Origin of the sequence: Plantibacter sp. LMC-P-059a (assembly GCF_030209505.1) — a bacterium.
GTDB lineage: Bacteria > Actinomycetota > Actinomycetes > Actinomycetales > Microbacteriaceae > Plantibacter.
On sequence record NZ_JARVRZ010000010.1, the window covers coordinates 1 to 43,295 of the forward strand.

The 43,295-nt window shown below is 68.4% G+C and carries 31 protein-coding genes; 22 read left to right on the forward strand and 9 right to left on the reverse strand.

What is annotated here, in order from left to right; translation table 11 throughout:
• Positions 1–7,342, reverse strand: a 7,342-nt coding sequence (locus QRN27_RS17925) for a choice-of-anchor G family protein (protein ID WP_285043399.1), incomplete at its 3' end; no start/stop codon positions are given.
• Between the two features lie 465 nt (positions 7,343–7,807).
• On the opposite strand from QRN27_RS17925, the gene QRN27_RS17930 reads away from it, so the two are divergent.
• The 5 genes from QRN27_RS17930 to QRN27_RS17950 all read left to right on the forward strand — a co-directional run bounded on the left by QRN27_RS17930 (position 7,808) and on the right by QRN27_RS17950 (position 14,043).
• Complete coding sequence (locus QRN27_RS17930) at positions 7,808–10,675, forward strand: helix-turn-helix transcriptional regulator (RefSeq protein WP_285043400.1); 2,868 nt, start codon at positions 7,808–7,810, stop codon at positions 10,673–10,675.
• Between the two features lie 203 nt (positions 10,676–10,878).
• Positions 10,879–11,523, forward strand: coding sequence for a SipW-dependent-type signal peptide-containing protein (locus QRN27_RS17935; protein WP_285043402.1), 645 nt, complete (start codon positions 10,879–10,881; stop codon positions 11,521–11,523).
• A 20-nt stretch (positions 11,524–11,543) separates the two neighbouring features.
• A complete protein-coding gene (locus QRN27_RS17940) occupies positions 11,544–12,191 on the forward strand; it encodes a SipW-dependent-type signal peptide-containing protein (protein WP_285043403.1) in 648 nt (215 codons plus the stop codon).
• Positions 12,192–12,201: 10 nt separating this feature from the next.
• A complete protein-coding gene (locus tag QRN27_RS17945) occupies positions 12,202–13,494 on the forward strand; it encodes a signal peptidase I (RefSeq protein ID WP_285043404.1) in 1,293 nt (430 codons plus the stop codon).
• Positions 13,495–13,578: 84 nt separating this feature from the next.
• Complete coding sequence (locus tag QRN27_RS17950) at positions 13,579–14,043, forward strand: hypothetical protein (protein ID WP_285043405.1); 465 nt, start codon at positions 13,579–13,581, stop codon at positions 14,041–14,043.
• Positions 14,044–14,244: 201 nt separating this feature from the next.
• On the opposite strand, the gene QRN27_RS17955 is transcribed toward QRN27_RS17950, so the two are convergent.
• On the reverse strand, positions 14,245–15,105 hold the full coding sequence (locus tag QRN27_RS17955; RefSeq protein WP_285043406.1) for a CPBP family glutamic-type intramembrane protease: 861 nt from the start codon (positions 15,103–15,105) through the stop codon (positions 14,245–14,247).
• Complete coding sequence (locus QRN27_RS17960) at positions 15,102–15,524, reverse strand: hypothetical protein (protein ID WP_285043407.1); 423 nt, start codon at positions 15,522–15,524, stop codon at positions 15,102–15,104. Before QRN27_RS17960 ends, QRN27_RS17955 begins: the two co-directional genes overlap by 4 nt.
• Before the next feature lie 237 nt (positions 15,525–15,761).
• On the opposite strand from QRN27_RS17960, the gene QRN27_RS17965 reads away from it, so the two are divergent.
• The 5 genes from QRN27_RS17965 to QRN27_RS17985 all read left to right on the forward strand — a co-directional run bounded on the left by QRN27_RS17965 (position 15,762) and on the right by QRN27_RS17985 (position 20,523).
• The gene (locus QRN27_RS17965; protein WP_056014419.1) at positions 15,762–15,941 is read left to right on the forward strand and encodes a hypothetical protein; all 180 of its coding nucleotides are present in this window, start codon (positions 15,762–15,764) and stop codon (positions 15,939–15,941) included.
• A gap of 251 nt (positions 15,942–16,192) precedes the next feature.
• Complete coding sequence (locus tag QRN27_RS17970) at positions 16,193–17,245, forward strand: polysaccharide pyruvyl transferase family protein (RefSeq protein WP_285043408.1); 1,053 nt, start codon at positions 16,193–16,195, stop codon at positions 17,243–17,245.
• On the forward strand, positions 17,245–18,114 hold the full coding sequence (locus tag QRN27_RS17975; protein ID WP_285043410.1) for a hypothetical protein: 870 nt from the start codon (positions 17,245–17,247) through the stop codon (positions 18,112–18,114). Before QRN27_RS17970 ends, QRN27_RS17975 begins: the two co-directional genes overlap by 1 nt.
• Positions 18,111–19,607, forward strand: coding sequence for a lipopolysaccharide biosynthesis protein (locus QRN27_RS17980; RefSeq protein WP_285043412.1), 1,497 nt, complete (start codon positions 18,111–18,113; stop codon positions 19,605–19,607). The genes QRN27_RS17975 and QRN27_RS17980 overlap by 4 nt, the downstream gene beginning before the upstream one ends.
• Before the next feature lie 97 nt (positions 19,608–19,704).
• A complete protein-coding gene (locus QRN27_RS17985; protein WP_285043413.1) occupies positions 19,705–20,523 on the forward strand; it encodes a polysaccharide pyruvyl transferase family protein in 819 nt (272 codons plus the stop codon).
• A 201-nt stretch (positions 20,524–20,724) separates the two neighbouring features.
• Here QRN27_RS17985 and QRN27_RS17990 read toward each other — a convergent pair whose 3' ends face one another.
• From QRN27_RS17990 to QRN27_RS18000, 3 genes are all read right to left on the reverse strand, one after another.
• Positions 20,725–21,267 carry a hypothetical protein gene (locus tag QRN27_RS17990; protein ID WP_285043414.1) on the reverse strand — a complete coding sequence of 181 codons (543 nt, stop codon included), beginning with the start codon at positions 21,265–21,267 and terminating at the stop codon, positions 20,725–20,727.
• 145 nt (positions 21,268–21,412) lie between these two features.
• Positions 21,413–23,137: a DUF4012 domain-containing protein gene (locus QRN27_RS17995; protein WP_285043415.1), complete on the reverse strand. Its 1,725-nt coding sequence runs from the start codon at positions 23,135–23,137 to the stop codon at positions 21,413–21,415.
• Positions 23,138–23,322: 185 nt separating this feature from the next.
• Positions 23,323–24,069, reverse strand: a complete 747-nt coding sequence (locus tag QRN27_RS18000) for a CPBP family intramembrane glutamic endopeptidase (RefSeq protein ID WP_285043416.1) — start codon at positions 24,067–24,069, stop codon at positions 23,323–23,325.
• Between the two features lie 148 nt (positions 24,070–24,217).
• Here QRN27_RS18000 and QRN27_RS18005 point away from each other — a divergent pair, with 148 nt between their 5' ends.
• The 9 genes from QRN27_RS18005 (at position 24,218) to QRN27_RS18045 (ending at position 34,058) form a co-directional block, all read left to right on the forward strand.
• Complete coding sequence (locus QRN27_RS18005; protein WP_285043417.1) at positions 24,218–25,600, forward strand: tyrosine-protein kinase domain-containing protein; 1,383 nt, start codon at positions 24,218–24,220, stop codon at positions 25,598–25,600.
• Positions 25,597–26,199, forward strand: coding sequence for an arsenate reductase/protein-tyrosine-phosphatase family protein (locus QRN27_RS18010; RefSeq protein ID WP_285043418.1), 603 nt, complete (start codon positions 25,597–25,599; stop codon positions 26,197–26,199). Before QRN27_RS18005 ends, QRN27_RS18010 begins: the two co-directional genes overlap by 4 nt.
• On the forward strand, positions 26,196–27,182 hold the full coding sequence (locus QRN27_RS18015; RefSeq protein ID WP_285043419.1) for a hypothetical protein: 987 nt from the start codon (positions 26,196–26,198) through the stop codon (positions 27,180–27,182). The genes QRN27_RS18010 and QRN27_RS18015 overlap by 4 nt, the downstream gene beginning before the upstream one ends.
• A gap of 290 nt (positions 27,183–27,472) precedes the next feature.
• Positions 27,473–28,870 carry a sugar transferase gene (locus QRN27_RS18020; protein WP_285043420.1) on the forward strand — a complete coding sequence of 466 codons (1,398 nt, stop codon included), beginning with the start codon at positions 27,473–27,475 and terminating at the stop codon, positions 28,868–28,870.
• Positions 28,870–30,015 (forward strand): glycosyltransferase, encoded by a 1,146-nt coding sequence (locus tag QRN27_RS18025; protein ID WP_285043425.1) that lies wholly within the window; start codon positions 28,870–28,872, stop codon positions 30,013–30,015. The genes QRN27_RS18020 and QRN27_RS18025 overlap by 1 nt, the downstream gene beginning before the upstream one ends.
• Positions 30,012–30,962, forward strand: a complete 951-nt coding sequence (locus QRN27_RS18030) for a glycosyltransferase family 4 protein (protein ID WP_285043426.1) — start codon at positions 30,012–30,014, stop codon at positions 30,960–30,962. The genes QRN27_RS18025 and QRN27_RS18030 overlap by 4 nt, the downstream gene beginning before the upstream one ends.
• Complete coding sequence (locus QRN27_RS18035) at positions 30,962–31,861, forward strand: glycosyltransferase family 2 protein (RefSeq protein WP_285043427.1); 900 nt, start codon at positions 30,962–30,964, stop codon at positions 31,859–31,861. The genes QRN27_RS18030 and QRN27_RS18035 overlap by 1 nt, the downstream gene beginning before the upstream one ends.
• A complete protein-coding gene (locus QRN27_RS18040; RefSeq protein WP_285043428.1) occupies positions 31,858–32,994 on the forward strand; it encodes a glycosyltransferase in 1,137 nt (378 codons plus the stop codon). Before QRN27_RS18035 ends, QRN27_RS18040 begins: the two co-directional genes overlap by 4 nt.
• Entirely contained in the window at positions 32,991–34,058 is a 1,068-nt protein-coding gene (locus tag QRN27_RS18045; RefSeq protein WP_285043429.1) for a glycosyltransferase, read from the forward strand. Before QRN27_RS18040 ends, QRN27_RS18045 begins: the two co-directional genes overlap by 4 nt.
• Before the next feature lie 41 nt (positions 34,059–34,099).
• On the opposite strand, the gene QRN27_RS18050 is transcribed toward QRN27_RS18045, so the two are convergent.
• On the reverse strand, positions 34,100–35,422 hold the full coding sequence (locus QRN27_RS18050) for an O-antigen ligase family protein (RefSeq protein ID WP_285043431.1): 1,323 nt from the start codon (positions 35,420–35,422) through the stop codon (positions 34,100–34,102).
• Positions 35,423–35,657: 235 nt separating this feature from the next.
• Here QRN27_RS18050 and QRN27_RS18055 point away from each other — a divergent pair, with 235 nt between their 5' ends.
• Positions 35,658–37,421 carry an alkaline phosphatase family protein gene (locus tag QRN27_RS18055; RefSeq protein WP_285043433.1) on the forward strand — a complete coding sequence of 588 codons (1,764 nt, stop codon included), beginning with the start codon at positions 35,658–35,660 and terminating at the stop codon, positions 37,419–37,421.
• Positions 37,422–37,445: 24 nt separating this feature from the next.
• Here the strand turns inward: QRN27_RS18055 and QRN27_RS18060 are convergent, their stop codons facing one another.
• Entirely contained in the window at positions 37,446–37,802 is a 357-nt protein-coding gene (locus tag QRN27_RS18060; RefSeq protein ID WP_285043434.1) for a hypothetical protein, read from the reverse strand.
• Between the two features lie 164 nt (positions 37,803–37,966).
• Between QRN27_RS18060 and QRN27_RS18065 the strand changes: the two genes are divergently transcribed.
• Positions 37,967–39,577 carry an HNH endonuclease signature motif containing protein gene (locus tag QRN27_RS18065; protein WP_285043435.1) on the forward strand — a complete coding sequence of 537 codons (1,611 nt, stop codon included), beginning with the start codon at positions 37,967–37,969 and terminating at the stop codon, positions 39,575–39,577.
• Between the two features lie 227 nt (positions 39,578–39,804).
• On the forward strand, positions 39,805–41,334 hold the full coding sequence (locus QRN27_RS18070) for an LPXTG cell wall anchor domain-containing protein (protein ID WP_285043436.1): 1,530 nt from the start codon (positions 39,805–39,807) through the stop codon (positions 41,332–41,334).
• Positions 41,335–41,960: 626 nt separating this feature from the next.
• Here the strand turns inward: QRN27_RS18070 and QRN27_RS18075 are convergent.
• Complete coding sequence (locus tag QRN27_RS18075; RefSeq protein WP_285043437.1) at positions 41,961–43,055, reverse strand: hypothetical protein; 1,095 nt, start codon at positions 43,053–43,055, stop codon at positions 41,961–41,963.
• Positions 43,056–43,295 lie beyond the last annotated feature (240 nt).

A 43,295-nucleotide genomic window follows, 5' to 3' on the forward strand; every position in this document is an offset into this window, starting at 1 on the left:
CAGCATCCGTGTCAGCGTCAGCATCCACATCGGCAGCAGCATCGGTGTCAGCGGCGGCATCCACGTCAGCAGCAGCGTCGAGGTCCGCAGCAGCGTCCGTGTCGGCAGCAGCGTCCACATCGGCCGCAGCGTCGGTGTCGGCAGCAGCATCCACGTCAGCGGCAGCATCCGTGTCAGCCGCAGCGTCCACATCGGCCGCAGCATCGGCGTCGGCGGCAGCATCCACGTCAGCAGCAGCGTCGAGGTCCGCAGCAGCGTCCGTGTCGGCAGCAGCATCGGTGTCGGCAGCAGCGTCCACATCAGCCGCAGCATCCACATCAGCAGCAGCGTCGGTGTCAGCAGCGGCATCCACATCGGCCGCGGCGTCTACGTCGGCGGCAGCATCCACGTCCGCAGCAGCATCCGTGTCGGCAGCAGCATCCACATCGGCAGCAGCGTCAACATCAGCGGCACCATCGGTGTCAGCAGCGGCATCCAAATCCGTTGCAGCATCCGTGTCCGCAGCAGCGTCCACGTCGGTGGCAGCATCCGTGTCCGCAGCAGCGTCCACATCGACCGCCGCAGCGTCGGTGTCCACGTCGACCGCGCCGTCCTCGATCGTCACGTCGGCCTCGGCCGGCGTCTCGGAGACGTCGCCCTCGGCGGTGACCGTCACCGGGCCCGGCGTGAAGTCGTCGGGGATGGGCAGCTCGACGGTGAAGGAACCGTCCGCGTTCGTCACCACGGTGACTGGCGGCGCACCCGGGACGGAGACCGTGACGGTCTCGTTCCCGGCGAAGCCCGTCCCGTCGACCGTGACCGACTCACCCGGCAGCACCGAGGACGGGTCGACCGTGATCGCGGTGTCGTAAGCGAGGACCTCGATGGTCGTCGTCGCCGGCTCGTCCGATGCGACCCCGAGAGCCGTCACCGTGACGTCACCGAGGGCGTAGCCGGCGGGCACCGGCAGCGTGGCCGTGAAGCCGCCGCCCGCGTTCGTCACCTGCGTGACAACGGGAGCGCCCGGGATCGACACCGTCGCCGACTCGTTGGCCGCGAAGCCCGAGCCCGTGATGACCGTGGAGTTGCCCGCGATGAGCGCGGCGGGATCGGCGGTGATGACCGGCGTGAACACGATCGCCGTCACGGTGATGGTCGCGGCGGCGGGCGTCTGCGACACCGCACCCTCGGCCGTCACGACCAGCGGACCAGCGGTGGTTCCCGCCGGGACGGTGATACCCACCGAGAACTCGCCGGCACCGTTCGTCGTCGCCGGGACCGCGGTACCACCGGGCACCGTGACCGTGACCGACTCGTTGGCCGCGAAGCCGCTGCCGGTGATGAGCGTCGCCCCGCCGGCCGTGACCGTGCTCGGGTTCGCGACGATCGCGGTGGCGTACGCCTCCACCGTGAGCTCGGCGTCCGCGGGCGTCGCCGAGGTCTCACCGACGGCGGTCACCGTGACCGGACCGGCCGGCGTTCCGGCCGGCACCGGCAGGGTGGCCGTGAAGCCGCCTGCACCGTTCGCCGTCACCACGACGGGGTCGCCGCCGGGGATCGAGACACTGACCGACTCGCCCGGCAGGAAGCCGGAACCGGTGACCGTCGTGCTCTCACCCGGGTTGAGCGTGTCCGGCGTGAGCGTGATCGCCGTGTCGTAGACCGTGGCCTCCACCGTGACCGTCGTGGTCGCCTCCGTCGCGGACACGACCCCGAGGGCAGTGACCGTGACCGGGCCGGTCGCGAAGCCCTGCGGCACCGCGAACGAGGTGGTGATCTCACCGTCGGCGTTCGACGTGACCGTCACCGGGGCGAGCCCGGGGAAGGTGACCGTGACGCTCTCGGTGGGCGCGAAGCCCGCACCCGTGATGACCGTCGAGGTACCACCGGCGACGGTGGCCGGGTCGGCGTCGATCGTCGGCGTGTAGACCACGTCGACCGTGAGGTTCGTCGTGGCCGGGGTGTCGGACGTCGCACCGAGTGCGGTCACGACCACCGCGCCCTCGGCGTAGTCGGCCGGCACCGGCAGCGACACCGAGATGGTGCCGGTGCCGGAGGCCTGCGTGGCGACCGGGTCGGCACCCGGGATCGAGACGGTGACGTCCTCGTCCGGCTCGAAGCCGGTTCCGGTGATGAGCGTGCTCGAGCCGGCGACGACCGTGGCCGGGTCGGCCGTGATCGCGGTGACGTAGACCGTGGCCTCGACCGCGAGGGTGGCCGTGGCCGGGGTGGCCGAGACCACACCCGTCGCCGTGACCGTCACGTCACCGATCGGGAAGGCCGCGGGGAGCGTGACGCTCACCGAGATCTCGCCGTCGGCGTTCGCCGTGGTCGGGAAGGGTTCGACGATGCCGGGGACCGTGACGCTCACGCTCTCGTTCGCGGCGAACCCGGTGCCGGTGACGGTGGTGCTCCCACCGGGGGCGACCGTCGCCGGATCCAGCGCGATCGCCGTCTCGTAGGCGAGCACCGTGACGGTGGTCGTGGCGTCGGTCGCGGAGAGAGCACCGGTCGCGGTGACGACCAGGTCACCTGCGGCCGTGCCCGAGGGGATCGGCAGCGCGACGGTGAAGCCACCGGTGCCGTTCGTCGTCGTGACGACCGGGGTGCCGCCCGGGATCGACACGGAGACCGACTCGTTCGGCGCGAAGCCGGTGCCGGTGATCGTCGTCGAGGTGCCCGGGAGCAGCGACGTGGGGGCCGCGGTGATCGCGGTCTCGTACGCCTCCACGGTGACGTCGGCGTCAGCCGGCGTGTTCGAGGTCTCCCCGGTCGCGGTGATCGTGATCGGCCCAGCCGGGGTGCCGGCCGGGATGGTGACCTCCTGCGTGAAGTCGCCGTCGCCGTCCGTCGTCACCGTGACGGGGTCGCCGCCGGGGATCGTGATCGTGACGGTCTCGTTCGGTGCGAAGCCCGTACCCGTGACCGTGGTGGTGCCGCCGGGGTTTGCGGTGGTCGGGTCGACGGTGATCGCCGTGTCGTAGACGACGGCCTCGACCACCACGGACGTCTGCGCCGGGGTGAGCGAGAGGGCACCCGTGGCCGTGAAGACCACGGTGGCCGGCACGAACCCGGCCGGGAACGCGACGACCTGGCTGATCTCACCGAGGCCGTTCGCGGTGGTGACGACGTCGTCGAAGCCGGGGGCCGAGATGGTCACCGATTCGTTCGCGACGTAGCCGCTCCCCGAGAGGATCGTCGAGTCGCCGGGGTTCAGCGTGGACGGGGTCGCCGTGAGCGTGGTGTCGAACGCCTGGACCGTCACCGTCGCGGTGGCCGGCGTGTTCGAGACGGCTCCGACCGCGGTGACGACGACGGGTCCGGCGGGCGTGCCGGGGAGGATCGGCAGGATCGCCGTGATGCCGCCGTCGGTGCCGGCCTCGACCACGACGGGCGTGCCGCCGGGGATCGAGACGCTGACCGACTCGCCGGGCAGGAAGCCCGTGCCGGTGACGGTGGTGCTGCCGCCGGCCAGGAGCGCGTCCGGGTCGGCGGTGATCGCCGTGTCGTAGACGGTGGCGGTGACGTCGACCGTGGTCGTCGCCTCGGTCGCCGAGACGACGCCGAGCGCCGTGACCGTCACGGGACCGACCGCGAAGTCCTGTGGGACGGCGATGGTGGTCGCGATCTCGCCGTCGGCGTTCGAGGTGACCGTGACGGGGTCGATGCCCGGGAAGGTGACGGTGACGCTCTCGGTCGGGGCGAACCCGGTGCCCGAGATCACGGTGCTCGTGCCGCCGGGCACGGTGGCCGGGTCGGCGGTGATCGCCGGGGTGTAGACGACGTCGATCGCGATGTTCGTGGTGGCGGGCGTCTCGGAGACCTCGCCGAGCGCGGTCACGACGACCGCTCCCTCGGCGTAGTCGTCGGGGATCGGGAGGAGCACCGAGATGGTGCCGGTCCCCGACGCCTGCGTGGTGACCGCTGCCGCACCGGGGATCGAGACGGTGACCGTCTCGTCCGGTTCGAAGCCGGTTCCGGTGACGAGCGCGCTCTCGCCGGCGACGACCGTCGTCGGGTCGGCGGTGATCGCCGTGACGTAGGTGGTCGCCTCGACCGCGAGGTCCGCAGCGGCCGGGGTGGCCGAGATCTCGCCGGTGGCGGTCACCGTCACGTCACCGAGCGGGAAGTCGCCCGGCAGGGTGACGCTGACGGAGATCTCGCCGTCGCCGTTCGCGGTGGTGGTCACGGGGGTGGCGAGGCCGGGGATGGTGATGGTGACCGTCTCCTGCGGCACGAAGCCGGAGCCGGTGACGACGGTGCTGCCGCCGGGTGCGACGGTCGTCGGGTCGAGCGTGATCGCGGTGTCGTAGGCCTCGACGGTGAGGTCCGTCGTGGCCGGGACACCCGAGACGGCGCCGGTGGCGGTGACCGTGAGCGTGCCCGCCGGGGTGCCGGACGGGATCGGGAGCACCGCGGTGAATTCGCCGTCGCCGTCCGCCGTCACGACGACCGGCGTGCCGCCCGGGTAGGAGACGGAGACCGACTCGTCCGCGGCGAAGCCGGTACCGGTGATCGTGGTGGCGTTCCCGGGGAGCAGCGTCGCGGGGTCGGCGGTGATGGCCGTGTCGTACGGCAGGACCTCGAGGTCGGCGGTCGCCGGGGTGGCCGAGGTCTCGCCGGTCGCGGTGACGACGAGCGTGCCGGCCGGGGTGCCGGCGGGGATGGGGAGCTCGACGGTGAACTCACCGTCGGCGTCGGCCTCGACGGTGACCGGGGTGCCGCCCGGGTAGCCGACGGTGACCGTCTCGCCCGGCAGGAAACCGGAGCCGGTGACGGTCGTCGAGGTGCCGGGGATGAGGGACGTCGGGTCGAGCGTGATGTCGGTGTCGTAGATCGTCTCGGTGACGGTGACGACGGTGGTCGCCTCGGTCGCGGACACGGCGCCGAGCGCGGTGACCGTGACATCGCCGACCGCGAAGTCCTGCGGAACCGCGATGGGGGTGCCGATGGCGCCGAGCGCGGTGGCCGTGACGGTGATCGGGTCGAGGCCGGGGAACGTCACGACGACGTCCTCACCTGGGGCGAAACCTGCACCGTTGATGATCGTGGTCGTCCCACCGGCGATGGTGTCGGGGACGGCGACGATCGACGTGTCGTAGGCGACCGCGAGGTTCGTCGTGGCCGGGGTGTCGGAGGTCGCGCCGACCGCGGTGACGACGATCGAGCCGGTCGGGTAGTCCGCGGGGACCGTGAGGTCGACCTCGATGTCGCCGTCGGCGGTGGCCGTGGTGGTCACCGGGTCGGCGTCGGGGATGGTGACGGTGACCGTCTCTCCCCCGGCGAAGCCCGAACCGGTGACGGTCGTCGTACCGCCCGCGAGGACGCTCGCCGGGTCGACGGTGATCTCGGTGACGTACTGCGTGGCCTCCACGGTGACCGTCGTGGTCGCCGGGCTGGCCGAGGAGGCGCCGGTCGCCGTGACCGTCACCGCTCCGAGCGGGAAGGCGGCCGGGAACGTGAGGCTCGTCGAGATCGTGCCCGTGGGCGTGGCGGTGGTGACGACGGGGTCGGTGACGCCGGGCACGGTGATGGACACCGACTCACCGGGCAGGAAGCCGGTGCCGGTGATCGTCGTGCTGCCGCCGGGGGCGACCGTGGCCGGGTCCGCGGTGATCGCCGTGACGAACGGTGCCACGACGAGGTCGGTGGTGGCCGGGGTGGCGGAGGTCTCCCCCGTGGCGGTGAACGTCACCGTCGCCGGGGTGAACCCGGCGGGGATCGCGACCGGCTGGCTGATCTCACCGGCGGCGTTCGCCGTCGTGACGACCGGGTCGAAGCCGGGCGCGGTGAGCGTGACCTGCTCGTTCGCTGCGAAGCCGGAACCGGTGATGAGCGTGGACTGCCCCGGGTTGACGGTCGCCGGCGTCGCCGTGATCGCCGTGTCGAAGACGACGAGCGTGCCGCGCACCGAGGAGGACGCGAGGTTGACGGTGGCGAGCGAGATCGCCGGGACGAGGGAGACCTGCACGGCGCGGACCGTCGACGATCCAGCCCCGAGGTCACCGGTCGCCGGTTGCACGTTCGCGGTGACGTCCGCGACGAGGCGCACGATGTTGAGGATCGGGCCGACGACGTTCGTGGCCAGACCACCGGTGATGGTGTTCAGCCCCGTGTTCACCGTGCCGAGCCCGGTGAACGCGGTGGCGACGGTGTTCTTCACGATATTCAGGACGAGGTTGACGACACCGTCGAGGGTGAGCCCGAGGGTGGCGAGGATCGGGTTGAGCACGTTCGGCAGGAGGCCGGCGGAGGTGAACGCGGCGGTGCCGTTCTGGACGGCGCCGAGCGTCGAGTCCAACGAGAGCGAGATGACGGGCACCTGCGTGACGACCACGTTGGTGGTGACGTTGCCGGTGACCTGGATGCGCGTGTTGTTGACGAGCGTCTGCAGGCCGGCGGACACCGCGGTGATCTGCGCGGTGACGGCCGAGGTGATGGCAGCGGCGATCGCAGCCCCGATCGGCCCCGACAGCAGTGAGGTGTTCGGCGGAAGGTCGTTGAGGTCCGGCAGCGTGGGGTCGTTCGCGAGCAGGGTCGCGAGGTCGACGGTGACGGCGCCCGTGAGCAGGTTGACGGAGACACCGGTCGCTGCGGTCTGCGACGCCTGCGTGGTGAGGATCGTGTTGACCGCGGTCGCGAGGTTCGGCGGGGTGACGGTCGCCGTGGCGCTCACTCGGAGGGCGCCGATGAGGTTCGCGTTCAGCGCCGTGTTGAGCGCCGACGTCAGGCCGTTGAGCGTGGTCTGCAGTGGCGGGAGGAGCCCCGTCACCTGCGTGCCGACGTTCTGCACGAGCGGGCTGGTGAAGTTGAGGGTCGCACCGGAGATCTGGTAGTCGGGGACGGCCGTGGCGCCGCCCGTCTGCGAGATCGTCGAGGCGAGGGCGCCCAGGCTGAGGGAGAGGTCACTGAGGACACCACCGGTGGGCGTGCCGACGCGGCCGAGCAGGCCGGTGAGGTCCAGGTCGGCGTCCGCGGGCGGAGCGTCGGGCCCGCCGATGGAGACGCCGCCCTGGTCGGTGACCGCGCCGGATCCGGCGTAGGCGTCACCGTTCGTGGCCGCAGCACCGTACTGGGCGACCGCGCCGAGCTCGATGACCCCGTTGGTGCCGAAGAGCTGGAGCGAGCTCCCGAGGTCAACGCCGAGCGTGTTGAGCACCTCTGCGGACAGCGGGTTCGCCGCGACGGGGTAGACACCGCTGGGGTTCTCGGCCCGGGCTCCTGGGACCGCCGCGAGGGCGTCGAGGTTGACCCCGGCCGCCTGCCCGCCGAGGAAGCGGCCGAAGCCGTCGGAGACGTCGGTCGGGGCCGCTGTGGCCGCCGTCGTCGACCCCATGGCGATGACCGTGCCAATCACGGCCATGGCCGCGACCTTCCACGCACGGCCTCTGCCGAGGATGCTTCGTTGCTGTTCCCCCACGGTGGAACCCTTTCTTCGGTGCACGAGCGGACCCGTGACTGGCGTCAATCCCGGCCAATCTAGAGCCGGGCGCACCTGTCCCCCACCGGGGGGACACCAACCCCGGTAGTGCAGGGATCGAAACCCGTATTTCGCCCAGCAACCACGCCGATCGCGGGTGATTCGGTCGGGGGTACGAGATAACCCCCATGTGAGGTACGTAGTTTCTACTGAGAACCCACAGCTAGGTCTCCTGAACCGCTCAGGGAGTACGGATAATGGGGGCAGTCCGACGGAGGATTCGCAGCATCCCTAGTGGTGCGGATCCCGGCGGAAGCTGACGGAGCTTGAGGGGGCTGCGATGGATGGACTATTGGCGACGGCACGACCGCATGAGCGGTGGACGATCTCGCGCGAGCAGGTCCTCCCATGAGCGCCGGCGGACACCACTTCGGTGGCGGGAGCCGGTCGGCCGGCGCGGCACTTCGGCGCTCGGGCGAATTCCGCCAGGCCGCCACCCGAGCGCCGGCCGCCCAGAGCAGCCGGGCCGCAGCCATCGCCCGCGTCACCACCCTGATCGACGATCGGGCCAGCACCCTGCTGGTCGGCCCGCACGGCTACGGCAAGACGCACGTCGCGGAGCACATCGGTCGCCGGATGCACGAGCAAGGGCGCTCCGTCATCCGCCTCTCGGACTCATCGCTCAACGCCTCGAACGCCCTCGGCGGGTGGCGCGAGGCCCCAAGCGGTGCCGTCTTCATCATCGACGACGGTGCGGACCTGCACCCCTCGAGCCTGAGCGACCTCGTCGATCTCGCGCGATCACGTGACCAGGTCGCCCTGGTCACCCTGGAACAGGAGCGCACCGGCCTGCAGGGGCGGCCCGATGAAGCAGCACACCGCCTCCTCGCCGTCTGGCGCAGCGGCGCACTCACCCGCATCGACCTCCCGGCCCTCGACGGCTTCGAAGCCTCGGCGCTCGCCGACGCGGCAGCCGACGACGCGGTGCTCGACGACATGGCGAAGGCCGCGATCGTCCGCCTCAGCAACGGTTCGCCGCGGCTCGTCCACGAACTCACGAAGGACGCGCTCGAGACGGGCGGGGAGTTCTACCTCCCCCGCAGCATCCTCTCCCTCGGCGTCGCCGGGGTCTCCCCCCGCGTGCACGACCTGACGGAACCGCAGCTCGCACGCCTCGAGGACGAGGAGCGGTACGCGCTCGTCATGTTGGCGAAACTCGGGACCGTCCCCTACGCACGAGCGGTACGCCTCCTCGGCGAACACCCGCTGCACGCCCTGATGCGGCTCGGCCTCGCCCGGAACGACGGGACGGGCCAGGACCGGATCGTCGCCGACGAACTGCACGCCTGGTCGGCGCTCGCGGAGTGGCGGCACAGCGGTCGTCTCCATCGCCACGACCGCGTACAGCGGACCCTCATCTCCGACCTGCGATCCGGCAGCCGCCTCACCCCCAACGAATCGTTCATCCTCGGTCGCTACTGGCTGACGACGGCCGCCGACCACAATGACGAGGGCCTCACCTCACTCATCACAGCCCGCGTCTTCCTCGAGGCGGCGCACGTCGCGAACGTGGCGGGGCTGGCCGAGGACGCCCGGTCGCTCGCCGAACGTTCCGCCGCGCTGCATCCCTCCGTCGCCGCAGCGCTCCAAGGGTCTCGAGCGCTCGCGATGCTGGGTGACGTCGTCGGCGCACAGCGGGTGTTGGAGGTGGACCCCTCCGCGGCCACCGATGACGAGATGCAGTCGGAGGTCCTCAGCTGGCGGGCGACTCTCGATCGGTGGAGCGACCGGACCTGCGCGCAACACCTCACCGATCAGGAGGAGGACAGCCGCGTCCTCTCGCAGCGGATCCTGATGATCGAGACGTGGCGTGACCAGCACCAGCAGGGTCCGACCGACAGCGACGCGGTCTTCTGGAAGGTCCTGCGCGACACCGAGGCGGCGCAGTCCTCGCGACTGTATGCGGCAGCCGCGCTCCTCACCCGGCTCGGCATGCGCTCCACGCCGTCCGAACTCCGCGACCTGTTCCAGCTGGGCGACGCGGTGTACCGGGCGGTGCCGTACAGCTCGTCGCGGCCGCTGTCACACGCGATCCGGGACGCCAGCGCGATGTACGTGCTGTCGGCGGGCACCATCCGGCTCTTCGCGGGGCTGTCCTGGGCCGGCTTCGCCCGCTACGTCGACGAGTTCGCCGAACGGGCCGAACGAGGCACCGGCCGCTTGGCGACCATCGACCAGAGCGTGGTCGGGATCCTGGGCGCGCAGTTGGCGTTGTTCGACGGCCGACCGGAACGGGCGTTGGCCGACCTCCGGATCGTCGAACGGATGCTCGACTCCACCGTGCCTCCGGAAGTACACACGCAGCTCGGCCTGCTCATGGTCAGCGCACTCGCCCAGACCGGTCATGTGGACGAGGCGATGGAGCGTCGCGCCACTGAGGATCAGCAGTTGATCGACTCCTCGACGGCCCTGTCCTACTTGGCCGACTCGGCCGACTTCAGTCTGCTGATGTCGAACGGCAGGGTCGATGCAGCTCGGGTCCACCTGCATCGCATGGCCCAGTCCTGCACCAAGCCGCTCACGGAACGGATCTACGCCGCCTGCCTCGCCTCGGTGGTGGGTGCGGAGCCGGCGGAGGCCTTCGAGTGGGTCGCCGACGCCCGGGCGGACGAGCTCACCCCGCTCCAGGGCGCATTGCTGCTCCTCCTCGAGGCCGGGGCGGCCGGCGACGCCAGCCGAGCCGAGGAGGCGGCCTGCTCCCTCGAGCAGTTGGGCGCACGCCATCGGGCCATCGGCGCGCATCAGCTCGCCGAGCGGCTCCACACCGCGCAAGGCAGGCCGCAGCACGCCCGCCGGTGCGCCGAGCGGGCCGCGAAACTGACCGACGCCGCACCGAAGCCTCCGGTGGACGTCGCGCTCGGCCAGGCCTCGGTCGCGTCGCCGTCGCCGCTCTTCGTCTCGTTCCGGAACGACACCGCCGCGGTCCCGTCGATCCCGGCGACTCCACCGTCACACGCACCGCTCGCCTACCTCGCGACCGACACCGGGAGCAGCGAGGGCGAGGATCCCGCCGACCTGAGCTCCCTCACGCGTCGCGAGCTGGAGGTGGGGCTACTCATCGCCGAGGGGCTCAGCAACCAGGAGATCGCGACTCGACTGTTCCTCAGTGTGCGGACGGTGGAGTCGCACGTGCTCCAGGCACGGACGAAGGTCGGTGCCGGACGCCGGCGGGACCTCGGGCGGATCGTCGCCCAGTCGGTGCAGCGAGAGGCGTGATGCCTGCGGTGTTGCGCCCACGCACTCCGGCTCCGCAGTTTTCCCGGTAGCGGCGGCGGATCCCAGTACCCCACTACTGGTGACAACACCTGGGCGTCCTGCCTATCGTCCTGTGAGTGTCGAGAGATGCGTGGAGGACGTCTCCCCGTGCCAGACATCAGCAGGTGGCACGAGGTGCCATCGCCGGACTCCAGGGGGCTTCCATGACCATCGACACCACCACCGAAGCCCCAGCGGCGACCGGCGCCGACACACCCGCTCGTGGCCTCCGCAGCAAACGAGCCAAGGCGATCCTCGCGGGCGGACTCGTCCTCGGTGTCGGTGCAGCGATCACGCTGGCCGCCTGGAACGACTCGGAGTTCGCGACCGGCGTCTTCGCCGGTGGTGCGTTCAGCATCGAGGGCAGCACCGACGGCACCGCGTTCACGGAGCACCCGACCGACGATGCCGCCGCTCCCCTGACCTTCGCGGTCGAGGCCGACAACCTGGCTCCCGAGGAGCCCGTCTACGCCGGCTTCGCCGTGCAGCTGACCGCCGCCTCGACGTATGCGGCGACGGTGGACATCACCGCGTCCAGCGCCGCTCCGATCGCCTCCTCCCTCACCTACTCCGTCGTGGAAACCGACACCTTCGGCTGCGACGCGACGAGCTTCGCCGCCGGTGACGCGCTCGTGACGGACGCCGCGACGACCACGAGTACGGCCGCCGACATCTTCACGCTCGGAGCTGCGACGACACCCGTCTTCCTCTGCTTCGAGGTCACGCCGTCGGCGACACTCCCCCAGGCTTCGCCGAGCGGCACCGTGCTCTGGGAGTTCTCGGCCGTCTCCACCACCCCGCTGCCGTAGTCGCGGGACGGTCGCGGATCATGGGACGCCACACGCCTCCCCTCGGGCGGCACCATCGCACGGAGACGCCTCGGCGCGGAGGTCGGTACACGCGCACGCGGGCCGCGCTGGCCGCGGCACTCGTCCTCGGCGTCGGCACCTCGCTGACCCTGGCGGCCTGGAGCGACGATGAGTTCGGAACGGCGACGTTCGCGGCGAGCACCTTCGCCGTGGAGTCGCAGACCGTGACGTCGACGTGGGCGGCACATGAGGCGGCGAACCCGGCCACGTTGGCGTTCAACGCGGTCGCGATGTCGCCGTCGCTCTCGCAGTACGCGACCATCGACATCCGCACCACGGCGGCGACGAACATCGGCGGCACCGTGGCGCTCACCTCCACCTCGGCGGCGACCGGGACCCTCCTCCCGCAGCTCGAATACCGCGTGGTCGTGACCCCTGTCGCGACCGCCTGCAACGCGGCGGCCTTCACCTCCGGGACCGTCCCCGCGTACACGACCACGCTCGCCGTCGGCACGGCCACACCGACGGCCTCCGGCGCGCTTTCGGCCGCGGCCGCTTCCACGGTGCGGTTCTGCTTCGACGTGCGCGTCAAGGCGAATGCCCCGTCCTCGGCGCAGGGCGGGACGGCAGCGGTCACGTGGCAGTTCACCAGCACCTCCAGTTCCTGATCGGAGCACCGTGACCCGGACCCTCGCGGACACCATCGACGTCACCGGACGGCAGCGGCCCCGCCGTTCGGTGGCGTCGGTCGTCGGGAGCACCCTGTTGAACCTCGCGGCCCTCGGCGGCGTGGTCTGCATCGTGCTCGTGATCCTCGCCACCTGCTTCAACATCACGCTCATCATGTTCAAGACGGGTTCCATGAGCCCGACCATCCCGACCGGCTCGCTCGCCCTGGTGCGGGAGATCCCGGCGTCGGACATCCGGGTCGGCGACGTCGTGACGGTGGACCGCGCGGGGCAGCTCCCCGTCACCCACCGGGTCACCTCGGTGACGGACGGTGGCGACGGCGCACCGGGATCGCAGCGCCTGATCACGATGCAGGGTGACGCGAACCTGTCCGAGGATCCCGAGCCCTACCGGGTCGACACGGTCAGGATCGTCCTCGGCTCGGTGCCCGGCCTTGCCGCCGTCATCATCTGGTTCTCCAACCCGTGGGTCCTCGGCGGCCTGACGCTCGCCTGTTCGGTGCTCGTCGGCTGGGCGTTCTGGCCACGTTCCGGACGGAACGACCCGCCCGGCGGGACCGGTGGACGGCGAACCCCGGCGAAGACTCCGGAGGATCCGAACCGTCGCCCCGCTCGGCACGCAGCGCTCCGTTCCGCACCCGTCGCCGTCGTCCTGGGGACCGGCCTGGCCCTCGGCGCCGCCGCCGCTCCGGCGCACGCGGAACCGCAGGTCGACGTCGTCTCCGGTGAGGCCCTCGTCCTCACCTCCGTGGGCGACCCGGCTGCGATGCAGAACCTCGGCCCTGGCCTGTCGACGCCCTGGCAGGTCGGCATCCACACGAAGCCGGAGGCGACCCCCGGGTCCATCGACGTCTCCATGGTGGGATCCGGTTCGTCCGCACTCGGCCTGGTCATGGAGGTCGACGCCTGCTCCGTCCGATGGACGCCGAGCGGGTGCGACGGCACGGCCACCCACCTGTTCGACGAGATGCCCGTGCCGGTGGACGGTGTCGAGCGCGCCGTCCTGTCCATGCGCAGCAGCGAGGCCTGGTGGGTGCGCTTCGACGTGCGGATGCCCGCCGCCGCTCCGGCCACCGACGCCTCGGTCGCCCTGACACTCATGGCCGACGGGGTCGGTGATGACGTTTCCGTGTCGGCCTCCCCCATGACCACCCTCCCCCGCACCGGCGCGAACGTCGAGTTCGCCATCTGGGCTGCGGCCGGAGCCGTCATCCTGGGGCTCATCGCCGCCTGGGTCGGCGCGCTGCGCCAGCGGTCTCGTCTGGCGAAGGCCGGTCGATGAGGGATGCGCGCTGACACGACGGTGACGGATCGACGTTGGCGAGCGGGCTCGGCCCGGCGCCCGCTCGTGAGGCGCCGGCGGCTCTTGGCGTCCATCGTCGGGCTCGCCGCCCTCCTCCTCGCGGCGCAGCCTGCCCCAGGGCAGACCGAGGCGGCCTGGGCGGATGTGGAGCTCGGCTCGGGAAGCTTCACCGCGTTCACCGTGCCGTCACCCGCGATCACCAGCTGCACCTTCAACCCCAATGTGGTCGGGCTGCTGTCCTCGTACACGGTCGTGTACACGATCCCCGCGGGCTACACCATCAACTACGCGTACTCGTCGAGCGCGGCGTTCACCTCGCCCACCGTCATCACGCCCACCTCGACCAGCGGGACCACCACGGTCACGTCGACGTTCAGCCTCGGGTTGCTCGGCGGGCTCCTCGGGTCCAACGTCTACGTCGGTGCTCGGCTGACGCTCCCCTCGACGAGCTGGTCGTCGCCCTACCGACTGGTGAACGGGACGTCCAACGCCCTGGGCACGAGCGGCAACTGCGCGATTGTCCCCTGAACACCCTCGGTCCCTGAGCCTGTCGAAGGGCCCCGGTCCCTGAGCCCGTCGAAGGGCTCGGTCCCTGACCCCGTCGAAGGGCCCCGCTCTCCTGGTCCCTGAGCCCGTCGAAGGGCGCACCCCCGGTCCCTGAGCCTGTCGAAGGGCGCACCCCCGGTCCCTGAGCCTGTCGAAGGGCACCCCCTCAGGGACCGCAATCGCTCAGCTCGTGCCGCTCCCGGCGATCACAAGTGCGGCGGCCATGCCGTTGAACCACATGTGGGTCCAGATGCCGGGGCCGAGTCGCTTGGTGGTGGCGGCGTACACGCCGTTGACGACGCCGAGCACGAGGATGGTGAGGCCGAGGGTCACCATGGTGATCGGGCTGCCCCAGCCCTCGTAGAGGTGGACGGCGGCGAACAGCAACGCGCTCGCGCCGACAGACACCACGGCTGCGGCGCGGCGCCGCGAGGTCGACGGGCTCGCACCCGCGCCACCGCGGACGGCACCGGACGCTCGTCCGCGGAGGATGGTGTTCCGGAAGCCACGGAGCAGCAGCCCGCGGAAGAGGAGCTCCTCGCAGATGGGGGCGACGATGGCCACGGCGATCACCGAGTTGAGGATCACCCACCCGATCTCGGGTGCCGGGGGTGCCAGGTTCGACTTCGGTGTTCCGCCCATGAGGGTGATGACGAAGCCGTCGATCATGCCGGCGACGAGCCGGATGCCGATCGCCGAGCCGAGGCCGATGAAGACGTCGAACCAGCGGAACTGCAGCCCGAAGTCCGTGATCCAGGATCCGGTGCCGAACCGTTTGCAGACGATGGCCAAGGCGATGAGGATGCCGCCGTAGAAGACGGTCCAGAGGAGGAGGTCGGCGAGTTGGGTGTCGCCGAGGATGGCGGGGAGGGCACCGCGCAGGACGACGAGGAGCGCCAGGGTGATGACGAGTACGACGAGGGCGGTGCCGGCTCCCCATCGGCTGCCGTCCGGTGGGGTGTAAGGCAGGACGGCGGCGGCCCGCCGGTCCTCGGCTCGTCGCTGACGTGGGGTCGGCGCCGGGTCGGTCTGTCCGGTGGTCATCGGACGGGTCGGGAGAAGTGCGCCCGCGCTGCCGGGAGGTACATCTCGACGACGGCGACGATGGTCACGATGACGACGATGATCGCGAGGATGTTGCCGACGAAGATGGAGGCGATCGAGCCGAGGACGGACAGCACGCCGAAGATCGTGAGGATCACGCGGGCCCAGTTGCGTCCTTGCGCCATGAACCAGGCGAAGAGCACGTGGAGTGCGGCGCCGATGAACGAGCCGATGCCGGAGGAGATGGTCATGACCTCGGTCGGCACGGGCAGGTTGAGGCGGGTGGCCGCGGCCTGCTCAGCAGGTGAGGTGGCGGTGAGGATGCCGGAGATGACGAGGAGGACGGCGACGACGACCCACAGCCAGAAGGAGATCGCGATGGGGGTGGGGACGGACTTCTTGCCGATGTTCATGGTCATGATGCTCGTTTCGGGTCCCAGGAGGATCCGACGGCCGGACCCAGGCTGGTCGAAGAGTATTGCCGACCCCTTGACCCCCGGAAGGGGGTATGTCCCGGCTATCCGTTTTCCGCAGCGATCGACTGCCGGCCGAGGTCCTGCCCGCCCGTCGGGTCCGGTCCCTGAGCCTGTCGAAGGGCACCCGCGCATCCTGTCAACCCTGCCCGTCTCCGCAGACGTACCTCTTAATCTCTCCCCATGACGAACCACACGAACGACACCGACAGCACCTCGAGTGAGGGCACGCCGAAGCCGGACGGCTTGGGCGAGAACCAGACCATCCCCAACAGCGAGGACGGCCTCGCGGTTGGCCACGACCCCGACGCCTCGAACTTCAACCAGGAAGAGGACCCCGACCACCCGAGCGACGACGCGTAGGGTCGATCACCTGAGGAACGCTTCTCGACAGGAGCAGCACACGGCGGTCCTGTGTTTCCAGCGCACCGCGACATGCCCGCTGATCCAACAATCGATGTCTTGTCAGTAGGATGATTCGCGTTGGGCGACGACGGAACCTGGGTCGAACTGCCGACACCTGATCGCAGCGTTCGCGAATCCCGCTTGGCCGCACGGGTGCGGGCGAGCGCAGGCGCGCTTCGAGGTGTCACGACATCGAGAAAGAGGGAAGCGTGCCGAAGAGCAACACTGATTCCGTATATCTGCGGGGCCTCCGAGATGCGACCGAGGCTGTGCTCCGGGCGACCATCGGCGCCGGCGTCGATGTTGCACTGCTTGATGCACCGAACCAGACGAATGTCGGCGACTCTCTCATCTGGGCCGGGGAGATGGCGTATTTCCGCCGGATGGGCCTGCGACTGCGCTACGTCGCTGACATCAAGAGCTACGACCCTGCCGCCCTCCGACGTGCGATGCCCTCCGGAGTGGTCCTCCTTCACGGCGGCGGCAACTTCGGGGATCTGTGGACCGGCCACCAGAACCATCGCGAACAGATCGTCAAGGACCTCCCGGATTACCGACTGGTCCAACTCTCGCAGTCCATCTACTTCACCTCTGATGAGCGCGCCGCCCAGGCCGATGCGATCATCGGGGCCCATCCGGACTTCAGGCTCCTTCTCCGTGACTCCTTGTCGATGGAGCGTGCCGCCGCACAACTCCCGAGCCTCAAGCCGACCTACTGCCACGACATGGCGCTCGGCTTCGAGCCGCCGCTCGTGAAGCGGACCGCCCGTGGCAAGGACCTCCTCATCATCGCCCGCCAGGACAAGGAGGCGGCCTCCGGCCTGCATGATGTCGGGGAGAGCTGGGGCACGGGCGTCGATGTGACGAGCACCGATTGGCACAGTGAAGGATGGTTGGCGGTCCGCTACGGCGCCGCCCGACGCGTGATGCGCCTACACCAGCTCCTCGTCCAGGTCAGACGACGACTCGGCTGGACCCCAGTGCTTCCGCAGTGGATCGTGCAGCGCGTGATCGCCGCACTGAACGACATCAACATCGCAGGTGCTCTGCGATGGTATGCCGCGGCAGATCTCGTCGTCGTCGACCGTCTCCATGCACACGTCCTCGCGCTGTTGCTCGGGATCGACCATGTAGCGCTCGACAATAACTACCGCAAGATCGGCGCGGTCTTCGACGACTACACGGGGCAGTTCTCAACCGCCAATTACGCCACCGACGTCACCGTCGCTCGCGACCTCGTCGCGTCGCTGACAGGCCGCTGATGCTCGCGTTCATCACGACATTGCGCCATCCGCAGAACTCCGTGGACTACGGGCGGGTGGAGCAGCTCCTCGAAGACACCCTGCGTTCTGTCACCCAGCAGACGTCAGACGAGTACATCGTCATCATCGTCGGCAACCGGCGACCCAGCTTCGAGCTCCCTGCCCGAACGGTGTTCGTCCAGGTCGAGTTCCCTGCCCCTGCGCCCCCGACCGGCGCGCAGACGGCACGAGCCCCCTTCGTCTGGGACAAGGGGACGAAGTTGGGGATCGGCCTCATCGCCGCAGCGCAGTACAACCCCTCACACGTGATGATCTTCGACGCTGACGACTTCGTCCACCGAGGCCTCGCGGCGACGGTCGCAGGACAGCCGGATCACCCGGGCTGGGTCATTCACGACGGTTGGATGTATTCGAGGGCGCGGAACGCGTACATCAGGCAGCCGGAGTTCAACCGGACCTGCGGCACCTGTTTCATCATTCCCTTCGCGGCGTACGGCGTCCCGGCCCAGCTCACCGAGCGCGCCTCCCAGGACGAAATCGCCGAGGCATATGGCGAACGGCTCTCAGAGATCATGGGGGCCCACAGGAATGCGGAGACGTGGTACCGCGAGCACGGACACATGCTCGAACCCCTTCCCTATCCTGGAGCGGTTTACCACGTCGACACGGGCGAGAATCACTCAGGGAAGTCGCTGTCCGGCGTCGCCCGTCCCCTGAATGCTCAGATGGAGCGCGACTTCGGTATCAAGCCGTCGCGTCGCACCATCTCCACGTTGTGGTCGGCGTTCGGACCGGTCGCAGTGATCGATGAGATCAGACGGTTCGCTAGCCGGGTGCTCCGCCGCCTGGCCCGCGCGATGCAGCGATGAGCCAGGGCGAGAGCGACGGCCTTCGGAAGAAGGCGACCCAGTCCATCGGTTGGATCATCTTGGAGCGCTGGAGTTCGCGCGTGCTGACCTTGGTGGTCATCGCGGTCCTCACCCGCCTCCTCTCGCCGGCTGACTTCGGTCTCGTCTCGATGGCGACCGTCGTGATCGCGATCTTGCAGGTCTTCGTGGAGTCGGGATTCGTCACCGTCCTGGTCCAGAAGAAGGAGCTCGGCGAGAAGGACACCTCGACGGCGTTCTGGACGTCGGTGACGCTCAGCGTCATCCTCTATGCAGCTCTCTTCTTCTCGGCTCCGCTGCTCGCCGGCCTGTTCGGTGAACCTGAGCTCGTCGATGTCCTCCGGGTCCTCGGGCTGAGCCTCCCGGTCTCGTCTCTGGCGCAGGTGCCTGCAGCGCTTCTCGAACGGTCATTCGGCTTCAAGTCGCTTGCGATCCGTCAGGTCGGCGGCGCGCTCTGCGGTGCCGCTGTGGCGGTCGTCATCGCCTTCAGCGGCGGCGGCGTCTGGGCGCTCGTCGCGCAGACCCTCGTCACGAGCGCGGCCTCGGTCATCATCCTGTGGACGGCCACGACGTGGCGCCCCAGCCTCGAGTTCTCGTTCGCCTCACTGCGATCCATGTGGTCCATGGGTCTGCGGATCATCGGGATCGGTCTCCTCGACGCGGTGCAGCAGAACATCGACAAGCTCATCGTCGGCGCTTTCTTCAGCACCGAGGTCCTCGGCTACTACTACCTCGCGCAGCGCATCGGCACGATCCTCATCGAGCTGGTGACCACGGTCATGTCCCGCGTCACGCTGACGACCTTCTCCAAGGTGCAGGACGACCTGCCGCGGTTGAACCGCATCTTCCTCCAGATGACCTTCGCCTCGGCGGCGATCGGCGTCCCGATCTTCGGGTTGGTCGCCGTGTTCGCCGTACAGATCGTCCCATTCGCATTCGGTCCTGGATGGGAACAGACCGCGCCATTGATGTGGATCCTCGCCTGCGGTTGGGCGTTCGGCGCGGTGATGTACTTCGATCGGAGCGCGTTCCTCTCCATCGGTCGAGCCGATGTGGCCCTGTGGGTCGCCGTCCTCCAGAACATCGTCGGAGTCGCACTCGTGTTCGCACTCCTCCCGCTCGGAATCGTCGGGGTGGCTCTGTCGCGCTGGTCTCGGATCGTCACCTGGCCGGTGCGCATCCGTATTCTCCACCGACTCATCGGGCTTCCGATCGGCACCTACCTCGCCCAGGTCTTCAGATGCGTCGCCGCAATGGTGCCAGTCGTGATCGCGGTCGGACTTCTCCAGCAGACGGAATGGGCGAGGATGGACCACGCGTTCTGGACCTTCGCCGTCCCGTTGGCTGTGCTCGGATCACTGGTCTACGCCGCTCTCGTCTGGTGGTTCGCGGGCCGAGCGAACCGAACCGTGCTGCGGCAGATCCTCGGTCCGATTGTCAATCGGATCGCCGGTCGATTCCGACGTTCGGCATGACAGCCGGTCGCAGCCCATTGACGCGTATGACCAAGCCGCAGGATCGAACCGACATCCTCCGGACATCTCTGATCCGACCAGCTGAGGCGGTACAAACATGACCATCGAGAACATCAGCGGCGTCGATGTCGTCCATTGGAACCCTCGAAGCCCGCTCCTGCCAGGGCGCATCGGCCGACGCCTGCCGTTCGGCCCACGGCGGAACAATTTCGGGGATCTCCTCGGGCCGGCGCTCGTGTCGCGACTCGTCGACCAGCGAGTGCCGAGAGACAGCGAGAAGAGCTCAGCGCAGAAGCGACTCGTGGCCATCGGGTCGATCATCCACTTCGCAGCCGAGGGGGATGTCGTCTGGGGGAGCGGCATGAACGGGAAGGTCGCACCCGAGGAGTACCGTTTCCGGACGCTCGACGTTCGAGCCGTCCGAGGCCCGCTGACCCGCAAAGCTCTGATCGAGCGCGGGATCGACGTGCCTGAGGTGTTCGGTGACCCGGGGCTGCTGACGCCCGAGGTGTTCGGCGAGGTCGCTGGCTGGGCGCGGGCGAAGCAACACGCTCTGTCGATCGTGCCGAATCTGCATGACTTCCCGAGATGGCGACAGCACCCGGACGTGGTCGACCCGACCGCTCCCCTGCTCACCGTGCTCGAGCGGATCGCTCGCAGTGAGCGCGTCGTCGGTTCGTCCCTCCACGGCGTCATCGTCGCCGAGAGCCTCGGTATCCCTGCGACCCTGATGCGGCCGAGTACCGAGCCATTGTTCAAGTACGAGGACTACTACCGCGGCACCGGCCGAGACCAGTTCCCCGTGACAGACAGCCTCAGCGCCGCGCTGGCTACCTCGGGGGACCCGATCACCACCTGGTCCAGCCGCCCTCTGCTCGAATCGTTCCCAGCCGATCTCTGGCCCGCCGCGCGATAGCCCCTGGACCCAGGTCTCAGGCGATCGCGTGAGGCCTGCGATCGCAGACCGGACGTCGCCCGTGCGACGCCTCGTGCGGGCGTCTGTGGTGCCGAACGGAAGCTCGACATCCTCCGAACTTCACGGCCGCATGCGGACAACACAGAACGGCCGGTGCAGATGCACCGGCCGTTCTGTGTTGGTCCGTGGACCGAGAGGTTGTTACGCGGCGAGGCCGGCGCGCTGACGACGCATCATCACGAGGACCGCGATGAGAGCTGCGCCGAGGACGACTGCACCAGCAGCGCCCCACACGAGGAAGGCCGGGGTGTTGAAACCGGTGTCGGCGAGGCCGCCTGCACCGGCGCCGCCGCCTGCAACAGCAGCCCGCACCGTGACGGTGGTGGTGCCGATGATCTGCGAGGAGAGGCCGGTGCCGGTGACCGTGTAGGTGCCGGTCGCGTTGGTCGGGAGGGTGACGGTCAGCGAGACTGACCCGGTGGCCGAAGCCGGCTTGACGATCGTCTTGGTGTTGACGGCCGCGAGGGTCGCGCCGGTCGCGTTCTCACCGGTCAGGGCGAGCGAGACGTCCTCGTTCGGCTGGAAAGCGCCGTCCGTGAAGGTGACGACGAAGGTGCCGCCGGGGGTGACATCGCCGGTGACGACGATGTCGGCGCCGGGAACGTACGAAGCGTTCGCAGCGACCGGAGCGATGAAGAGGCCGGCGAGGGCCAGCGCGAAGACCGCGGTGATTTTCTTGAGCATGTGTGGATTCCCCTTGGAGACTGGTCGGTTGACAGTGCTGTAACTGACAGAGCTGTAGCTACCGCCACGAACAGCCGCGTCGTGACGAAGAATATTGCGTCGTATCCGAAGCCCCCCGAAAACGGTTCAAATCCGACAACACGCATTACTGTACGGCAAATTCGCAGCTAAGCGCCAGTTGTTGTGTTTCGAAAAGATGAAGTTTGGGGGTCGAGACGACAAATGGCTGCTTCGACACGCCGGAGGTGGAGACGGCGAGGTCGATCGTCGTGCTCTCGCCGGGGGCGAGTTCGAGGCGGAACTGCGACAACGGGAAGTCGCCGTCGAGCGCCGGCTGCACCGGAAGATCCGCGCCATCACGCTGGATTCCCTCGGTGAAGGATCCCGGCGGAGAGTAGACCGCAACCTTGAAATTGAAGTTCCCCGGGGTGACCCCGTAGGTCCCAGCACCCGTGATGTAGTCGCTCAAGGACGTCGCAGCATCGGCCGGAGCCGTGTTCGTAATCTTCAGACGCAATCCGAGGACCTGTCTTCCAGAGCTGCACTGTGCTACGCCGCTCTCCGTCTGCACGTCGAGGTAGTAGCCCATCTTGCTGCCGGTGGCGTCGTTGATGTAGACGCCGAAGGCGTCCGCCTGCTGCTCCTTCGTCGGGAGCATGTCGGTCAAGCTGGTGCCGGCGAGCAGCACCTGCTCTTCCTCAGCGGCATTCCAGACCAACACGCGCCGTTCGTCTCCGGCCTGAGCGAGTGCTCCGACCAGTTTCGTGGCGTCGAAGTTGCCGGTCGAGATGCGGTCGAAGACGGCGGCGGACGCAGCAGCGAAGAACGCATCCTGATCGGCCTGAGCGGGGTAACGCTGGTACACCTGATTCAGCAGCAGGTCTGCCGCGTTCTCGGCCGTCAGCTGATCACCTGAGGACAGGTCGATCGGGCCGGTCGCCGCCAAAAGGTATCCGAGAGCCACGGGATCGATGCTGAGTACCCCGTCGACCCGCGTCCCGAACCGCTGGAACCACATTTCCGACGCGAGCTCCGCCGACACGTCGAAGCGTGGTGTCAGCGTGACGTCCTGGATGAAGCGCCCGGTGATGTTCCCGTAGATGCCAGCAGTCTCCGTCGTCAGCGGAAGTACCGGCTCCGGGAAGCGGGGGAAATCACCTGACGTGGCCTGCTGTAGGAGTGAAATACGGCCGCCGTCAGTGCCGATGAGGGCCAAGGCTCCTGGGTTCCCCCCACCAGCCCGCGGCTCCGCAGGATTCTGGAACAGGACGAGATAGTTCCGCGGACCATTGGCCCCGAGCATCGCCGGGAGGAGGTCGATCGCGCGACGTGCTGCATCCACGGTGTCCGCGGTCTCCGTGAGCACCGGACCGAGCTGGTCGACGGCGGCCGACACCTGGCTGATGAGGGAGGACTGGTCGATGCCGCGGACTCGCTGGGCGGCGCCCTCCAGAGCGTCGTCGGCGGAACGGACGTCCTGCTGCGCGTCGATCATCGGCTGCAGCGGCACCGCTCCATCGACCGGCTTGAAGAGGTCGGGGCGGAGGGAACCGGAGAGGTTGACGAGCGGCGAGATGGCTCCGACGGCGACCTCATCGGTCGCACCGGCGAGGTTGCGCACGGCCGAGAGGTTGGGTCCGATCCAGGGCACGATCTCCGCAGCGCGCCAGATGGGGTCGCTCGTCAGCGCCGCGGCTTCACGGGCATGCGAGGCCAGTTCTCGAGCGGTCTTCCCTGCGGCAGGAGCGTCTCCGGCGAGGACCTGCTCCCGGACCTGCTGGGCGAGGGGCACTGCGGCCTCTAATTCCCCCTTCGCGAGGAACGCGCGAACACCGATCCAGGCGACGGCAGCGAGGAGCAGGACGAGCACACCCGAGACGATGAGAGCCGTCCGGCGACGGCGGGCGCGGAGGCGCTCCGGGTCTGCATTCTCCCGGCGGCGGGCACGCTGACGAGCATTCGTGCTTCGGCGACTCCGCGACGAGCGCGACGAGGATCGGGAGGAGCTTGAGGACGATGAACGACGATTGTCGGGTTCGGGTGCCGGCATGGGGGTTATTCAATCACGACGCCGGTACCGCCGGTCACGGCGGTCAAGCCGAGAGCGAGGATCGACGTGTTGAAAACGACGTGCGCGACGATCGCCGGTCCGAGCCGACCGGTCAGGATCGCCAAGCTGCCCGTGACCAGTCCGACGAGCAGGGTTCCGACGCCGACCACGATCGCCTGGGCGACGGTGGTCACGACGAGGAGGTGCAGGATCGCGAAGAACACACCGCTGATCACGACGGCGATCCAGCGGCCACCGCGGAGCGTTCCGATCACGGAGGGCAGGACGAGACCGCGGAAGAACAGCTCTTCGATGATCGGAGCGAGCGCGACGACGGCGAGCAGGGCGACGACGAAGAACAGCACCTGGTCGACGGTGTCCAGCGGGACGGCTCCGCCGGCCGTCGCCGGCAGCCCGCCGTAGAAGAGGATCTCGAGGGAACTCACCGCGATCCGGAGCACGAATCCCGCGGCCGCGCCCCACAGGAGGTCGATGGGCCGGATGCTCCAACGGACCGCCGACGTCACCAGGCGCCATCGCGGCGTGAGCCCGACGACGAGCAGCGTCACTACGAGCGGCAGCCAGACGAGCAGGTAGCCGCTCAGCGGGGAGAACGGCCCAGGGATCCGAACGCCAGTGGGGAACGCCAGCACGAGGATCACCGTCGCGACGAACCCGATCGCCGCGATGACGAGTCGTGATCGGGCGATCGGCTGATCATCGTGCGGGGTCGGTTCACCTGGGTTCGTCACGAGAGCAAACTACGGCAATCGACCACCTTCATGACACGGCCGCTCGGGAACAGGCGTCGGTTTATGGCAGCATGGCTCCCAACGCCCTGTTCGGGGCACGCCTTGGCAGCAGGGTGAACCGCTCTCCTCATCGAACGGAAGCCACCGCGTGGAGCTCACCGACTATCTCCGTATCCTTCGCAAGTACTGGGTACTCATCGTCGCGCTCGCGCTGGTCGGCGTTGCAGCCGCCGCCGCATACTCGCTTGCGAAGACCCCTGAGTACAGCTCGTCCGCGAAGGTGTTCGTGTCGACCCAGTCGAGCGACAGCGTCTCAGAACTCGCCCAGGGCAACAGCTACTCGCAGCAGCGCGTCAAGACGTACGTCAACCTGGTCAGCACCCCGATCGTGCTGCAGCCGGTGATCGCAGCCCTCGAGCTGGACATCACGTCCAACCAGCTCGGAGGTCAGATCTCTGCGGTCGCGACTCCAGACACCACCATCATCCAGATCACGGCGACGAGCGAAGACCCGGTACTGGCTGCCGAGCTCGCGAACACCACCGCGGAGAGCCTGACCGGCGTCGTCGCGAAGATCGAGAGCACGGACGACGGGGCCTCCAGCCCGGTGAAGCTGACTCGCGTGCAGGAAGCGAACGTGCCCACCAAACCCGGTAGCCCGAACGTCCCGTTGAATCTCGCCCTCGGTATCCTCATCGGCCTCGCCCTCGGCCTCGCCTTCGCGATCCTCCGCACCACCCTCGACACGCGCATCCGCAACGAGCGCGACGTCGAGTCGGTGACCGACATTCCGCTCATGGGCGGCATCGCCTTCGACCCGAAGGCGAAGCAGCGCCCGCTCATCGTCCAGGCCGACCCGAAGAGCCCCCGCGCGGAATCGTTCCGGAGCCTGCGCACCAACCTCCAGTTCCTCGACGTCAGCGACCAGCCCCGCAGCTACGTGATCACCTCCTCGATCCAGAGTGAGGGCAAGAGCACGACGGCCGCGAACCTCGCCATTGCGCTGTCGGACGCTGGTCACCGCGTGATCATCATCGACGCCGACCTCCGTCGTCCGAAGCTCGCGTCGTACTTCGACCTCGAGGGCGCCGTCGGGCTCAGTGACGTCCTCATCCGCCGGGCGACGCTCGAGGACACCATGCAGCCCTGGGGCCGCGGTGCACTCACCGTCCTGCCTGCCGGCGCGATCCCGCCGAACCCGAGCGAACTGCTCGGTTCGAGCGTGATGCAGAAGCTCATCTCCGGTCTGGAGAAGCAGTTCGACTACGTCCTCATCGATGCACCGCCACTGCTCCCCGTCACCGACGGCGCACTCCTCGCCCGCCACACGGGCGGCGCGCTCGTCATCGTCGCTGCCGGCCGGACACACAAGAACCAGCTGAAGGGCGCCCTTGAGTCCCTCACGCACGTCAACGCCTCGGTGTCCGGGCTCGTCATGACCATGGTCCCGACCAAGGGCCCCGACGCCTACGGCTATTCGCGCTACGGGTACGGTGCCGGCTACGGCTACACCGAGGATGTGAAGGCGTGACCGACGGCACGACGACAACGGACGCGCGTCCGTTCTCGATCCTGTTCGTCTGCACCGGCAACATCTGCCGGTCCGCACTCGGCGCTCAGCTGTTGACGGCGCGACTCGACGAAGCCGGGGTCACCGCCGGTGGGCACCTCATCCGCGTGACGAGCGCCGGAACGGGGATGGAGCCCGAGCTCGTCATGCCCGCAGAGGTCATCGAGCAGTCCCGCCGCTTCGGAGGAGACCCGAGCGGACACGTCCCGCGCCAGCTGGACCGCGACATCGTCGCCGACGCCGATCTCATCCTCACGGCGACGAGAGCGCACCGCAGCGACGTCGCCCGCCTGCTCCCCCGCGCCTCGCGGGTCACGTTCACCGTGCCGCAGTTCGCGCGCCTCGTGGCCGAGACCGAACCCGCGGAGGATCTGTGGGCGCTCGTGGCCGAAGTGGCCGCCGAACGCGGGCTTGTGCCGCCTCCCGAGAACGCGGACGACGACGACATCGAAGACCCCTACCGCCGCAGCACCGAGACGTACGAGCGGGTCGGCGAGCAGATCCGAGGCTTCATCGACACCATCGCGAGCCGCTTGGCACAGTCGGGCGATCGACGGTGAGCACGAAGCGTGGCCGCTCGACGTACCGCTCGGCGAAGGGCCGATCACGGTGGCGGGATTCACTGAGTTCTAGCCAGCGGGTACTCGTCCTCGTCGGCCTCGCGCTGTTCCTGATCGTCGATGTGATCCTCGTCGGACTCGCCCTCTCGGCGAACCAGGTCCCGAGCGCAGAACGCACACCGCGTCCGCTGGTCACCTTCAACTCGACTCCACAGCCGGCGCCTGCGCCCGTTGCATCGGCCGAGCCGACGGCTGAGCCGGCGGCGGACGGCAAGCGGTTCATCACGACCATTGACGGCCAGACGCTGTGGCGTGCGACCGCCGGCGCGTGTGCTTCCACGCCCGCGGTCGTCGAGCGGAGCGTCGACGCCGGCACCACGTGGACGCCGTTGGCGACGAACGCCTTCGACCTCCGGCAGGTCCTCACCCTGACGACCGGCGAGGAGGGCGAACTCGAGATCATCGGCGCCACTGGCGACGCCTGCGCTGTCGGTGGGTTCTCCTCCACCGATGCCGGGGACACCTGGGCGCCGGACGCAGCGCTTCCAGGCGAGGTCGGCTACGAGACCCCAGACGGAACCTCGATCGTTGTCGCAGGTCAAGGGGTCGGCCTCCCCTGTCCGGCTGTCGAGGTCATCAGTGCACGGACCGATCGAACCGTGGCCGCTTGCGCCGCGGTCATGGCGGAGTGGGATCCAGCCGCTGGCGCATGGAGCACGACGCCCTATGCCGGCGTACACGGCCTCGCGACCGAGGGCGACCGCCTGATGTTCGTCGCGCGTGGTGTGCCAGGGTGCAACGGCCTCGGTGCACTGGCGATCAACGGCGTGCCGGCCGCCGTCTCGAGCGCCCCGCTCGTCGGATGCATTGAAGGAGCCGATGGGTCGGCACCCGCCGCGCTCACGATCGCCGGGCAGGGCGCATGGCTCTGGGTCGGCGACCGGCTGTACCGTTCGGCCGATGGAGGCGCGACTTGGAGCTAGGGTTTTCCCTACACTTGTAGCTCAGCGACCCCGCCTTGGGGGCCAATCGCTAAAAGGAGGACAGATGTCGGCTACCTCGACCGCTATCCTCGGCAACAGGATGGATACATCCGCGTATCGAACCACGAAGCTCTTCCCTCGTCACCCGTAGTAATTACGTGTCCCACCACGGAGACCGCATGTTGTCGCAGCCTTCCGTGCCGCTGCCAACGACGCCTGCGAGCACTGCCCCCGACCCAGCTCGCCCTGTCGCGCGCGATTGGCGCCGCGTCTACGCGCGCCGACTCGCGGTGACCGACGCGATCGTCCTGATCTGGATCGTGTTCGGCACCCAGCTCTTCTGGTTCGATTTCGACCAGGAGACGACGTCGGTCGGCTTCGACATGGCACGGGTCGTCGTCAACTACACGGTCATCTCGATCACGCTCATCATCGCCTGGCTCGTCACCCTACGCATCTTCGGCACCCGCGAGTACCGGGTGGTCGGCAGTGGCAACGCGGAGTACCGGCTGATCGCCGACGCGAGCATCCGCCTGTTCGGCATCATCGCGATCATCGCCTTCCTCGTGAAGCTCGACCTCGCTCGCGGCTACTTCCTCCTCGCGTTCCCCCTCGGCATCCTCGTCCTCCTCCTCTCGCGGTGGATGTGGCGGCAGTGGCTCTCGGTGCAGCGAGCGCACGGTCGCTACGCGTCACTCGTCCTCCTCGTCGGCTCGGCCGACTCCGCCGAGCACATCGCCAAGGAACTCACCCGCAACACCGACGCCGGGTACCGCGTCGTCGGCGCGTGTGTGCCGACAGGCAAGATCGGCGGAACCCTCGGCGAGACGGGCATCCCCGTGTCCGGCACGGTGGACACCGTCCTCGAGGCCATCGCGGTGACTGGGGCCGACACGGTGATCATCACCAGCTCCGACGAGTTGACGCCCGTGCGGGTGCGCGAGTTGAGCTGGAGCCTCGAGCCCGGGCGCCAGCACCTCATCGTCGCCCCGAGCCTGACCGACGTCGGCGGCCCGCGCATCCACACGCGCCCCGTCGCCGGGCTGCCGCTCATCCACGTGGAGACCCCGCGCTACGAGGGCCGGAAGCGGTTCTCGAAGCGCGCGTTCGACATCCTCGGTTCCGGCGCGATCCTCCTCGTGGCCTCGCCCATCCTGCTGGTCGTCGCGCTCCTCGTGAAGTTCACGAGCCCCGGTCCGGTCCTCTACCGCCAGGAGCGGATCGGCTTGAACGGCGAGCCGTTCGACATGCTCAAGTTCCGTTCCATGCGGGTCAACGCGGACGCCGAGCTCGCCGCGTTGCTCGAGCAGCAGGGCACCAGCGACCGACCGCTCTTCAAGGTACAGAACGACCCCCGCCTGACCCGCGTCGGCGCGACCCTGCGCAAGTTCTCGCTCGACGAGTTCCCGCAGCTCATCAACGTGTTCCGGGGCGACATGAGCCTCGTCGGCCCGCGCCCGCAACGCGAGGGCGAGGTCGCGCTCTACGATTCGGCGGCCAAGCGTCGCCTCATCGTGCAGCCCGGCATGACCGGCCTCTGGCAGGTCAGCGGTCGTTCCGCCCTCAGCTGGGAGGACGCCATCCGTCTCGACCTGTACTACGTGGAAAACTGGTCACTCACGGGCGACGTCATCATCCTGTGGCGCACGATCCGGGCGGTCGTCGCGCCCGGCAAGGAAGCCCACTGATGGCCGGCCTCATCGTCCACGAGTGGATCGAGCAGCATGGTGGTTCGGAGAACGTCGTCGACGCGATGGCCGCCGCCTACCCCGACGCCGACATCCACTGCCTGTGGAGCAACGCACCGGACCGCTTCCGGGGCCACACGGTGAGCGAGTCGTGGCTTGCACGCACCCCCCTCCGCAGGAGCAAAGCGGCGGCCCTGCCGTTCATGCCCATCACCTGGGCGCGGACCGACGTCTCCAACGCCGACTTCGTCCTCATCAGCTCGCACGCCTTCGCACACCACGCCGGAGGACGGCAGCCCGCCGACGGTCCCGAACGCTTCGTCTACGTGCACACGCCGGCCCGCTACCTCTGGGCCCCAGAACTCGACGTCCGTGGCGGGAACCTCGCCGCTCGCACCTTGGCCCCGCCGCTGCGTCGCATCGATCGCAAGCGCGCGCAGGACGGCGCGACCTTCGCCGCGAACAGCGACTACATCCGGCAGCGGATGGAACGGTCTTGGGGGGTCGAGGCGGAAGTCATCCACCCGCCCGTCCGCGTCGAGTACCTGCAGAGCGTCCCGTCGTGGGCCGATCGCCTGAGCACCGCGGACGCGTACCTGTTCTCCACGCTTCCAACGGACTATGTGCTCGGTGCCTCGCGCTTCGTCGACTACAAGCGTCTCGACGTCGCGATCCGGGCCGGGGAGCTGGCCGGGCTGCCGGTCGTCCTGGCTGGTGCCGGCCCGCAGCACGCCGAGTTGCAGGCCCTCGCGGACGCCGCCTCGGTGCCCGTCATCATCATGACGAGGCCGAGTGACGAGCTCCTCTTCGCGCTGTACGAGGCCGCTTCCCTGCTGGTGTTCGCGGCGATCGAGGACTTCGGCATCATGCCGGTCGAGGCGATGGCGCTCGGCACCCCGGCACTCGTGCTGTCCGAGGGCGGCGCTTCCGAGAGCGTGCTCGCCATCGACGGCGGGGTGGTCGTCGATACGCTCGACGACGCGACGCTGCGCGAGGCCGTCGAACGCGCGCTCCTCGTCGACATGGCACCCGCGCAGGACCGGGTGAACGCCCTCTTCGGTTCGGCTGCCTTCGCCACCAAGCTCACGAACTGGGTCGGACATCCCGTCTCCGCCAGTGGTACCGATCGGACCGTCGCCTCATGATCCTCGCCGACACCAGGTGGAGCGGCGTCCACGGCATCGGTCGTTACGCGTCCGAAGTGCTCCCACGTCTGAGCGTCGAGTGGTCGGCACTCGAGGTGGGCGGCAAGCCGTCCGACCCGCAGGACTTCCTCCGGGTGCGCCGCACGCCGGCCGGTGAGACCATCTACTCCCCCGGCTACAACGGATTCCTGGCGCGTTCGCCGCAGGTGGTCACGGTGCACGACCTGATCCACCTGCATCCGACCACCGGTCACCGTGCCGTCTACCTCGCGCACTACTCGACCGTCCTGCGCCCGATCATCCGCCGCAACCGCCTGGTACTCACCGTCTCCGAGACGTCGAAGCGCGCGATCGAGGAGTGGGTGGACGACGACCGCGTCCGTGTCGTGAACGCGGGCAACGGCTTGTCCGAGGCATTCCGCCCGGGCGACGCCCCGGCCACCGCCGACGACGCTCCCTACTTCCTCTACGTCGGGAACCTGAGGGCGCACAAGAACGTCGATGTGGTGTTCCGGGCCCTGGCGCGCGTTCCCGACGCGAGACTCGTCGTGGTCATGAACGACCGGGAGGGTGCGTTGCATCGCGCGACCGAGCTCGGCGTCGCCGACCGGGTCGAGGTGCGCAGCGGACTGACGGACCCGGAGCTCGCCGAGCTGTACCGTGGCGCCGTGGCGACCGTCTTCCCATCGCTCGTCGAAGGGTTCGGACTCCCCGCGGTCGAGAGCATCGCGTGCGGGACATCGGTCATCTTCTGGGAGGGGTGCAAGTCGATCGCCGAGATCTCGAGCGGGCAGGGGTTCCCGGTCGGCGACGCACACGACGATGTCGCGTGGGCCGCAGCAATGGAACGTGTGCTCTCTGAGCGGCCCGGCGCAGCTCCCCTCGCGGCGACGTACAGCTGGGACCGCACGGCCGAGCTCGTGTCGAACACCCTCCGGGCCCGCTGATGGTCGCACAGCTCGACGAAGCCTCGAAGCCCAAGCACACGATCGCCGCGGTCGTCCTGAACTGGCGCGACGCGTCCAACACGACCGAGTGTCTCGCCTCGCTCGCGCAAGACGCGGAGCTGGACCGGCTCGTCATCGTGGACAACGAATCCGACGGATCGTTGCGGCAGGCGCTCAGCGCTCCTGGGACGCCTGAACACGTCCTGCTCGAGCGCGCAGAGAACGGTGGATTCTCCGCGGGGGTGAACGTCGGACTCCGGCACGCACTCGGAGCCGGTGCCGACTTCGTGCTGGTCATCAACAACGATGCCCGGCTCAGCCCCGGCGCCGTGTCGACCATGCTGGCGGAGTTCGAGCGCGATGCGACCGTGGGCATCGTCGGCCCGGCGATTGTGAACGAGGACGGGTCGCCACAGGCGCTCGGTCCGCGCATCAGCTTCCCGCTGCGCATCGACGAGACCGCCGGCTCGGCGCATCCGGACTTCGTGACCTGGGCCTGCGTCCTCGTCTCCCGTCAGCTGTTGGAAGCGGTCGGTCTGCTGGACGAGACCTTCTTCATGTACTGGGAGGACGTGGAGTTCGGTTACCGCACTCGCGCCGCAGGATTCCGGCTGGCGGTCGCGCCGCGCGCAACCGTCGCCCATGCGGTCTCCTCCTCGCACAGCATCGCGGGCGACCGCGTCCAGCTCTACTCTGCCTACGGCCTCGGACGGATAGCCGCTCGGCACCGTCCCTTCCTCATCGCCTCCGGTATCCGAGCGGTGCTTCGGGTGGGCAAGCGGCTCGCCGCCCGACGGGTGCGCTTCGCCAGGGACATCTGGCTGGCGTACCGCGATGGGCTGCGAGAAACGGAACAACCCGCGTTCGAACGGGTGACGAAGGAGTCCTGGCCACGATGACGCAGCGGCCCATTGCGCGGTACTACCGCGGTGCGCGCACAACCCACCTCGAGCGTCTCCACGACAGTGCGCCGGGCGACTTCTTCTATCAGAAGCCGATGTACGACTTCGACGTCTCGCGAGCCCCGGCAGGTGCCAGAGTCGAACAGACGTCGTTCCTCCAGGTCGCGGTACTCGTCCTCAAGGGGACGTACGCGAAGCTCGAGATCGTCGAACCGTACGCGCCGAGCGCATTGCCGCAGAACCTGGTGCTCGCCCTGGCGGCGCGGGTCGGGCGGGTACTGCACCGTCAGCCGACGGAGCTGGTGACCTATGCGATCGAGAATGCGGACCTGCCGCACAAGGTCGCTGCGAGCACCCGACTGCCCGTTGCGGTGACTCGCGCGCTGCTTCGCATGACGGTTGGGTTCTGTTACCGGTCGCTGAGCCGCGTGGCCTTCGGTACCGCAGACGCCGAAGCGAACTATGCAGCACTGCTCGGCGCTCGAACGAAGGGTGGTTCACCTGAGACGACGCTGATCTGGGGTCTCCCCACCGCACACCCGACGGCTTCAGCCACGACGACGACAGCAGCGGGCGCGACGGTGCTGTTCGTAGGTGCGCTCGACGAACGTAAGGGGATCCGACAGCTCATGGACAGCTGGTCGGACGTGCTAGCCGAGCTACCCGATGCCACCTTGCAGATTCTCGGCAAAGGACCGCTGGAGGCTGAGGTCGTTGCCTGGGCGAAGACCGCCTCGCACACATCCATCCTCATCGATCCTTCCCGCGAGGTGATCCTCGATTCCCAGCGCAAGGCCGACGTGCTCGTGCTGTTGTCGCAGCCCTTCACCAACTGGAAGGAACAGATCGGCCTACCGATCGTCGAGGGTCTGAGCGTTGGGACGGAGATCGTCGCGAGCACGGAGACAGGGATCGCAGGGTGGCTGGAGGACCACGGACACCGTGTCCTGGCACCGGACGCTCCTCGCACGGAACTAGCCGGCGCGATCACCGGCGCCTTGCGTTCTCGTCGGTCTCGCTCGGCTGTGCTCGCCGATCTTCCTGAGGTCGACGGCCGGCTGGCCGCAGACCGGTGGTTGTTCGAGAGCGCCGCCACCGAGCCAACCCGTGCGAAAGGACCTGCGGCATGACGACAGCACCGCACGACCCGACTGCAGCGAACGGTCGCCAGGGCGGACCCGCCGTTCGCGTGCTCCTGTCGGTCAAGCCTCCAGGGCAACGGGACAACCCGTACGCGACGCTCCTCGTACGGAACCTGAATGCGCTGGACGGTGTCGAGGTCGCGTTCTTCTCCTGGCGCCGGGCACTCATCGGAACCTACGATGTCCTCCACATCCAGTGGCCGGAGGCGATCGTCAGGGCTCGAACGCCGCTGCGAAGTACCGTCGCCCAACTCCTGACTGCGGCGCTGCTCGTACGTCTTCGACTGCAACGGCGCATGACGCGGCGTCCTGCCATCGTCCGCACGGTTCACAATCTGCATCCACACGAAGAGGGTTCACGGTTCGAGACGTCGCTCCTGCGTCAGCTCGACGCCATGACGGACTCCTGGATCACCTTGAACGCACATTCGGATGTACCCGACGGAGCTCGGCGGTCACTCGTCCCACATGGGCACTACCGCGACTGGTACACGATGCCGTCGACCGATCGCTCGAGCGCTTCGAGCACTGTCCTCTACTTCGGTCTCATCCGGTCGTACAAGGGCGTCGATGTCCTGTTGCGCGCCTTCTCCGAGGTGCCGGCATCGAGCGACATGCGCTTGGCAGTGCTCGGGGATCCAGGCCGTTCAGAACAGGACCGGTCGCTCCTGCAGGCCATCGCGGCTGATGACCGCATCTCGGCCGAGCTGCGCCACATCCCGGATGATCGACTCGTCGAAGCCATCACAGACGCCGAGCTGGTCGTCCTGCCCTATCGCAAACTGCATAATTCGGGCGCGGTCCTCCTCGCGTTGTCGTGCAACACCCCTGTCCTCGTCCCGGAGAATCCCGTCACTCGGGATCTGCAGAAGGAGTTCGGGCCGGACTGGGTCATCACGTATGCCGGAGACCTTGCCGCAGACGATCTGGAACGAGCCCATGCGCTCGTGTCATCTGCGCGTCCACAGCATCTCGACCTCTCGGGCCGAGCCTGGGACAAGTCAGCGGTGGATCACCGGGAGGTCTACGAGGCCGCCCTCGGCCGCACCTGACACAGGCACACCGACCATCTCAGACGACCGGCGAGGTGACGTCAGCGGGTGCGGATGAGAGCGGGGAGTTCCGGCTCGGACGGCTCAGGATCGTTGCGGATCCCACCGGTCACGGCACTTGCAGCGAGCATCGCCGGGATGAACCACGTCGGGAACAGCATGTAGCTCGAGTCCACGACGGCGCCGATGCCGAGCGTCAGAACGACTACCCACAGTCCACTTCGCCTGACGACTAAACGGGCGATGACGGCGATGAGCAGCAGCATGCCGAAGATCCCGAGCTGCATCATCATCCCGACGACGCCCTCGGCGGGCGTTCTCCATTTCGCCATGCCGAAGAAGTACTCCATCGGCGTGAGCTGCGACAGGATCGCGCTCCAGACCTCGCTTCGACCCGCACCACCCGATTCGAGGATGTTGTCGATTGAATATCGCTCGACGAAACCAGGCTGGACCGTGATGACCGTCATCACGACGCCGACCGCGACCGCGGTGATGCCGAGCTTCCTGCTTAGGCTGCCGCCTCGCAGGAAGACGACGAGCGTCACGATGACGGCGGCGAGAATGGCTGTCCGGGAACCTGACAAGGCGATGGCGGCGAGCGCGCCGAGGAGGACGACGACGTCCTGTCGGCTCGATTGACGCTTCGCGATCCGGAGCAGTGCCGCCGAGAAGAAGACGGTTGCGGCCAGGCCGAAGATGTTGCCGTTCTGGTAAGTGGAGGGGATCTTCGAGAAATCGGCAACCGAGCTCGAATAGATCACGTTGTTCTTCTGAGTGATGTCGTCACCGAGGGCGTACGACAAGCCAGGGATCGCGGTTTCCTCGACACCGCCGACGAACTGTACGAGCGCGTAGACGCACGCGAGGAGGAAGCCCCGTTCGAGGCTCTTTCGGATGACCGTTCCGTCACGCTTCAGATGCGTCGTGATGACGAGGATGACGACCGGGATCGCAGCCCACGCCAAGAACTGGAAAGCCGCGGAGAACCCTGCTGGTAGTCCGACGGCGACGACCCGACACAGAACCCAGACGAGGTAGGCCATCAGCAGGAGGTCCATGACGATGTCTCGTCGTCCCCAGCCGAGAGCTGCAGCGGCCAGGACGACCGCGATGATGAGCCCGAACAGGAACACGGGGAACGGGAAACCATCGACCTTGATCCCGGCCTTCGGGAATGCCGCGGTGAGGAAAGCGAGCACGCAGGCCGCTTCCAGCGGTTTGAAGATCGCCCAAACGACAAGAAGCCCTGCCGCGATGACGAGCAGGGTCAGAATCGGCGACAAGAACTGCAAGCAGATGAGCACCAGAGCCGCGGTCGCGACGGCGCCGCCGACCACCCAGGAGACCCCTTGTCGATTCACCCCTCCAGTATGTCCCACGAGTGACGTCTTCAGAGGCCGACCGCGACATCCGCTTCAGGTGGAGTTGGCTGCGGGAAATCGCTTCCGGCCTGGCTCCGCAGCAGGGATGGTCGTCCGTCCACGTCGATCGGGACAAAGGTCCCTGCTGTCCGTATCACGGCCGACGATCTCGGCCTACGCTGATCACCATGGCAGCGGCCCCGTCAGGGGGTACAGCGAAGGGGGATCCACGGACATGTCACGCGACGAAGAGCCACGTCCCCCCGCCGACGGCGACACCCCAGCGGCACCCGCCAAGCGCCCTGCCTCCCGCCGTGACTTCTTCCGCGCGGCGGGCTTCGGCGTCGCCGGTCTGGCAGCAGGCGGTGCGGCCGTCGGCGGGATCGCCGCTGCGACGTCCGCCAACCCGCAGGAGGACTACGGCTTCACCCCGCTCCCGAAGCGCAGCGAACCGGGGTTCGACCACGTGGTGGTCGTCATGTTCGAGAACCGCTCCTTCGACCACATGCTCGGGTGGCTCTACCCCGCGGGTGGTGAGCCGGCCGGACAGACCTTCGACGGCCTCGCGCAGGGCGACTACAGCAATCCCGGCGAGGCGGGTGAAGCGGTCCCGGCCCACGTGTACAGCGGTCCGACCGATCAGATCATGGCGCAGCCCGACCCGGACCCGGGCGAGTTCTACCCGCACGTCAACACCCAGCTGTTCGGCACGATCGATCCCGCGAGCAACGGCGACCTCCGCAATCCGCTGCAGCCACCGTGGAACCTCCCCGCCGACACCTCGTCGCCCACCAACGACGGCTTCGTGAAGGACTACATCGTCAACTCCACGCTCGCCCGCGGCCGGAAACCCACGCCCGAGGAGTATGCGGTGGTGATGGGCGGCTTCTCCCCCGAGATGTTGCCGGTGCTCTCCACCCTCGCGAAGAACTTCGGCGTCTACGACCACTGGTACGCGGCGGTCCCGTCGCAGACGTTCTGCAACCGCTCCTTCTTCCATGCGAGCACCTCGCACGGCTACGTCACGAACATCGAGGGCGACGGTATCGGCAAGTGGTTGAGCGCCCCTGCCGTCCCGACCGTGTTCAACCGGCTCGAGGAGGCCGGCAAGACGTGGCGGGTCTACTACGACGCGCAGCAGGTCGTCTCGCTCACCGGCCTCCTCAGTGCCCCGTCGATCGAGCAGTACTGGAAGAGCAACTTCCGCAGCATGGAGCAGTTCCACGAGGACGCGGCGAACGGCGACCTACCCGACTATGCGTTCGTCGAGCCGCGCATGGTGTTCGACCACAACGACATGCACCCGCCGGTCGTGCGACCCGACAACCCTGGCCGGGACGACCTCGATCCGGAGCTCGACTCCGCCTACTCGGACATGCGTGCCGGCGAGCAGCTGCTCGGCGAGGTCTACACCGCGATCAAGCAGGGTGCGTCCACAACAGGTTCGAACGCGATGAACACCGTCCTCCTCGTCACCTTCGACGAACACGGCGGGATCTACGACCACGTCGCCCCGCCGAAGGCGACGCCGCCGTCAGGCGAGCCTGAGGCCGGCGAGATGGGATTCACCTTCGACCGCCTCGGCCTCCGCGTTCCCACCATCGTCGTCTCGGCGTACACGAAGGCCGGCAGCGTCATCAACGACGAGATGCACCACGGCTCCCTCATGAAGACACTCGCCGAGCTGCACGGCCTCGACCCGCTGACCGAACGCGACCGGACCGCAACGAGTATTTTCAACGCGGTCAACCTCGCGACGCCGAGACAGCCCGTCTTGTGGCCGACGGTGACGCCCGCCTACGTCCCGCCGAATCCCGAGGCGAACGCGCGCGCCGATCGGGAGAAGGACCGCAAGCGTCCGCTGACACCTCCAGCGCTCGGCCTGATCGGCATCCTCCTCGCAAAGTACGAGCCCGGTGCTCCACTCCCCGACAACTACGCCGACGCCTACGCGGTCCTCATGAAGCACGGGGATGGATTGTTCGGCACGCGGGACTGAAGCGGGCGATCCTGCCGAGGCTTCTCAGAAGGCGACGTCGGCGACCAGCGGGAACTCGGTGATCGGGTCGTCGCCGAACGGGGCGAGCTCCAGGTACGTGGGGCGGTCGTCGTCGATGAACACCAGGAGGAACGCGTCCGCGGTACTCGCCTCGAGGACCGTCCGACGGCCCGGGCTAGCACTGTCGGCCTCGGCGCCCGGCACCAGATCGATCGAGGGGCAACTCCCGCACCCGCAGGTGCCGTGCACCATCGCCGCGGCGACCTGCTCCACCCACCGCTCCCGGTCTGACTCGGTGATGGACTCGTCCGATCCGAATGCCGCGCCGCGAGCAAGCAGGGCGAGGAGCAGGTCTCGCTCGCGAGCGGTCAATGGGCGCACCCCTCGAGTGTAGGCGAGCGACCCGTGCTCCTCTCGGCGTCGACGGGTGCGTCCCGACCGCCTCACAGCCTTGCACCGACACGACACTTGATGCATAAAAGGTGCAGGTCAGAGGCATATTCGGCCCGGACTCGAATGTCGGTGGCTCGTGTTTGGATGTACCCATGTCCAGCAGCTCACGCGTTCCCCTCGGTCCGGTCTCGGCCGACCCCATGGGCGCGCTGAGCGAGACGATGTCGGACCTCCTCCGCACCTGGTCCGGGGCGCTCGACCCGATCCGCCCGGGCGACGACGCCATCGAACAACTCGCGGGCATGAACGACGCCGGCGTGGTCCGCGTGCTCGACCAACTCGGCGCGATGCAGCACCTGGTGGAGGTGCTGGCAACGCGGGTGATGGGATCGGTCGCCGAGCGCTCCCGCGGCGGCATCGTCGGACACGACCCACTGGCCCGCAGCCACGGATACGCGTCGCCCGCGGTCATGCTCTCCGAGCGTTGGCGCATCCCTCGCGGACGCGCCGCCACGATCACCGCGGTCGCCCAGGCCATCACGCCGAAGCTCGCCCTCACCGGCGACGTGATCGAATGCGACCGCCCGGAGATCGCCGCCGCCATCGAGCCCCGGCCGGCCGTCGCCGGCGCCAACGCCTGCGAACAGCTGTCCCCGACCGACACCCCGACGTGCACGGTCGACCACGACGGCGTCGACCCGACAGACCAGCCGCGTCTTGTCCGCTCTGCCCTGAGTATCGACGGCGCAGGCGCACTCCTCCGCGAACTGCGGCTCGTCAACTCAGGGGTCGACGCCGACCGGGTGCACCTGGCCGTGAGCGCAGGCATCGAACACTGCGACGGCGCACCGCTCGCCGAGGTCAACAGTCTCGCGAGGCTCGTCCGCACGAGCCTCGACCAGGACGGCCCCGTGCCCCGCGAGATCGCCCTCCGCCGGCAGCAGCGCTGCACCCTGCGGGAGTTGCCGGACGGCATGACGGAGCTTCGCGCGTTCCTCGCTCCCGAGGCTGCCGGGTGGGTGCGCGCCACCATGGACGCCGTCGTCGGCAAACAACTCCGGCAGGTCCGGTTCACCGACCAGACCGCCAACGAGGCCGGCACGGAAGACCCGAGCGCGGCGCAGCCGTCGGCGGATCCGTTCGACGACGCCTACGTCCCGGCCGCAGAGATGCCCGACACCCGCACCATGGACGAACGACGCGTCGAAGCCCTCGTGGAGGTGTTCCGCCACGCAGCCGGCTGCGAGACCGCGGTCACGGAACTCGCACCGGTCTCCCTCATCATCCGCATGGACGAAGAGGACCTCGTCGACGACAGCCCCTGGTCCGACGGCAAAGCCTTCATCGACGGGGTCTCCGAGCCCATCGCCGCCGGAACCGCCCGCCGAATGGCCGCGGACGGCCGCATCATCCCCATGGTGCTCGGCGGGCCGTCCCAGGTGCTCGACCTCGGCGTCGGCACCCGGCTGTTCAGCAAGGCGCAGAAGGTCGCCCTGGCCGAACGCGACGGCGGTTGCGCCTGGACCGGCTGCACCCACCCGCCGTCGTACACCGAAGCGCATCATCTGCAGTGGTGGTCACGCGGCGGACCGACCGACCTCAGCAACGGCATCCTGCTCTGCGGGTTCCATCACCATCGCATCCACAACGACGGATGGGAGGTCATCGTGCGCGATCACGTGCCCTGGTTCATCCCGCCTGCCCACGTCGATCCCCACCGCATCCCGCGGCGGGGCGGTAAGCCGCGACTGCGGGTCGCCTGACGTCGGCGACCCTGGATGCAGCGCATTCGGTCGTCAGACACACCGTGCTCCGGCACATCCCGCTCCAGCGCCGCCCGATCGTCGTGCTCCGAGCGAGTCGATCGACAAGAGCGCACCACCTGAACACGGACCTCGACATTCCTGCAGATTCCATCCAATCCACCTGGGTCCCGGCTCCGAATTCGAATCACGCAGTCTTGCGCATCCAACGAAGGAGCACTCGCACAATGACGTCACCGCTCTCACGATCACTCGCAGCATTGGGCGTCATCGTCCTCAGCGCCGCGGGTGTCGTCCTCACCGGCATCCCCGCCCAAGCCCTCCCATCCTCCGCAACCATCGCCGCACCGGACTGCACCGTCCCCGCCGCCGCGACCGTGAGCATCACCGTCAGCAACGCAGCCGACGACGCCACCGACCTCACCTACAAGGTCGTCCAGGACTACGGCACCGTCCTGTTCGACAACGTCACGCTCGCACCCGGCGAGAGCGACGACTACGTCATCCCCGTCCTCGAAGACGTCTCGACACCGCTCCAGGTCATCGACGTCACCGGGGGCGTCATCGCGGGCGCCGTCCAGACCGCGAACTGCACACCGAACGCCAGCCCCGCGGCGGTCGCGACCATCGGCGAAGCCAGCTGCCTGCTCCCCTCCGGCGGCATCATCCCGCCCTCCCCCGGCTTCCTCTGGACCTTCGACAACTCCGCAGGCGTCGGCGCGGCGGACTACGAGTTCGTGAAGAACGACACCGTCGTCGAAAGCGGCACCCTCGCCGCCGGCGAGACACGGAGCTACGCCGCGTCCCTCACCCCGAACGAGAGCGGCACCTCCGCGATCCGCTCCGTCGACGCGGCCGGCGACCCGGTCGTCCTCGCCAGCTCCATCTTCGACCTCGACTGCGAACCGGGCCCGGCACCGACCGGCGCCGTCAGCGACGCATCGTGCGAGATCCCGACGGGCGGCATCCTCGTGCCCACCATCCCCGGCGTCGAGTACACCTTCGACAACTCGCTCGGCACCTCCGACGCACCGTACGCCTTCCTCGACGGCGACACCGTCGTGGAGAGCGGCACCGTCGCCGAAGGTGACACCCGGATCCGTTCCTGGTCGCTGACCGAGGACCTCGAGACCGTCGTGCAGGTCGTCACTGAGGATGCAGCCGGCGAACCGGTCGTCCTCGACGCGAGGACCGTCACGCTGGACTGCCTCGCCAACACGCCGACGATCGTCGCGCCCGCCGCCGATGCGGTCGTGACCACACCCACGACCACCATCAGCGGCACCGGCGACGCGGGCGAGACCATCACCATCGTGATCACGCCCGCCACCGATGACGCAACAACCGCCGAGAGCGCCGCTCGGGACGAGTCCGACGTGTTCGCCGCTGCGGTCGCGGTTCCGGCCACGCTGACCACGACGGTCCAGGCCGACGGCACGTTCTCCCTCGCGGTCGAACTCGCCGACGGCGCGTACAGTGTCTCGGCCTCGGCCACACGGGCCGCGAGCGCCAGCGGTGTGGTCCCGGAGAGCACCTCGCCGTTCTCCGCGCCGACCGACTTCGCGGTCGCGATCGCGGCACCGGTCACCCCACCGGCTGGTGGCGGCACGACGGTCACTCCCGTGGGATCCACCGGCGGTGGGAACGGTTCCCTCGCGAACACCGGCGTCGAGACGGCCACCTTCGCCGGACTGGCCGCAGTGCTCCTCCTCATCGGTGGAGCCATGACCATCCTGGTGCGGCGCCGCACGGCCTGACCGAGGAGGCGCTACCGCCGCTCTGAGACCCGCCGGGAGCATCATGCGACCGGCGGGTCTCACCATGCCGACCGACGGCCCGTCGACGCATTGCGTGATCGTCCAATCCGGTCTGCCGGTTGCTCCGAAGCATCTATTCCGGTCGTTTTCGTCACCCGAATGCGCGAACGGCCGGGTGCATCACCCGATCCACCCCGATCGCGGTCGATGCGGCAGGGCGGGAGGCAGCAACGGAGCTGCACTCCGCCCGCCACACTCCGCCTGGTCACCTTGCCCTTCGACAAGCTCAGGGACCAAGGGTGGTCGCAAGCCCTTCGACAAGCTCGGGGACCGAGGGTGGTCGCGAGCCCTTCGACAGGCGCAGGAACCGAGAGTGGTCGCGACGCCCTTCGACAGGCTCAGGGACCGAGGTGGTTACGACGCCCTTCGACAGGCTCAGGGACCGAGGTGGTTACGACGCCCTTCGACAGGCTCAGGGACCGAGGTGGTTACGACGCCCTTCGACAAGCTCAGGGACCGAGGCTTGTCGCGCGCCATTCGACATGCTCAGGGGCCGGGTGCAGCACGAAGCCCCGCCGTCGACCGGAGTCGAGGACGGGGCTTCGTTAGAGGTGAGTCAGCGGTGACTAGGCCGTGACCTGCGCGCCCTTACGGCGAGCGGCAGCGACGAGCATGCCGGCAGCACCGAGGAGCAGCAGCGCAGCAGCGCCACCGACGAGGACACCCGAGTCCGAACCGGTGTCAGCCAGCGTCGGAACGACCGGAGCACCAGCAGCGACCGGGTCGGCGATGACGGCGATCGAGTCTGCAGCGACCCGACCAGCCGTGTCAGTCACCGAGAAGGTGTACGTACCGACCTGGATGCCTTCACCCTCGAGGGTCAGACCCTCGGCGACGAAGCCACCGTTCTCGTCGGCGATGACCGTGTTCGCACCGTCGGCCGAACCGAAGATCTCACCGTTCGGGTCAGTCACCGCGATCGACAGCGTGTCGCCAGGCGTGAAGCCAGCAGCCGTGACACCGAAGCCGGTGCCGCCGGGACGCACGTCCGAGAAGAAGATCGTGTCCGGGGTGACCTGGACGCTCGGGACTGCAGCGACGGGAGCCACGAAGGAGTACGTGTCGTTGAGGTAGGTGATCGACTGGACGACGTCGTCGCTGCCAGCAGTGGCCTTCACACCGAACCCGAGGATCTCGTAGTCGTTGCCGATCGCGGCGCTGAGCTCTTCGATCGAAACGGGCGTGTTCGCGGGGATGCCCGGCAGGTCATCCGTGCTCGCCTGCCACGGCGGTCCGGGGATGTTCGCCGGGCCCGCGAGCGAAGCGCTCACGGTCGTGGTCGAGTCCACGTCACCCGGAATGACACGGACCTGAACCTGGAAGTACGCAGCATTGAGCGACGAGACGAAGTTCGCGGACGTCAAGAGCGTCTGGAACGAGATCGTGGCGGGCTCCGGAGCGTCGTACGCGTACATGATCTGCGAGTCGCCGGTGAGGACGAGCCCAGCGTCGGTGATCTCGGCAGGCGCGCCAACCTGGTCGGCCGGGAGGGCCTCGTACCAGCCGGTGGCGGTAGCGGGGTCGATGCTGCCCTGGAGCTCGTCCGGGGTCACCTGGTAGTCGAACGCAGAGGCAGAGCCCGCGACGAGGAGGGTGGATCCGGCGACAACTGCGAAGCCGGTGGCGAGAGCCGCGATGCGGCGTGACGTCGTGATTTTCACTGAGAGGAGAACCTTCGTTTAGGGGTCCGATAGGCGCGATGCACCTGTTGGTTCTCTGAGACTAAGGGAACTCACAGAGAAACTGAATTAGGGGAACCACTGATTTCTGCGCTGGGTGTTGTGGAGTGCGCGGCAACCTGGTTTTCCAACCCTTCGACAGGCTCAGGGACCGAGGCTGGTCGCGACGCCCTTCGACAAGCTCAGGAACCGAAAGTGGTCGCGCGCCCTTCGACAAGCTCA

Coding starts and splice junctions, on each gene's coding strand:
- QRN27_RS18040 (WP_285043428.1), top strand. CDS start 31,858: ATGACGCAGCGGCCCATTGCGCGGTACTACCGCGGTGCGCGCACAACC.
- QRN27_RS18035 (WP_285043427.1), top strand. CDS start 30,962: ATGGTCGCACAGCTCGACGAAGCCTCGAAGCCCAAGCACACGATCGCC.
- QRN27_RS17960 (WP_285043407.1), bottom strand. CDS start 15,524: ATGACCATGAACATCGGCAAGAAGTCCGTCCCCACCCCCATCGCGATC.
- QRN27_RS18030 (WP_285043426.1), top strand. CDS start 30,012: ATGATCCTCGCCGACACCAGGTGGAGCGGCGTCCACGGCATCGGTCGT.
- QRN27_RS18045 (WP_285043429.1), top strand. CDS start 32,991: ATGACGACAGCACCGCACGACCCGACTGCAGCGAACGGTCGCCAGGGC.
- QRN27_RS18025 (WP_285043425.1), top strand. CDS start 28,870: ATGGCCGGCCTCATCGTCCACGAGTGGATCGAGCAGCATGGTGGTTCG.
- QRN27_RS17985 (WP_285043413.1), top strand. CDS start 19,705: ATGACCATCGAGAACATCAGCGGCGTCGATGTCGTCCATTGGAACCCT.
- QRN27_RS17965 (WP_056014419.1), top strand. CDS start 15,762: ATGACGAACCACACGAACGACACCGACAGCACCTCGAGTGAGGGCACG.
- QRN27_RS17940 (WP_285043403.1), top strand. CDS start 11,544: ATGGGACGCCACACGCCTCCCCTCGGGCGGCACCATCGCACGGAGACG.
- QRN27_RS18055 (WP_285043433.1), top strand. CDS start 35,658: ATGTCACGCGACGAAGAGCCACGTCCCCCCGCCGACGGCGACACCCCA.
- QRN27_RS17935 (WP_285043402.1), top strand. CDS start 10,879: ATGACCATCGACACCACCACCGAAGCCCCAGCGGCGACCGGCGCCGAC.
- QRN27_RS17975 (WP_285043410.1), top strand. CDS start 17,245: ATGCTCGCGTTCATCACGACATTGCGCCATCCGCAGAACTCCGTGGAC.
- QRN27_RS17990 (WP_285043414.1), bottom strand. CDS start 21,267: ATGCTCAAGAAAATCACCGCGGTCTTCGCGCTGGCCCTCGCCGGCCTC.
- QRN27_RS18070 (WP_285043436.1), top strand. CDS start 39,805: ATGACGTCACCGCTCTCACGATCACTCGCAGCATTGGGCGTCATCGTC.
- QRN27_RS17955 (WP_285043406.1), bottom strand. CDS start 15,105: ATGACCACCGGACAGACCGACCCGGCGCCGACCCCACGTCAGCGACGA.
- QRN27_RS17980 (WP_285043412.1), top strand. CDS start 18,111: ATGAGCCAGGGCGAGAGCGACGGCCTTCGGAAGAAGGCGACCCAGTCC.
- QRN27_RS17930 (WP_285043400.1), top strand. CDS start 7,808: ATGAGCGCCGGCGGACACCACTTCGGTGGCGGGAGCCGGTCGGCCGGC.
- QRN27_RS18065 (WP_285043435.1), top strand. CDS start 37,967: ATGTCCAGCAGCTCACGCGTTCCCCTCGGTCCGGTCTCGGCCGACCCC.